This is a genomic window from Shewanella zhuhaiensis (genome assembly GCF_022484835.1).
In the GTDB taxonomy this organism is placed as follows: domain Bacteria; phylum Pseudomonadota; class Gammaproteobacteria; order Enterobacterales; family Shewanellaceae; genus Shewanella; species Shewanella khirikhana.
Genome location: NZ_JAKUDL010000007.1, coordinates 1 through 56630 on the forward strand (window position 1 = coordinate 1; position 56630 = coordinate 56630).

Annotated in this window: 56 protein-coding genes and 1 pseudogene (1 of these 57 running past the window's edge); 19 read left to right on the forward strand and 38 right to left on the reverse strand. The window is 55.0% G+C overall.

The features are described from left to right. Nucleotides 1–306, forward strand: a 306-nt coding sequence (locus MJ923_RS16740; RefSeq protein WP_240592065.1) for a hypothetical protein, incomplete at its 5' end; no start/stop codon positions are given. A 217-nt stretch (nt 307–523) separates the two neighbouring features. Then, nucleotides 524–982 carry an RNA recognition motif domain-containing protein gene (locus MJ923_RS16745; protein WP_126169067.1) on the forward strand — a complete coding sequence of 153 codons (459 nt, stop codon included), beginning with the start codon at nt 524–526 and terminating at the stop codon, nt 980–982. A gap of 40 nt (nt 983–1022) precedes the next feature. On the opposite strand, the gene murI is transcribed toward MJ923_RS16745, so the two are convergent. Then, nucleotides 1023–1811: a glutamate racemase gene (gene murI / locus MJ923_RS16750; RefSeq protein WP_240592066.1), complete on the reverse strand. Its 789-nt coding sequence runs from the start codon at nt 1809–1811 to the stop codon at nt 1023–1025. A gap of 133 nt (nt 1812–1944) precedes the next feature. On the opposite strand from murI, the gene trmA reads away from it, so the two are divergent. After that, nucleotides 1945–3048, forward strand: coding sequence for a tRNA (uridine(54)-C5)-methyltransferase TrmA (gene trmA, locus MJ923_RS16755; protein ID WP_240592067.1), 1104 nt, complete (start codon nt 1945–1947; stop codon nt 3046–3048). A 93-nt stretch (nt 3049–3141) separates the two neighbouring features. On the opposite strand, the gene fabR is transcribed toward trmA, so the two are convergent. Then, nucleotides 3142–3756, reverse strand: a complete 615-nt coding sequence (gene fabR / locus MJ923_RS16760) for an HTH-type transcriptional repressor FabR (protein ID WP_240592068.1) — start codon at nt 3754–3756, stop codon at nt 3142–3144. 142 nt (nt 3757–3898) lie between these two features. On the opposite strand from fabR, the gene MJ923_RS16765 reads away from it, so the two are divergent. The 3 genes from MJ923_RS16765 (at nt 3899) to mnmH (ending at nt 7256) form a co-directional block, all read left to right on the forward strand. Beyond that, nucleotides 3899–5005, forward strand: coding sequence for a fatty acid desaturase (locus MJ923_RS16765; RefSeq protein ID WP_240592069.1), 1107 nt, complete (start codon nt 3899–3901; stop codon nt 5003–5005). Nucleotides 5006–5103: 98 nt separating this feature from the next. After that, the gene (gene selD / locus MJ923_RS16770) at nt 5104–6162 is read left to right on the forward strand and encodes a selenide, water dikinase SelD (protein ID WP_240592070.1); all 1059 of its coding nucleotides are present in this window, start codon (nt 5104–5106) and stop codon (nt 6160–6162) included. Next, nucleotides 6159–7256 carry a tRNA 2-selenouridine(34) synthase MnmH gene (mnmH, locus tag MJ923_RS16775; RefSeq protein WP_240592071.1) on the forward strand — a complete coding sequence of 366 codons (1098 nt, stop codon included), beginning with the start codon at nt 6159–6161 and terminating at the stop codon, nt 7254–7256. The genes selD and mnmH overlap by 4 nt, the downstream gene beginning before the upstream one ends. Before the next feature lie 40 nt (nt 7257–7296). Here mnmH and MJ923_RS16780 read toward each other — a convergent pair whose 3' ends face one another. The 4 genes and pseudogenes from MJ923_RS16780 to MJ923_RS16795 form a co-directional block, all read right to left on the reverse strand. After that, nucleotides 7297–8619 (reverse strand): hypothetical protein, encoded by a 1323-nt coding sequence (locus MJ923_RS16780; RefSeq protein WP_240592072.1) that lies wholly within the window; start codon nt 8617–8619, stop codon nt 7297–7299. 202 nt (nt 8620–8821) lie between these two features. Then, entirely contained in the window at nt 8822–10135 is a 1314-nt protein-coding gene (locus tag MJ923_RS16785) for a hypothetical protein (RefSeq protein WP_240592073.1), read from the reverse strand. Between the two features lie 76 nt (nt 10136–10211). Then, nucleotides 10212–10469 (reverse strand): annotated as a pseudogene (locus MJ923_RS20900) (MFS transporter); the annotation flags it as partial. Nucleotides 10470–10520: 51 nt separating this feature from the next. Then, the gene (locus tag MJ923_RS16795) at nt 10521–11111 is read right to left on the reverse strand and encodes a TetR/AcrR family transcriptional regulator (RefSeq protein WP_240592075.1); all 591 of its coding nucleotides are present in this window, start codon (nt 11109–11111) and stop codon (nt 10521–10523) included. Nucleotides 11112–11197: 86 nt separating this feature from the next. Here MJ923_RS16795 and MJ923_RS16800 point away from each other — a divergent pair, with 86 nt between their 5' ends. Next, nucleotides 11198–11728, forward strand: coding sequence for an HPP family protein (locus tag MJ923_RS16800; RefSeq protein ID WP_240592076.1), 531 nt, complete (start codon nt 11198–11200; stop codon nt 11726–11728). 38 nt (nt 11729–11766) lie between these two features. Here MJ923_RS16800 and MJ923_RS16805 read toward each other — a convergent pair whose 3' ends face one another. From MJ923_RS16805 to nudE, 5 genes are all read right to left on the reverse strand, one after another. After that, on the reverse strand, nt 11767–13629 hold the full coding sequence (locus tag MJ923_RS16805; RefSeq protein ID WP_240592077.1) for an MFS transporter: 1863 nt from the start codon (nt 13627–13629) through the stop codon (nt 11767–11769). Beyond that, nucleotides 13626–14249: a TetR/AcrR family transcriptional regulator gene (locus tag MJ923_RS16810; protein WP_240592078.1), complete on the reverse strand. Its 624-nt coding sequence runs from the start codon at nt 14247–14249 to the stop codon at nt 13626–13628. The genes MJ923_RS16805 and MJ923_RS16810 overlap by 4 nt, the downstream gene beginning before the upstream one ends. Before the next feature lie 339 nt (nt 14250–14588). After that, nucleotides 14589–15029 carry a GNAT family N-acetyltransferase gene (locus MJ923_RS16815; RefSeq protein ID WP_240592079.1) on the reverse strand — a complete coding sequence of 147 codons (441 nt, stop codon included), beginning with the start codon at nt 15027–15029 and terminating at the stop codon, nt 14589–14591. After that, nucleotides 15022–15834 (reverse strand): 3'(2'),5'-bisphosphate nucleotidase CysQ, encoded by an 813-nt coding sequence (cysQ, locus tag MJ923_RS16820; RefSeq protein ID WP_126169055.1) that lies wholly within the window; start codon nt 15832–15834, stop codon nt 15022–15024. The genes MJ923_RS16815 and cysQ overlap by 8 nt, the downstream gene beginning before the upstream one ends. Before the next feature lie 45 nt (nt 15835–15879). Beyond that, nucleotides 15880–16431 (reverse strand): ADP compounds hydrolase NudE, encoded by a 552-nt coding sequence (gene nudE / locus MJ923_RS16825; protein WP_240592080.1) that lies wholly within the window; start codon nt 16429–16431, stop codon nt 15880–15882. An 85-nt stretch (nt 16432–16516) separates the two neighbouring features. Between nudE and yrfG the strand changes: the two genes are divergently transcribed. Beyond that, complete coding sequence (gene yrfG / locus MJ923_RS16830; RefSeq protein ID WP_240592081.1) at nt 16517–17185, forward strand: GMP/IMP nucleotidase; 669 nt, start codon at nt 16517–16519, stop codon at nt 17183–17185. 58 nt (nt 17186–17243) lie between these two features. Next, entirely contained in the window at nt 17244–18005 is a 762-nt protein-coding gene (locus MJ923_RS16835) for a hypothetical protein (RefSeq protein ID WP_240592082.1), read from the forward strand. A gap of 68 nt (nt 18006–18073) precedes the next feature. Here MJ923_RS16835 and MJ923_RS16840 read toward each other — a convergent pair whose 3' ends face one another. The 12 genes from MJ923_RS16840 to gspC form a co-directional block, all read right to left on the reverse strand. After that, a complete protein-coding gene (locus MJ923_RS16840) occupies nt 18074–18784 on the reverse strand; it encodes a type II secretion system protein N (protein WP_240592221.1) in 711 nt (236 codons plus the stop codon). 63 nt (nt 18785–18847) lie between these two features. Further along, a complete protein-coding gene (locus tag MJ923_RS16845; protein WP_240592083.1) occupies nt 18848–19324 on the reverse strand; it encodes a type II secretion system protein M in 477 nt (158 codons plus the stop codon). A gap of 1 nt (nt 19325) precedes the next feature. Beyond that, nucleotides 19326–20516, reverse strand: a complete 1191-nt coding sequence (gene gspL, locus MJ923_RS16850) for a type II secretion system protein GspL (RefSeq protein WP_240592222.1) — start codon at nt 20514–20516, stop codon at nt 19326–19328. Between the two features lie 44 nt (nt 20517–20560). Continuing rightward, the gene (gspK, locus tag MJ923_RS16855; protein WP_240592084.1) at nt 20561–21535 is read right to left on the reverse strand and encodes a type II secretion system minor pseudopilin GspK; all 975 of its coding nucleotides are present in this window, start codon (nt 21533–21535) and stop codon (nt 20561–20563) included. Beyond that, nucleotides 21535–22329: a type II secretion system minor pseudopilin GspJ gene (gene gspJ, locus MJ923_RS16860; protein WP_420854495.1), complete on the reverse strand. Its 795-nt coding sequence runs from the start codon at nt 22327–22329 to the stop codon at nt 21535–21537. The genes gspK and gspJ overlap by 1 nt, the downstream gene beginning before the upstream one ends. Before the next feature lie 7 nt (nt 22330–22336). Further along, the gene (gene gspI / locus MJ923_RS16865; RefSeq protein ID WP_126169047.1) at nt 22337–22732 is read right to left on the reverse strand and encodes a type II secretion system minor pseudopilin GspI; all 396 of its coding nucleotides are present in this window, start codon (nt 22730–22732) and stop codon (nt 22337–22339) included. Beyond that, the gene (gspH, locus tag MJ923_RS16870) at nt 22719–23288 is read right to left on the reverse strand and encodes a type II secretion system minor pseudopilin GspH (protein WP_240592086.1); all 570 of its coding nucleotides are present in this window, start codon (nt 23286–23288) and stop codon (nt 22719–22721) included. The genes gspI and gspH overlap by 14 nt, the downstream gene beginning before the upstream one ends. A 12-nt stretch (nt 23289–23300) precedes the next feature. Further along, nucleotides 23301–23735 carry a type II secretion system major pseudopilin GspG gene (gene gspG, locus MJ923_RS16875; protein WP_126169045.1) on the reverse strand — a complete coding sequence of 145 codons (435 nt, stop codon included), beginning with the start codon at nt 23733–23735 and terminating at the stop codon, nt 23301–23303. A gap of 34 nt (nt 23736–23769) precedes the next feature. Further along, nucleotides 23770–24993 carry a type II secretion system inner membrane protein GspF gene (gene gspF / locus MJ923_RS16880; protein ID WP_126169044.1) on the reverse strand — a complete coding sequence of 408 codons (1224 nt, stop codon included), beginning with the start codon at nt 24991–24993 and terminating at the stop codon, nt 23770–23772. Between the two features lie 3 nt (nt 24994–24996). Beyond that, nucleotides 24997–26559 carry a type II secretion system ATPase GspE gene (gene gspE, locus MJ923_RS16885; RefSeq protein WP_240592087.1) on the reverse strand — a complete coding sequence of 521 codons (1563 nt, stop codon included), beginning with the start codon at nt 26557–26559 and terminating at the stop codon, nt 24997–24999. A gap of 11 nt (nt 26560–26570) precedes the next feature. Further along, the gene (gene gspD, locus MJ923_RS16890) at nt 26571–28664 is read right to left on the reverse strand and encodes a type II secretion system secretin GspD (RefSeq protein ID WP_126169042.1); all 2094 of its coding nucleotides are present in this window, start codon (nt 28662–28664) and stop codon (nt 26571–26573) included. Between the two features lie 27 nt (nt 28665–28691). Beyond that, a complete protein-coding gene (gspC, locus tag MJ923_RS16895; protein WP_240592088.1) occupies nt 28692–29600 on the reverse strand; it encodes a type II secretion system protein GspC in 909 nt (302 codons plus the stop codon). Between the two features lie 266 nt (nt 29601–29866). Between gspC and hslR the strand changes: the two genes are divergently transcribed. The 5 genes from hslR to MJ923_RS16920 all read left to right on the forward strand — a co-directional run bounded on the left by hslR (nt 29867) and on the right by MJ923_RS16920 (nt 33873). Further along, nucleotides 29867–30271, forward strand: coding sequence for a ribosome-associated heat shock protein Hsp15 (gene hslR, locus MJ923_RS16900; protein WP_126169040.1), 405 nt, complete (start codon nt 29867–29869; stop codon nt 30269–30271). A 37-nt stretch (nt 30272–30308) separates the two neighbouring features. Then, entirely contained in the window at nt 30309–31178 is an 870-nt protein-coding gene (hslO, locus tag MJ923_RS16905; protein ID WP_240592089.1) for an Hsp33 family molecular chaperone HslO, read from the forward strand. Between the two features lie 199 nt (nt 31179–31377). Then, nucleotides 31378–32919 carry a phosphoenolpyruvate carboxykinase gene (locus MJ923_RS16910; RefSeq protein ID WP_240592090.1) on the forward strand — a complete coding sequence of 514 codons (1542 nt, stop codon included), beginning with the start codon at nt 31378–31380 and terminating at the stop codon, nt 32917–32919. A gap of 156 nt (nt 32920–33075) precedes the next feature. Beyond that, nucleotides 33076–33321, forward strand: a complete 246-nt coding sequence (locus tag MJ923_RS16915; protein ID WP_240592091.1) for a DUF7661 family protein — start codon at nt 33076–33078, stop codon at nt 33319–33321. A 147-nt stretch (nt 33322–33468) separates the two neighbouring features. Continuing rightward, the gene (locus MJ923_RS16920; protein ID WP_240592092.1) at nt 33469–33873 is read left to right on the forward strand and encodes an ExbD/TolR family protein; all 405 of its coding nucleotides are present in this window, start codon (nt 33469–33471) and stop codon (nt 33871–33873) included. Nucleotides 33874–33939: 66 nt separating this feature from the next. Here MJ923_RS16920 and MJ923_RS16925 read toward each other — a convergent pair whose 3' ends face one another. Both MJ923_RS16925 and MJ923_RS16930 read right to left on the reverse strand, forming a co-directional pair. Further along, nucleotides 33940–35106 (reverse strand): ABC transporter permease, encoded by a 1167-nt coding sequence (locus MJ923_RS16925; RefSeq protein WP_240592093.1) that lies wholly within the window; start codon nt 35104–35106, stop codon nt 33940–33942. Then, nucleotides 35103–36038: an ABC transporter ATP-binding protein gene (locus tag MJ923_RS16930; protein ID WP_240592094.1), complete on the reverse strand. Its 936-nt coding sequence runs from the start codon at nt 36036–36038 to the stop codon at nt 35103–35105. The genes MJ923_RS16925 and MJ923_RS16930 overlap by 4 nt, the downstream gene beginning before the upstream one ends. 306 nt (nt 36039–36344) lie before the next feature. On the opposite strand from MJ923_RS16930, the gene MJ923_RS16935 reads away from it, so the two are divergent. Next, the gene (locus tag MJ923_RS16935; protein WP_240592223.1) at nt 36345–38117 is read left to right on the forward strand and encodes a M14 family metallopeptidase; all 1773 of its coding nucleotides are present in this window, start codon (nt 36345–36347) and stop codon (nt 38115–38117) included. Nucleotides 38118–38189: 72 nt separating this feature from the next. Here MJ923_RS16935 and MJ923_RS16940 read toward each other — a convergent pair whose 3' ends face one another. The 6 genes from MJ923_RS16940 to MJ923_RS16965 form a co-directional block, all read right to left on the reverse strand. Beyond that, nucleotides 38190–38633 (reverse strand): hypothetical protein, encoded by a 444-nt coding sequence (locus tag MJ923_RS16940; RefSeq protein ID WP_240592095.1) that lies wholly within the window; start codon nt 38631–38633, stop codon nt 38190–38192. A gap of 11 nt (nt 38634–38644) precedes the next feature. Continuing rightward, on the reverse strand, nt 38645–40441 hold the full coding sequence (locus MJ923_RS16945) for a S8 family peptidase (protein WP_240592096.1): 1797 nt from the start codon (nt 40439–40441) through the stop codon (nt 38645–38647). A 611-nt stretch (nt 40442–41052) separates the two neighbouring features. Further along, a complete protein-coding gene (locus MJ923_RS16950) occupies nt 41053–42693 on the reverse strand; it encodes an FMN-binding glutamate synthase family protein (RefSeq protein WP_240592097.1) in 1641 nt (546 codons plus the stop codon). A gap of 138 nt (nt 42694–42831) precedes the next feature. Beyond that, nucleotides 42832–43383 carry a DUF2087 domain-containing protein gene (locus MJ923_RS16955; protein WP_240592098.1) on the reverse strand — a complete coding sequence of 184 codons (552 nt, stop codon included), beginning with the start codon at nt 43381–43383 and terminating at the stop codon, nt 42832–42834. Nucleotides 43384–43568: 185 nt separating this feature from the next. After that, nucleotides 43569–45398 (reverse strand): sensor domain-containing diguanylate cyclase, encoded by a 1830-nt coding sequence (locus MJ923_RS16960; protein WP_240592099.1) that lies wholly within the window; start codon nt 45396–45398, stop codon nt 43569–43571. Between the two features lie 176 nt (nt 45399–45574). Then, nucleotides 45575–46510 (reverse strand): LysR family transcriptional regulator, encoded by a 936-nt coding sequence (locus tag MJ923_RS16965; protein WP_240592100.1) that lies wholly within the window; start codon nt 46508–46510, stop codon nt 45575–45577. A 144-nt stretch (nt 46511–46654) separates the two neighbouring features. Here MJ923_RS16965 and MJ923_RS16970 point away from each other — a divergent pair, with 144 nt between their 5' ends. After that, nucleotides 46655–47593 (forward strand): MBL fold metallo-hydrolase, encoded by a 939-nt coding sequence (locus MJ923_RS16970; RefSeq protein WP_240592101.1) that lies wholly within the window; start codon nt 46655–46657, stop codon nt 47591–47593. Between the two features lie 40 nt (nt 47594–47633). On the opposite strand, the gene MJ923_RS16975 is transcribed toward MJ923_RS16970, so the two are convergent. Beyond that, entirely contained in the window at nt 47634–47978 is a 345-nt protein-coding gene (locus MJ923_RS16975; RefSeq protein ID WP_240592102.1) for a hypothetical protein, read from the reverse strand. 85 nt (nt 47979–48063) lie between these two features. Beyond that, nucleotides 48064–48288 (reverse strand): hypothetical protein, encoded by a 225-nt coding sequence (locus tag MJ923_RS16980; RefSeq protein ID WP_240592103.1) that lies wholly within the window; start codon nt 48286–48288, stop codon nt 48064–48066. Nucleotides 48289–48349: 61 nt separating this feature from the next. On the opposite strand from MJ923_RS16980, the gene MJ923_RS16985 reads away from it, so the two are divergent. Together MJ923_RS16985 and MJ923_RS16990 are read left to right on the forward strand one after the other, a co-directional pair. Then, entirely contained in the window at nt 48350–49357 is a 1008-nt protein-coding gene (locus MJ923_RS16985; protein WP_126169023.1) for a 2Fe-2S iron-sulfur cluster binding domain-containing protein, read from the forward strand. Nucleotides 49358–49583: 226 nt separating this feature from the next. Then, on the forward strand, nt 49584–49829 hold the full coding sequence (locus MJ923_RS16990; protein WP_240592104.1) for a hypothetical protein: 246 nt from the start codon (nt 49584–49586) through the stop codon (nt 49827–49829). 99 nt (nt 49830–49928) lie between these two features. Here MJ923_RS16990 and MJ923_RS16995 read toward each other — a convergent pair whose 3' ends face one another. The 3 genes from MJ923_RS16995 to MJ923_RS17005 form a co-directional block, all read right to left on the reverse strand. Continuing rightward, nucleotides 49929–50582: a cupin domain-containing protein gene (locus MJ923_RS16995; protein WP_240592105.1), complete on the reverse strand. Its 654-nt coding sequence runs from the start codon at nt 50580–50582 to the stop codon at nt 49929–49931. Between the two features lie 205 nt (nt 50583–50787). After that, a complete protein-coding gene (locus MJ923_RS17000) occupies nt 50788–51198 on the reverse strand; it encodes an OsmC family protein (protein WP_240592106.1) in 411 nt (136 codons plus the stop codon). Nucleotides 51199–51208: 10 nt separating this feature from the next. Then, nucleotides 51209–51973, reverse strand: a complete 765-nt coding sequence (locus tag MJ923_RS17005; RefSeq protein WP_240592107.1) for an SDR family NAD(P)-dependent oxidoreductase — start codon at nt 51971–51973, stop codon at nt 51209–51211. A gap of 154 nt (nt 51974–52127) precedes the next feature. Here MJ923_RS17005 and MJ923_RS17010 point away from each other — a divergent pair, with 154 nt between their 5' ends. Beyond that, nucleotides 52128–52661, forward strand: a complete 534-nt coding sequence (locus MJ923_RS17010) for a TetR/AcrR family transcriptional regulator (RefSeq protein WP_240592108.1) — start codon at nt 52128–52130, stop codon at nt 52659–52661. A gap of 61 nt (nt 52662–52722) precedes the next feature. On the opposite strand, the gene MJ923_RS17015 is transcribed toward MJ923_RS17010, so the two are convergent. Both MJ923_RS17015 and MJ923_RS17020 read right to left on the reverse strand, forming a co-directional pair. Continuing rightward, the gene (locus MJ923_RS17015; protein WP_240592109.1) at nt 52723–53313 is read right to left on the reverse strand and encodes a DUF998 domain-containing protein; all 591 of its coding nucleotides are present in this window, start codon (nt 53311–53313) and stop codon (nt 52723–52725) included. 60 nt (nt 53314–53373) lie between these two features. Continuing rightward, nucleotides 53374–56630: the 3' portion of an NPCBM/NEW2 domain-containing protein gene (locus MJ923_RS17020; RefSeq protein WP_240592110.1), read on the reverse strand. Its footprint extends 70 nt past the window's final position; the window shows 3257 of its 3327 coding nt (coding positions 71–3327); the start codon falls outside the window, past its right edge; the stop codon is at nt 53374–53376.

Here is a 56630-nt window from a genome sequence, read left to right on the forward strand (position 1 = left end):
CATGCTCTGCATGAAAACTCCTTCATTGATAAAATCGTTTTGTCGACTTCATCAACCTGCGAGTATCCACACAGATTGCTTGATAAATTTTTAAAGAACGTGACCGGCTTTCATCTGGTCAGGGCTGCGTATTCTACGCCATCCCGTTTTGACGTCAAGTGCTTTTTTAGCTCTTTCGGTCGACTGCCTAATTTTTGTTTAGGCCGTTGTTCGCACTGTTTGACTGTCGTCATCAGCAGCGAACGAGGCGGCATTATAGGGAGGCTGACGGCAAGCACAAGCTCTTTTACCGCACTTTTATTCTGACTGGCTTTAATTCAGACAAAAAGGGTGAATTACCGCCGCTATTTGACCTTTACTGTACAGATAGCACTCAAAGGCATATTTAGCTGATTTAGGAACCATTAAACCAACGTTCATTTTTTCGACAGCGATCTGGTTTAATTCCAAATAATTCATTACTATATACCTGCTGTTAACAGTTCTTTATCATTTCCTTATTTTCATCAGAGTGAATTTGCATATGCAGAAATCATTTCTTATTGCGCTGGTCGCTGCCGCCGTTGGCGCCTTGGTCATATTCCAGTTTCTGCCCACCTTGCCTGCCTATTTAGCTTTTATTCTGGGCGCGATTCTGGCTGTGGGTGTTATTGCCGTAGTTCCGGCTTCTGGTACTCCTTCAGGCACTACCGAAACCGAATATAAGGGTCCAACCATGACCCTGTATGTTGGCAATCTGCCTTATCGTGTACACGAAGGCGAAGTGAAGGCTTTATTTGCTGAGTATGGTCCGGTTAATTCGGTTCGATTGGTCAGGGACCGCAAGACGGGTCGTCGCAAAGGTTTCGGCTTTGTAGAAATGGCCGAATCAGGCGCGCAAAAGGCCATGACTAAATTAAATGACTACACCTTCCAGGAACGTACCCTGAAGGTAAGAGAAGCGAAAAATCAGGATAATGAATCGGAGAAATCCGACGATTGATTGAATTGCCTTGAGTCATCGGGGCAATTCTACGTTTTGATCAGCTTTTAAAACGGCGCACTTCGGTAAAGCCGTATGCATGTAAACTGGCGCTTAAGCCGCCGGATATCGAAGGCGTGGTATACCACGCCTTCATGCTATTTGGGCTTTGGCATTCATGCTCGCCCTGACCTTCCAGCAAATGCGCTACTCGGCTGGCGATGGCTTTGCCCGAATCGAGCAGCATGACTCCGTCACCCAGCACTTGGGCAAACTCAGCCGCAAGCAGCGGAAAGTGGGTACATCCCAGCACCAATACATCGACCTGTGCTTCACGCACCGGGGCCAATATCTGGCTAAGGTCGGTCATATTCACCGGCTGACCGGCCATTTTCGCTTCTGCCATGACCACCAGCTCTGAACTGCCAAACATATGTACCTGACAATGGCTGGCGAACTTTGCCACCAGATCGTGAGTGTAGCTTCGTCGAACCGTGCCCGGTGTGGCAATCAACCCAATGATCCCACTTTGACTGGACTGGGCGGCGGGCTTGATGGCTGGCACTACTCCCACAACCGGAATAGCAAGTGCCGCCCTTAATGCAGGCAACACCAGGGTACTGGCAGTATTGCAGGCAATGACCACCAGCGATGCCTTGATTTGCGAAGCCGCCTCCGCCACCAACGCCACACAACCGCTGATGAGTTCATCCTCTTTCAACTCGCCGTAGGGCAGGCGGGCGTTATCGAACAGGTAGCAATAGTCCCGCGCCGGCAACGTACGACGAATTTCGTTCAGCACCGATAAACCACCGATACCCGAATCAAAAACCAGAATTGGACCTTGCAACTGAGGCTCCGATAGAAGATGAATGCCCGCGAATTTTCCCACAGCCTAAAATAAAGGGCAAAGCCAGAAAACTGGACATCCCCTCTCGCTGGGGTAAAATTTGCGCCCTTTTTAACGCCGGACGAGAAAGCAGATGAACCCACAAGTCATGGATCCCCAAGCCTACGAGCAGCAGCTCGAACAAAAGAGCCATGCTCTGACCGAGGCGTTTGCCCACTATAATCCGCCGGCGTTGGAGGTGTTTGCCTCGACTCCTGCTAACTACCGCATGCGCAGCGAGTTCCGGGTCTGGCACGATGGTGATGACCTGTTTTACTGCATGTTCGACAATGTAGCCAAAGAAAAGGTTCGTACCGACCAGTTTTTACCGGCAAGTGAACTCATCAACCAGATGATGCTGGCACTGATGGAGGAACTGAGACCGAATCGGGCGCTGCGTCATAAGCTGTTCCAGGTCGACTTCCTGTCTACCTTAAGCGGCGAAATCCTTGTGAGCCTGCTTTACCATCGTCAGCTCGATGACCAGTGGCTTGCCGAAGCCCGCGAGTTGAAAGCCAGACTCTCAAACCGTTTCAAGGTCGATATCATCGGCCGTGCCCGCAAGCAGAAGTTTTGCCTCGACCGCGACTTTGTGGTGGAAACCCTCAATGTGAACGGCAAACCACTGCACTACAAGCAAGTTGAAAACAGCTTCACCCAGCCCAACGCCGGTGTAGCCGTGAAGATGCTTGAGTGGGCCATCGATGCTACCAAAGGCAGCGAAGGCGATTTGCTGGAGCTGTACTGTGGTAACGGCAACTTCTCCATTGCTCTGGCCGAGAACTTCGGCAAGGTGCTTGCCACCGAACTCGCCAAACCCTCGGTAGAAGCGGCTCAGTACAACATTCAAATCAATGGCGTGAAAAATCTCGACATTATCCGCATGTCGGCAGAGGACTTTACCGAGGCAATGAAAGGCGAAAAACGCTTTAACCGCCTGGGTGATATCGACCTCAACAGCTACCAGTGCAACACCATCTTTGTTGACCCACCGCGGGCAGGCCTGGATGAGGGCACGGTGAAGTTGGTGCAGGGCTATGAGAATATTCTCTATATCTCCTGTAACCCAGAGACCCTGAACGATAACCTCAAGGTACTCAGCGAAACCCACGACATAGTCCGTTTTGCGCTGTTCGATCAGTTCCCTTATACCCACCACACCGAAGCAGGTGTGATGCTGAAGCGCCGCCAGGCATAAGCAGGAACACCCAAGCTGCGGCCAAGGTCTGACGGCACTGCCGCGGAAAACAAAAACGGAGCCACTGGGCTCCGTTTTTCATTGCATCAAGGCTTATTTGTTTTCAGCCTTGTGCTGCAACACCTCGGCACCCTTGGCGACCATCCGCAGCTGCAACACCAGTTGGTCAGCCAGAACCTTACGCTCCGACTTCTTCATATCCAGCGCTGCAGCGCCGGCATTAAACACCAAAGTCACCATGGATTCAGCCTGAGCACGGGCAAGCTCGGGTCTGCGTCCGGCCTTTTCTTCTGTGTAATGGGCAAGTTCAGAGGTGAAATGCTCGATCTCCCGGGCAACGGCGGCACGAAACGGCGCCGAGGTACCTGAGCGTTCATGCAACAGAATGCGAAATACGTTGGGGTTGGAGTCCAGCACTTCCATAAAGGTATCAACCGAAATACGGATCACACTGCCACCCGCTTCGGCGCGCTGACGACCTTTACGCATCATCTGACGCAGGGTTAAACCACCTTCGTCTACCATGGTCAGGCCAAGCTCGTTCATGTCTTTGAAATGACGATAAAAAGAAGTTGGAGCTATATTGGCTTCACGGGCCACTTCCCTGAGGCTCAAACTGGAAAAACTGCGCTCGGCACTGAGCTGATTGAAGGCCGCATCTACCAAGGCGCGACGGGTCTTCTCTTTCTGCTGTGCTCTGATCCCCATGGCTTAATCCGTTCATCTTACTGATTCACCGGATAATAACGCTTTTGCCCTGAAAACACAGCCCCGCCTTTCTTGACCTTGTGAAGCCCCTCGACTAAATTAGCTTACAGATGTACGCTAAAAGCGATTTTTGGACACTATAATGAATAAACCTCCCATCATCTGGCTCAACCTCTCTCTGTTTGTTTTAACCTTTGGCACAGCAATAACACTTGTTCCCTGGCGGGGGATCACCCACGGCTTTGACGGCGCCGAATGGACAGCCTTTGTGGTACTGGCCTTTTACAGCGGTTTGTCGATCACCGCGGGCTACCACAGGCTTTGGTCCCACAAGACCTACAAGGCAAACGCCGTAGTACGTTTCTTTTATGCCCTTGGCGGCGCACTGGCGTTGCAAAACAGTGCCCTGCACTGGTCTTCCGACCATCGGGTGCATCACAAGCATGTGGACAACAACGATAAAGACCCCTATTCAGCGAACATGGGTTTCTGGTACAGCCATATCGGATGGATGCTGCGTGAGTATCAGGCCCACAGATACCACGATTACAACAACGTGCGGGATCTGCAGAACGACCCCATTGTGATGTGGCAACACAAGCATTATCTGGCACTCACCATACTGATGAATATCGGTCTGCCAGCACTGCTTGGCTGGCTCAATGGCGATGTGTGGTCAATGCTGCTGCTCGCAGGTCTTGCCCGCCTGGTGGTTGTGCACCACTGCACCTTCTTTATCAACTCGCTGGCCCACATTTGGGGCTCGCAGCCTTACACCGATAAAAATACCGCCCGCGACAATCCGGTGCTGGCGTTTCTGACCTACGGTGAGGGTTACCACAACTTCCACCATATCTTTGAAAACGACTATCGCAACGGTATCCACTGGTGGGACTACGACCCAACCAAGTGGCTTATCAAAGGTCTCTCCTGGTGCGGCTTGGCCACCGACCTGCGTAAGGTGTCGGAAGAGCGTATTGAAAGTGCCAAACTGCAAATGCAGCTCAAGCGCAGCCAAAACCGCATCGCCGGTCGCAAGGACGCCGAAGAGCTGCTGGAAACCCTGCAACAGGAATATGAGCGCCTCAAACAGCAACTGCTGGCGTACTACCAGGCCAAAAAGGAGCTGTTGGATGCCCGTCGCTCACACCTGTGTGTGAAAGACATGCTGCCCAAAGTAGCCGAGCTTAAGTCGCGGCTTAAGTTGCAGCAGCAAAGCTGGAACAGCCTGACCGCCACCTGCCGCTAATCCTGCCTGCGCAGCGCAAAGAAAACATACGGCCTCCTTGCATGGAGGCCGTATCCGTTTATCATGTTTGCCATCCTTTTCAGGCAGGCAATCGAAGTATGTCATCTCGCGATACTCATCCCATCAAACTGACCGAATACAGCCACGGCGCCGGTTGCGGCTGTAAAATTTCCCCCAAGGTGCTGGGCACCATTCTGGAGTCGCAGCTGCCAAGCTTTGTCGACCCCAATCTGCTGGTTGGCAACGCCAGCCGGGATGACGCCGCCGTTTATAAACTGAATGACACCACCGGCATTATCAGCACCACCGACTTTTTTATGCCGATCGTGGATGACCCTTTCACCTTTGGCCGCATCGCCGCCACCAACGCCATCAGCGATATCTACGCCATGGGCGGCACCCCGATTATGGCCATTGCCATTCTGGGCTGGCCGGTAAACACCCTGCCCGCCGAAGTGGCTCAGCAGGTTGTAGACGGCGGCCGTCAGGCCTGTATGGATGCTGGCATTATGCTGGCCGGTGGTCACAGTATCGACGCTCCCGAGCCTATTTTTGGCCTGGCCGTAACCGGTCAGTTGCCGCTGGAGCGCCTGAAACAAAACAACACCGCCAAGGCCGGCGACAAGCTGTACCTCACCAAGCCCATAGGTATTGGAATTCTTACCACGGCGCAGAAGCAGAAAAAGCTGGCAGAGGCCGATGCTCACATAGCCCCCGAAGCCATGTGTACCCTCAATAAAATCGGTGCCAACATCGCCATGCTGCCCGGCGTGAGTGCCATGACAGACGTAACCGGTTTCGGCCTGGCCGGACATCTACTGGAGATGTGTCAGGGTGCCGGTGTGGATGCTGAGCTTAACCTCGATGCAGTCCCACTGCTCGAGCGCGCCGAACATTACCTGAACCTGGGCTGCATCCCCGGCGGCACCCACAGAAACTTCGACAGCTATGGCGAGCACCTGCCAATGGTCAGCGAGCGCGAAAAGGCGCTGCTGTGCGACCCTCAAACCAGTGGTGGTCTGCTGGTAGCCGTGAGCAAGGACGCCGAAGCTGCCCTGTGCGAACTACTCAGCAGCCAAGGCATAGCACCTGTGTGCATAGGCGAACTGAAGGCAGGCCCAGGCAAGCTGCTGCTTAAATCCGGCGGTTTGGCATGAGCGCAAATATCATCCCCGCCAGCCACTACCGGGACATCTTTTTGAGCGGGCATCCCATCATGGATGTGCGCGCGCCAATTGAGTTTAACAAGGGTACCTTTCCCAACGCGGTGAACCTGCCGCTGATGACCGACAGTGAGCGGCAAAAAGTAGGCACTTGCTACAAGGAGCGTGGTCAGGACGCAGCAATCGAGCTTGGCCACCAGCTGGTTTGTGGCAAGGTAAAAGCCAGCCGCGTTGAGGCTTGGAAAGCTTTTTTTGAGGCGCACCCGCAGGGGTATCTGTATTGCTTCCGCGGCGGCTTACGGTCGCGTATTACCCAAAGCTGGCTCAAAGAAGCCGGGCTCGATATTCCCTTTATCGAAGGCGGCTACAAGGCCATGCGCCAATTCCTGATTGATGAAGTAGAAGCTGCACCGGGTAAGCGCGAGATGCTGATCCTGAGCGGCATCACCGGCAGCGGTAAGACCGACTTTGTCCGCCTGCGCAGCGAATCGGTGGACCTAGAAGGTATTGCCAATCACAGAGGCTCAAGCTTTGGCCGTCAGCACGAAGGCCAGCCAAGCCAGATTGACTTCGAAAACCGCCTTGCTATCGAACTGATGCGCCATCAGGAACGTGAACAATCCAGGCTGCTGCTGGAGGATGAAAGCTTCCTCATCGGCCGCAATGCCATTCCCAACGTATTCTTCGAGCAAATGCAGCAGGCGCCGGTACTGGTGCTGACCGCCACCCTCGAAGAGCGCCTGCCACGCCTGCTGGATGACTATGTGCACAAGATGCACAGCGGCTATGTTGAACGTCTGGGAGAAGAAGCTGGATTCGCGGCCTTTACCGAGTTCCTGCTTGGCAGCCTTAAGGGCATTTACAAGCGCCTCGGCGGCAAGCAGCACAGCGAAGTGACCGAGCTGATGCAGCAGGCTTTGGCTACCCAGCAAAGCCGCAATGACACCAGCGGCCACCTCGCCTGGATTTCACTGCTGCTGGAAAGCTACTACGACCCTATGTACCACTATCAGCTTGGCAAGAAAGCCGCCCGGGTGCGTTTCACCGGCACCCATGCCGAAATGCACGACTACCTCAGCAGCCTCTAAACCCAAATATAAAGCCCTCAGATGAGGGCTTTATTGAGTTTTACTTTATTGAGACATCAATTATTTCAGAGGTATAGTTATCAAAAAAGGTTGGCCTGATTGAGGTTCCGCTTCGACTTTCCAAGGCCCACTGTCTGCGAAGCTCATCCACTCCGCCCGACTGACCGTAACCAAAACTTTCAAACAATACCCCATAGGGCTCACTGGCCTCGATTTTAGCCAAAATCTCATCTGGCAAGGTTAAATCCGGAAAAGTGCCTGTTACGGGAGCATTGATAGTCCAGGACATGTTATGCCCTGAAAAATAAACCACGAAGGCGGAACGGGAATTACCTATGTTGCTTAGATCGTAATTAACGGCCGACTCACTTTCAAACCCCTGCAAGAAGGATTGAATTACAGCCAGCAATTGCTGGGAATTATCTTCGAGTGCCAATATCTGTGGCTGACTCGCATCTGCCACTCTTAAACGATTTGCACTATAATATACAACGTCTGCCTCGGCACTACGTTCTAAAAATTCTAAGTGGCTGCCCTGAACAAAGTTATGGGTAAGAACGCCGGGAAATAAATACAAAGCACCGGGGGTAGACATATTGTGGCGGCGCCCGCCCCCAGTCATCCCATAGACCTTCGCCCCATCAAAGTGGCCGGTAGATGCGGTCAGATTAACTTCTACCCCTAACTTCTCATCTCCCGAGACTAACTCTTCGGTTAAATCCAACACGTCGTCTAGCAGGTTAACATCTAATAAGGTGCCGTAGGCCGTATCATTCGCTACAGTCGGATGAACCCATAAATCTACGCTGGGGTATTGCGCATCCGGTGCTTTACAGAAGCTGTAAACACTCTCTTCAGTAAGGGGGGTATTATCCAGATAGTGTTTTGAGTCAAAGAATATCTGATGTGCTGGAAACGCGTCGGCAAGCTGAGTTGGATTAACCCTGACAGATTTGCACTCACAGCTATCATCCAAGGCATCATCGTAACTCACGTTAATACCCAGATCCCCACCTTTGTATTCCAGGCTGGTTTCAATATTCAGGCTAGAATCAAAAAATGTCTTAATTAAGCTGACATGGGCCGCATCAGCCGGTAAGGAGATATCTATATGACCTTGTGCGTCTGGCTGATAAACGGCTAATACAGAACCATCTATTTTATGCAACACCACCTTCGCAGAGGTATCCGGGGACCTCACATCACACTTTGTACTTTGTCTGACAAAATCCCCTGAAAGCCTTGGTGCCGGAGGGGTTACCCCTGAATTACCACCTGAACTTCCTTGTGACTCACCGTCTCCCCCACCACCGCAAGCGGCCAGTGCCAACATCAGAAGACTTAACGTTAATTCCTTTTTCATAGCGCACTCCTGTTTTATTTTTTCGCGCCAGCAGAGCAGTTATATAAATGCTTCAACTACCGTTGCTCGACAGTGTTGATTGCGAAATACCTCAATTCAGACCAGCAATCCAATCAACAAGGAGCTTTCCGACTTTGCAGGTCCACGAGCCTAACCGGACCAACCGAAAGCCCTCTGCCAAGGGCTTTCAAGTTGCCGTGGATTATTTGGCTCTTATAGTGATGGTTTCGTAGATGTAATCATCTAGATTGACAGGGAAGGTTTGCGCTTTTTGTAGCTCCACGATTGCCTTGGTGTAGTCCGCATAAGTCCAATCGGGCTCATAACCAGAGAGCCTGAAAAACAGGTCTGCTTTATCCAGCGAATCCAGCTTGGCTTGAAAAGCGTCAGGGATTTTAAAATCAGGCAGAGTTCCAGATAAAGGTCCGGTCACATTCCAACTAACCACCAGAAATTCGACGAGTGATATATTCATCGCCTGCTTGCCTTCACTGAAAGAAGAGAAGTCATAGTTTACCGATGTCGCGTTGTTCATCCCTTCCAGCATCCGATAAAACTCACTGAGCACCAGTTGCTGATTGTGAGGGACATTCACATCCAGAGATGAAGTAAAGTCTGATACGGCTATTCTGCGGCCCTTACCATAATACAAACTCGCTTCTGCGGTTTCTTCCAGCAGCTCGCTCTCAGATACAGTCAACTGTTGCCGGTCAAACAATGCTGGAAAAAAATGCGCGTCAGGTGCAGCCCAGTAACCCTGTCCACGCAGAGTGCCATCGACCAAGGCACTGCCATAGTGTCTTGGAGTGGTCAGATTGCTGGTCACTGTAACCAGCTCTGACTGATTATCGGCACTGCTGAAACTACTTGCTTCCAGTATTATGTACTGCTCATCAGTCAGCTCACTGAATGCTTTTTTAAGAGCAAACGCCGGGTTACCCGCTATCTGGGGAGCAAGAGTCACCCGAAGCGTTTGACGTCCACCCTCACACAGCTGCTCATTCCAGACATTACTGGTTGAGCGAACCCGGAAGCCATTGACGTAAATATCATACGCGGGATAAGACTGTTGTATTCCAGCATAGTCCAGGTAGACCGTCTTACAGTTACACTGGTCATCCATATAGCTTTCATAAAACCAATACTTACCCGCATCCCCAGCCGGCAGATTCATATCGGTGTACAAAGTCATTTCGTCAGAGTAATCGGAGATATCACCAACAGTGAGATGTTTGGCCTCTGTTGGCCATTCAATCTCGACCAATCCGCTGGCATCAGATGTTGTTTGCGAAAGAATAGTGCCATCATTACGATGGGCGATTACGGTTACGCCGGCACGCGCTTCTTCCAGTCCGCATTGCTGTGCGGCGGTAATTGTGCTGAGCTTGAGTTTTGGTGTACTGGGCACAGACGGGGAGCCATTAGAATTGCCTCCGCTATCAGTTCCACCATCACTCCCACCACCACAGGCGACCAGTGCCAACATTAAAATACTTAACGTTAATTCCTTTTTCATAGCACACTCCAGTCTTATTATTTTACCGCGCTATTAGAGCATTTGTTTAAGTTTCCAACAACTTTTGTTAAGGATGTTAAAAAAGCAATTCAGTCACCTTGGCCTGCAGTGCAAGACCGTCGGTTGCTGCGCCATCAACAGCAGGGGCAGTTTTAATCTCAACCTCGGGTCTGAATTCACCGAGATTGCCGTCAGGCGACAACCTGCCCTCCGGGAAAATACACGCCAGCTCGCAATCCATCAGCGCCTCATCGATGCGCTCAAAGGCGGCGTTATAGGTCGTTTCGCACTGTTTGGGGGAGCAAATAGGGATGACGCCAACATGGCGGAATAGTTACTGCACAGCAGTATCTCCGGGTAACGCGATCAGGCCGGGGTAACGCCATCAGGCTTGGAGTAAGAGATGCGCCGCACGGCGATAGACTTCTCTATCGCTAAACTCACCAAATTCCATTCTGACAATCATGCCCTCTATCAGGGTCATCAGGCTCTCAACCCGAAACTCTTGATCCTGCGCAGCAGAACTCAGCGCCTCCTTCAGTAGAGTTCTCAGCCAGGCTTTGTGATGTATCGCCTTGGCCGATATCGCCTCATCTACCTTTTTAAACTCCGCCAGCGCGTGCATAAACATACAGCCTTTGAAGTCGGGTTGCTTAAACCAGTCAAAATGCCAATCGAGTATCGCATCCAGCCTGGATGACTCTGGCTGTCCTGTGCTGCCAGCCACCTCCAGAGCGGCATTTAACGATGCCTCCCAGCGTTGGTGGCGACGCTCCAACACGGCCTCAATCAATTGATTTTTTGAGCCAAAATGTCGGTACATTGAGGTTTTTGACACCTGCGCCGTGTCACGAATAAGGTCAACCCCCACGGCGGTATAACCAAACTCATTAAACAACCGCTCGGCTACATCCAGGATCTGCTTTCTTTTACTCATCGGCCTGACGATTCCGCCATCGAAAATTTTCCGTTGCACCAAGTGTACAGATCTGTATTATTTTTGAAAGTACAGATCTGTACACACCAGCTTCACGCTGAATCTTCTTGCACAAGGACAACGCGATGAAACAACTTAGGGGCGGCGGCCCACTCCCCGCCAAAGCAACAACAAAGCAATTGATTAAAGGCCTGGCCGGCGGATTTTTTGGCATCTTGCTATTGGGGGTTATTGGCCACACCACCAGCGCACCTTGGCTGATGGCACCCTTTGGTGCCACCTGCGTGCTTCTGTTTGCGGCCTCAGGCTCACCACTCGCTCAACCACGGAATGTGATTGGTGGTCACTTGCTCGCCGCCAGCATAGGGCTGGCAGCGCTTTATATTTTGGGCGACTCAGTGCCTGTCATGGCACTGGCGGTGGGGCTCTCCATCATGATGATGCAGCTGTTTCGCGTTGTGCACCCACCAGCAGGAGCAAATCCGCTGGTGATAATCCTCGCAGGTAAAGCGGTGGTCGGCTGGGATTTTCTCGTCACTCCTGTGCTGCTGGGCAGTGTTGCTCTGGTCGCGACAGCTGCTGTCATCAATAACATTGCCGAAGAAGCAAACTGGCCCAGCTATTGGCATGGCATTGGCCGCAGCAAACAGGAATAACCCTTCACTGTGAGGCTTAGCCTAAGGCGCACTGCCGGTCATTCCGGCTTATCAAGCAATTCGGCCACCTTGGCCTGCAGTGCATGACGGTCGGTTGTGGCGCCATCAACAGCAGGGGCGATTTTAATCTCGACCCTGGACCAGAAACGCTTGGGGCGGGTGGTGAGCGCATGGCCATCCTTGTGACTGAAGAATGAGCCCCACAAACCTTTCAGCGCCATGGGCACCACGGGCACGGGACGTCGGGCGAGGATTTTCTCAACCCCGGGTCTGAATTCACCGAGATTGCCATCGGGTGACAGTCTGCCCTCTGGGAAAATGCACACCAGCTCCCCATCCATCAGCGCCTCGTCAATACGTTCAAAAGCAGCGTTGTAGGTCGCTTCGCACTGCTTGGGCGAACAGATGGGGATAACTCCGGCGTGGCGGAACAGATATTTGAGCAGCGGCATTTCGCTGATGCTCTTGTCCATCACAAAGCGCACCGGACGGGTGGAGGCTCCGAGCAGCAACAGCGCATCGACATAGCTCACATGGTTGGACACCAGCAGCGCCGCGCCTTCTTTGGGAATAAACTCCCGCCCCTTGATACTCACCCGGTACAACAAATGGCTCAGCAGATAACTGGCAAACCGCTGGGCAAACTCCGGCACCTGGCGGTATACATACCAGGCCACCACGGCATTCATCAGCGCCAACAGCAGGAAGAGTTCAGGGATCCCCATTCCCACCACCCCAAGCAGCAACATCGATAGCAGTGCCGATACCACCATAAAGAGTGAATTGACTATGTTGTTGGCAGCGATGGCACGGGCACACTCACCCTTGGCGGCCCGGGTTTGAATAAAGGCGTACAGGGGAACAATGAAAAGCCCGCCGCTGATGCCCACCATAAAGAGGTCGAACATCAAGCGCCAGTGTTGGTTCAGCTGCACAAATTCCGCCGCGCCGTACAGAGAGGCTGGCGCCGCAATACCCGGCAGGGCAAACAGCATGTCCACCCCAAACAGAGTAAGGCCGGCAACGCCGAAGGGCAGCACACCCAACTCAACCCGGCCAAAAGACAGGCGCTCACACAGGAATGAGCCCGCCGCAATGCCCACAGAAAACAGTGCCAGCAGCACAGACACCACAGTGGCATCACCATGAAGATGCTCGCGGGCAAAGTTGGGAAACTGGGTCAGATAAGTGGCCCCGAGGAACCAGAACCAACTGATGGCCAGAATTGCCATCCAGATGGAAGGAGTGCGCCTTACCCGGCGAATGCTGCGCCAAGTACCCGACAAAGGTGCAAACGGCACCTTGTGCACCTTACCCTGAGGCGGCAAGGCCGGGATCGCACGGCTACTCAGGTACCCTGCCAGCGCCAGCACGGCAACCGTAATGGCAGCAAACCAGGTGGCACCATCATTGGCCACCAGCAACCCGGCGCTCAGGGTGCCCACCAGAATCGATAAGAAAGTACCCATTTCGACCCAGGCGTTTCCGCTGACCAACTCGTCTTCTTTCAGCGCCTGCGGCAACAACGAATATTTTACCGGGCCAAAGTAGGCCGACTGACTGCCGGTTAAAAACAGCAGTAACAGCATCGCAAGGTAGTGTTCGCTCACCAGGGCCACCGCCGCACAGGACATAATCACCAGCTCAAGCAGCTTCAAACGGCGGATAAGTTTTGCCTTGTCCATGTTGTCGGCAACTCCGCCCGCATGGGCCGAAAACAGGAAAAACGGCAAAATAAATACCCCGGCGGCCAGGTTCACAAACAGATTGGGATCCATGGGAAGCCTGTCGACCTGGCTGTAAGCCACCAGAAGCAGCAGCACATTTTTGTAAATGTTGTCGTTGAGGGCCCCCAGACACTGAGTCAAAAAGTAGGGCAAAAAGCGGCGGCTCAGGATCATGGGTTCACCTCCCTGTGGTGATTGGTTAATGCCTCAATGGCATTGATTTGATTCTCAAGCTGAACAATTAGCAATTTTGAAAGAGATTGATTAGCAAGAAATAACTTATCCTGCAGCGATAATATGACTAAGCCATGTATTGCCGCCCACAGCAGCCGGGTTTGGCTGCGTGCAAGCTCTGCTGATAACGACGGAAACAACGCCGACACGCAGGCCTCGGGGTGGGACAGTACACGCTCAATCAGTGCCGAGTGCGCCTCGGGCAAGGGTGCCTCATCGGGCATCCGCAGCTCAAAGATAAGCGAAAACAGGCTTTGACTGGCCGCAGCAAGCTCGCCGTAGGCGTTCACCATGGCGTTAAGCGCTTCAGCTGGCGCAAGTGTCTTTGTGGCAGTCGCAAAACTCGCCTCCAGCAGCGCCAGCTGCCTCGCCGCCACGGCAAGCAGCAAGTAATGAAAATTGCCGAATACTTTGATAAGGGTGCTGGGAGCATAGCCTATGGATGCCGCCACCCGCCGCAGGCTGAGCGCCGATAGAGGCTGTTGCTGTAACAGCGCTTCTACGGCTTCGATGGCCATAAGGCGGATTTCATCGTGACTGTGGTCTTGTCTTCGTGCCATTGCCGCTCCGGGCCACTGCTTAAATTAGCTCCAAGCTAACAGGGCATAAAATAAAAAACAATGTTCACAATAATTAAAAACACCGTTCGTTAAGCAAGCATTCAGAAAAGACAGAAGGAAGGGTTAAGGTTGCGGGCCTATAGTTCCCTGTGCACGAGTTTACTCAGGTATCAGGAACGCCAAGTGTGAGCGACCTGAGTGTGAGAGGTCTGAGTGACCTGAATATGAGTTACCTGAGTATGAGTGAACTGAGTGTGGCTCACCTGAGCATCGCTGACCCGGCGCCTTGCTGGTATGAAACCACACTCGCTCGTCACTGTACCGTTTCGAGTTGCCTAGTCAGGCACCATGCCAGCACATCAGCAACCTGTGCTCGCCCGGGCCGAAATAGTCCTGCTCGAGGGCTGTCTCGCTAAACCCCAGTTTTTGATACAGACCAAGCGCCGGGTTATCCGGTGCAACAGTCAGCTTTAACTGGCGGTAACCTTGCTGAAGACAATGCTGCATCAAGGCCTTACCGGCGCCAACGCCTCGCTGGCTGGCGAGCACGGCTACAGAAAGGATCCAGCCGGTGTCACGCTCTTGCTCTGGGGTACAAAGCACATAACCAATCAGCTCATCATCGACGAAGGCGCCCACCAAACCGGTTGGCCAGGCATCGATGGCTTGGCGGAAAAAGAAATCAGGGTAGCAATGGTCGCCAAAACAGGCCTGCTCAACGCCATGGGCAAGCCGCCAGTTGCTGGCATCAAGGGGTTTGATTTGCAAAATGTTATTCACCGATAAGGATCTTGTCCCATTCGAGATTGGGCGAGCCAACCACGATGAAGTTGGGATTTTCGAAAGTATCGCGCTCGTTGTAGCTCAGGGGTTGCAGCTCGATATCCATCAGCTGGCCACCGGCTTCTTCGATAATGATCTGCGCCGCGCCGGTATCCCACTCGCCGGTGGGACCAACCCGCACATAGCAATCCGCCCTGCCCTCGGCCACCAGACAACTCTTGAGCGCAGCGCCGCCCATCACCACCAGTTCACAGTGGCGTGGTTGATGAAAGAGTTTCAGTACCGATTGGGGATCCTGACGACGGCTCACAGCCAGCCTGAGTGATGGCTCAGACGCGCCATCGATTTGCCGACTGGTAATGCGCACTTCCATGCCGCCGCTGCGCTTGTAGGCGCCAAGCCCCGCCACCGCGTAATAGCAAACGCCGGTCATGGGTACGTAGACCACGCCCATCACAGGACGGTTGTGTTCCACCAGAGCAATAATCACCGAGAAATCGCCGCTGCCGGCAATAAACTCGCCGGTGCCATCAAGCGGGTCAACCAGCCAATAACAGGGCCAGTCGGCGCGTTCAGACAAGGGAATATCGGCCGCTTCTTCAGACAGAATGGGGATATGGGGAGTAAGTGCCTTAAGGCCGTCGAGGATAATCTGGTTGGCGGCCAAATCCGCCGAGGTAACCGGGGTATTGTCAGATTTCACCACCCGCTCAAAATCCCCGGCCAGATAGATCTCGCGGATCCGGTTTCCGGCACGGGTCGCAATGGCAATTGCCTCATCGACAAGCTGCTCTGGCTTCATAACCACTCCAGATTGGGGCTCAGCCTGTACTGGCCCGGGACACGTCTATTTAAGGTTTAGATGCTTCTGCGTCAAAAACAAAGCACTGACGCTACGGGATTCAGAGAAATCACTCAATTCGAGCAGCGCCTGCCACTTTTCCAGCGGCCAGGGCACAACTTCAATGGGCTCGGGTTCATCGCCTTCAAGACGGCTCTCATACAGGTCTTCGGCGAGAAAAATCTGCATCTTACTGGAGAAATAACCGGGCGCCAGGCTGAGTTCTTTCAGCAAAGTCAGCTGATGGGCCCCGAAACCGATTTCTTCCTGCAATTCTCGATTGGCAGCATCGATGGGGGCTTCGCCGGGGTCAACCAGACCTTTTGGAAAGCCCAGCTCGTAGTTGTCGGTGCCGGCGGCATATTCCCGCGCCAATAACAGCTTGTCGCCCAGCACGGGCACAACCATTACAGCGCCGCGATTCGAGCCCTTCATGCGCTCGTAAAATCGCTCAACCTGATTGGAAAAACGCAGATGTACCTGCTCAATCTGAAACAGTCGGCTCTTGGCAACAGTCTCGGTATGCAGAATCTCCGGCTTTTGGCGCCGCTCAGCCATGCTCGCCCCTGATAGTTGAAATCCCTGAATCTTCTTGAGATACAATCTTACTATCCCGCATTTATTCTACCAATGGAATTTTCGTATGTTTCCCTGGGACGCAATAGACACCGTCTTGCTGGACATGGACGGCACCCTGCTTGACCTGCATTTCGACAACCACTTCTGGCTGTCGCTGGTGCCCGGCACCTTAAGCCGCACCCGTGGCATCAGTAACGAAGCAGCAAAAGAACTGGTACGAGAGGCCTACGACAGTGTTGCCGGAACCCTCGAGTGGTATTGCCTCGATTACTGGGAGTCACGCCTCGGGCTGGATATTATGGCGCTGCACCGCACCCTGGTAGACAGAATCAAACTAAGACAAGACAGCATGCCCTTCCTGCAGGCCCTGGCCGATGCTGGCAAGCGCCGCATTCTGCTGACCAACGCGCACCCAAACAGCCTGGCGCTGAAACTCGAACACACCGAGCTTGCCGCTGGCCTCGACGATATTCTCTCAAGCCATCAGACCGGCTATCCCAAGGAGTCGCCACTGTTCTGGCAAGCCGTGTTCGCCCACTTCGAGCTTGACCCCAAACGCTGCCTATTTATCGACGACAGTGAAGCCATTTTAAATGCAGCCAAAACAGCGGGCGTGAAATACCAGCTTGGGATCAGCAATCCCGACAGCCAGCAGCCCAATAAAGTCTTCCACGACTTTCCGGCCATCCACGACTATCGCCTGCTGCTGAATGATTTGGCCCGCGCCGATTGAACCTTGCCACAATACAATCCGGAAGTTAGTTTAAGATTCTCACAGATAAGGAAATCATATGAAAAACCTAATAGGGATGATCATCGCGTTGGCTGTGGGTTTGAGCATTGGCGCATTTTTGTTTTCCAGCGAAAGCGCTTATCCGCCTGAGGAAACAGAAATAGCACCCAAGACTCTAGTTTCTCAGCCAGATACAGGCGCGCAAACTCAACAGAATGTCGATTACCCACCTTTTGAGGCAGACACTTCACAACAAAAATACACTGACGAACTGGAAACCTCACCAATCGACAGTGTTGCCAAGACCCCTAACGAACTAAGAGCCGAATTAGTTGAGCAGTATCGGACAGCCACCAGAGCTGAGATTTGCCAGGCGGCCGTTACTGAAGACTACTGCGAGCTCAGCAGCGCCACCGATTTTCAGACGCTGCTGTTGGCTGCTGGAGGCTCGGTAAAATCTGAAGCTGTAGCAATACTGCTCAGTGCCGATAATTATGAGATTTTTACCGATTGGATCTCTTCTGCAGAGCGTGGTGAACAGGCCCTGGCTAATGAAGACCTGATAAACACCAATCTCAGCGGGATGATAGGCAATGACATGCCGAACATCAGCATGGATAACCCTATGTGCTCCAACACTATCTGCTCGGTGGATGTGCACTTTCAATCAGAGGAAGAGTGGAAGTCTTTGAAGAATGACTTATTTAGGGGGTCAAATCTAAACGCAATATTTGTATCTACCAGCACTCCCGGTCGATACCGTTATTTGGCTTTTAAAGCGGACAACGGTATAACGACCTTGGCAGGAATGAGTCGTTAGCTTGAGAAGCTATGCTATCCCTAATTACAAATAAAAAAGGCGCCTTAGGCGCCTTTTTTATTGTTTGCTCAGAGCCCTGGGACCCGCCCCTGCCAGACGATGGGGTAGTAACCTTCGGCATCTTTACGGCCAAGGAACGCCAGTGCCTTTTTCATATCGGCGGTCTGGAACTCGGTTTCGCGGATTTTGGCCTGTACCACCAGTTTGCCTTCATCGGCCAGCACCACGGTGCCAGCAAGCCCCAACTGGTTTTTATCTTCCATGGCTACTAGCTGCACCTGACCTGCATCGCAACTCAGGTTCAGTTCAATATTGCCAAGGGGATACTCACCGAATTGGTTTTTAAGATTGGCGTATTGGAGAAACAGCTTGCCGCTTAAGGCATCGCACCAGGGCTTACCCTGCTGGAACTCCGCCAGCATCAGGCTGACATCCCCTTCTACCTTGGCACCAAAGGGCAGCTTGGTGTTACCCAGCAAAAAGCCGTGGCCGGTATCGAGCTTCAGATTGGCAACCCTGGCACCTGAGAGAGACCAGCCCAGTTCGCCTTTCATTTGCAGCGCCGAGCTGCGACCGCCTACCTGCACATCGGCCACCACAGCGCCGGTCAGCAACTTGAGCGCCTGTATATCCCAACGCACCTGCTCGAGTTGACGCTCATTAATCTGTACCGTTTGCGCCTGCCCCTGCCACAGGGTGCCGCTGACGCCACCCACATTCACGCCTTTTGGCATGGGAGCGAGCGCCACCACCACAGAGGCGGGCAGCAAGGCTATCATGAACACCAGATACAGCAGAATGCCAATTAAAATCTTCTTCAACACGCGGTTAACCCTTTGCCCTTATTGGGCCAATTGAATACGACGAACCTTTACCATGCCGGGCGTATCGGTTTCGCCCACATCCAGCAGCTCAAGCGACAGGCCTTTTTGCTGTACCAGATCGCCAAGGTAACCCAGCAATGCATCGAAGGGTACATCGTCCATCCACAGCTGGATTTTATTGCCCTGTGGCTGCATCCGGGTGATGGTGAGACCATAACGACCGGCGGTCTGGTTAACCACATTGGTGATACTGCCCTGCATGGTCGGACGGCTGCCGCTTTGGCGCAGGCCGGCAAGCTTGTTGGCGGTCTCTTTGACATAGGCCAGCGTCTGCTGCTGCGCCTTGAGGCGATTAACAGCGTCGGCTTCGGCATTGGCGATGGGGGTCCAAATGCCCCAATAGAACACGGCAATCAGCAAGATCACGCCGCCAACGGCCACAATTTGCTGTTCACGGGTGGCCAGACTTTCCCACCAGGCTTTCAGCTTTTCCATGTTAGCGGCTCCTCAGGGTCAGGGTACTGGTCACGGCTTCATCGCTCGAGTTCATGGCGCCGGCATCCAGCTCAAAATCCTTGGCCACCAGTTCTTTGAACTTCTCGATTTGGGCGTAGTTAGTCGCACTGACCTGCATACGGATTTCATTGCGGGCGCTGTCGAATCTCAGGCTGTTGGGCTTAAGTTCAGGCACCGCCGCGAAAGAGGTTTTCAGGCTTTGCAGCATGGCAAAGAATTCCGTGCCGCTGCCACTGCCGGAGAGCTTCTTAAGCTCGCTGTCGAGCTGTGATCGCAGGTTCACAATGCGGTTGGAGCCCGGCATCACCTGACGATAAATGGCTTCACTTTCGGCCTTGAGGCTATCGGCCTGCTGGCCTACCTGATAGATGGTCAAGCCCTTGTCGACCAGCGCCAGCAGCAGTGCCACGGCCACCACAATGGCGGCACTTTTCCACTGCAGCAAATGCTTACTGAGTTCACGCTTGGGTTTGTAAACACCTGTCAGCAGGTTCATCGGCGCATGCAGGATGCCACGGGCCAACACCAGCATAGGCAGATCCAGCGTTTGCAGCTTTACTTCGGCGCCGGGCAGATTGATGTCGTTGTAAGTGGCCACGGTCGGCGCTATGTCCTGCTTATCCAGCAGCATAGGCAAGGCCACTGGCAGCCAGTCCTGAGGCAGGTTGTGACCCGTACCTTTACCGGTGCGTACCAATAGCTCCTGCCCCATCAGCATGGCGGCCCATTCACAGCTATCCAACGGCAACGCCAGGCAATCAGGAACCAGTTTGCGGGCCTTGAGTCCAGCTTCCTGCAGCCAGCCAAGCCAGGTTTGCATCTGCTCGTGGGCCACTGCGGCCACCGCCAAACGCTCACCTTCACGGCCGCCCACCACAAAGTGCATATCATCTACATCGTCGGCGAGGTTCTCTTCCAGCATAAACGGCAAGGCCTTGAGCGCCTGCCGCTGACCTTTTTCGGGCAGGTGAATTTCGGTCAGGGTCATGCTGCTGGCGGGCACCAGAATATCCACGGGCCTGTTGCCCGCTCGCTCGGTCAGGGTGGCGAGGGAATCTGCCCCGGGCAGTTCTCCCGAGGCAATGATCTCCTGCTCCTGCTCTGACCAAATCAGCCAGGCACAGCTGTCCTGAGCCTTGGCGCCCAGTCGGATAAATAGCCTTTCACTCACTGTCATTCTCCGGCCTCCACAGGGAGGCTGTATTGTTATTCTTTTTACTGCTGACCGCCGTACTGGCGGGTCAGGGTGTCCATCTGGTTGCCACCGGTGCGGGCCAGCACGCTGTCGAGCCGGAACACCCTGTCATCCAGTTTGGACGCTGCTTCCAACAGGAAGAACTTACTGTCCAGCACTATGCTGGATTTAATCTTGTCGTCGGCTTTGGCACTGGTCAGCTGCCAAAAATCGTCAATGTTATCGAAGCCGTCGGATGGCCGCTGGTTGATAAGACTCTCGGCCTCACCCACGCTGATTTGCCCATCCAGCATTCCCACCAAAATAGCCGCCTGTTCCACCTTGAGGGTGTTGATGTTCAGCAGCTGGCGGTCGTTCCCGGGAATGGCACACACATAGGGCGACAGCTTGCGATACACATCTTCGGTAAAACCAATCACCGCCCTGAGCTCACTCTTGTGATTCATCAGGGTGTTGGCCGCCCGGTAAGGCACGGGGCGGGACTCATATTCGGCATCCTCGGCACCAAAGGGGCTGGTGATGGTATCTTCATCCAGATAATCCTTCAGGGTATGGGTCAGACGCTCGGCGCCAAAATCATCCATCCCCAGCGCCACCAGCAGCGCCTTGAATTGTTTGGCCGCCAGAGGCAGCTGCGGCTGCCCGTTTTCAACATCCTTTGAGGCCACCGACAGCGCATTAATATTGAAGCAGGCACGCATATCGCTGATTTTACCTGCTATTTCACCGCCTTCGACCGGAAACACCACATTTGCCAGTGCCCAGTATTGTTGCAGGTGTACCTTGCCTTCACTGTCGTCCAGATCCTGTTTCAAGACCTTACGTGCCAGTTCCTCCGCCGACAGAGCATACCAATAACCCTGATCGTACTGCGCAAGATTGAGCGTACGGCGCATACTGATCTGGTTGCGGGCAGCCACGTTGCTGGCAATCACGGTAACTATGACAACGATAAGCAGCACCACGATAAGGGCAACACCGCGCTGTTTACGCATCAGTATTCCCTCCCGTTATTGCGGCCGTTCTCATCTTCTTTTTCGTCGCCGTTGCCGGAGCCGTCTCCTGAGCCATTACCCGAACCATTGCCCGAGCCGTTTCCGGTTCCAGTTCCGTTACCGTTGTCATTGCCGTTGCCGGAGTCATCATCTTTCCCGGACTCATCATCAGACTTGGCGGCAGCACCCTTGGACAACAGGAACTTGCGCTGAATTTTGCCAAAGCCTTCCAGCTCGATTTCCATGGCGATAGCAGCGGGCAAAGCAGTGGCGTCTATCTTGCGCTCCCACTTGTCGCCAACGAAGAAGGCATATTCGACCCCAAGTACCTTATCAAACAGCACATCCTTCACCGGCTCGGCGCCGAACTCGGGCTCCGGATAAGGGTAATACCAGCGCTCCAGCTTACCCTCTATGACCACATAGGCCACCGACTGCACACTGCCTCGGGGCAATTTGCCATCGGGGTTGAGCCAGCCAATGCGAAAGAACACCAGGGCTTCACTTTCACTGTCCAGCATATCGGTACCGGTTTGCAGCACTGTGCTGCCGCGGCCACCTTCCAGCAGACGTGGCGTTCGCGCCACCATCTGGCCAAGGTCGCGCTCTATGGCACCGAAGCCCTGCTGCAGATACCGCAGCCGGGCACTGAAATCCTGAGTCACTTCATCGTTTTTCAGCACTGTGCCGAGCACGGCGTTGGCCGCCAAGCCCAGCAGGGCAAAAATGGCTATCGCCAGCAGCATCTCAATCAGGGTGAAACCCCGAGTGCACGCCGTTTTGCTCCCCGGCATGCCAGCCTTATTCTTTATCGAAGACATAGCTGTTTATCTCGGCCAGGGTGCGGCTGTATCTGTCATCGTCGCTGACCTTAATGCGGATCAGCCGAAACTTGTCATCGGTGGTTTTAATCACCTCTTTGCGCCAGTACCAGGTACGGCCGGCGAGTTCAACCTCGCCGTCTTTCTTGCCTATGGCCGGAAACCCCGGCTCCAGGCGGGCATCCACCATCTGATTGTCGGCCACCCACTGTGCCAGGGTGCGCTCTTCCAGAATGGGCAGATTACCAATCATTTCGCTCATGCTTTTGGTGAGTGACAAAGCGGCAATGGCGAAAATCACCAGCGCCATCATCACTTCCAGCAACGTCATGGCCCGCTGACGCAAAAGGCGTTGCGGATGCTTAGAAGGCCTCATCGTCCGGCCTCCCCACCCTTACCCGGCCAAGGGCGTCGCCGGTGACCAACACAGCCACTTCGTCACCCAGCTGCTCGCGGCCGAGGAAATTTAGCTCGAAGGCCGTCATCTCACCGCTGGGGAACACCAGAATTTGTGGCTCGGGATTCTTGGCTTTCTCTTCGGCACTCGGCTCGTCGATAAAAGGCTCATCGAACCAGGATTCCTGCTCTTCTTCCTGATCCAGCGGCAACCCTTCGACAATCAGGTTCAAACTGATGCCGGGCTGCATTTCACGCAGCGCCAGCAGGCGATCGTTTTCCAGTTTGTTCCATTTACCTTCTTTGAAAATCACATACTGATACTGGTTGTCATCCACCACCACACCCAAAAACTGACCGCTGAGCACGGCCTCGTCACGGATAAGGTCGGTGGCAGCCACAAACTGAGTGGCGGCCTTATCCAGCTCTGGTTTTATCCCCGACGAAGGCAAACTCAGGGTGACCGCAGCCGCAGCGATGCCCATTAAGAGCACCACCAGCAAGACTTCAATCAGGGTAAAACCACGGGCTTTCACTGGATGTCCGTATTACTGGAAGTTTTGCAGGTTCCAGTTACCGATATCGTCTTCGGTACCTGCTTGCATGTCCGGACCTGCGCTGAAGATATCGATTTTGCCGTTCTCACCAGGGCTTAACAGCATGTAGTCGTTGCGCCATGGATCCTGTGGCAGACGCTTCACATAACCGCCATCACGGTAGTTGCGTGGCTCGGGGGAAATAGTCGGCTTTTGCACCAGGGCTTCCAGGCCCTGCTCTGTGGTGGGGTACACGCTGTTATCCAGCTTGTACATATCCAGTGCGTTTTCCAGCGCCACTATGTCGGCAACCGCCTTCTTGATATCGGCCGATTCCTTGTTACCCAGAACGTTTGGCAGCACCATGGCGGCCAACAGACCCAGAATAACGATCACGACCATGATTTCCAGCAGGGTAAAACCGCGTTGTTGATTGCGCTTTTGCATCAAGCTTTCTCCTTGTAAAAATCGGTTTGGCAACTTAACTGCCAATCAAATTGTTCATTTCCAGAATAGGTTGCAGGATGGCGAGTACGATAAAAAGCACCACCCCTGCCATGCTGATCACCAGCGCGGGTTGAAACACCCCCAACGCCAGATTCACATTGGCCTCGAATTCCCTGTCCTGGTTGTCTGCGGCCCGCTCCAGCATATCTTCGAGCTGACCACTCTTCTCGCCCGAGGCTATCATATACAGCATCATTGGCGGGAACAGCTTGGTGTTGGTGAGCGCCGTGCCAAGGCTGGTCCCCTCACGTACCCGCGCTGTCGCTTCTTCGACCGCTTCGCGCACCCGTAAGTTCTGCATCACATCGCCGGCGATACGCATACCATCGAGCAGCGGCACCGAGCTTGCACTCAAAATACTTAAGGTTCGGGCGAAACGGGCGGTGTTGATACTGCGGCTCACCCGGCCGACCACCGGCAGACGCAGCAAAAACACATGGTATTTCATCTTGAACGCATCATTGCTGAGCATTCGCTGGAACACTACCACGGCCAAAATCAGCAGCCCGAGGATCAGCAAGCCATAATCCTGCACGAAGGCGGAGGAAGCCATCAAAATCTGGGTAGTAGCCGGAAGCTCCTGGCCCAAATGCTCAAACTGCGATACCACCTTGGGTACCACGGCTGCCAGCAACACAGCCACCACGCCGATGGCCACCAGAGTCAGCATCACAGGGTAAATCATCGCCTGGGTCAGCTTGGATTTAAGCTGCTGGCGCCGCTCGGTGTAATCGGCGAGGCGATTGAGCACCACCTCCAAATGGCCGGACTTTTCACCCGAGGCCACCATGGCGCGGTAGAGATCGTCAAAGATATGGGGGAATTCGGCCATGGAGTCGGCCAGCGAGTAGCCTTCCACCACCCGCGAGCGTACTGCCATGATCATGGATGCCAGCCGGTCTTTTTCACACTGCTGGCCCACGGCCTTCAGCGCTTCCTCCACCGGCAGACCAGACGCCACCAGGGTCGCTATCTGGCGGGTGATAAGCGCAAGTTCGGCCACAGAAATGCCACGGCGAAACAGGTTAAACCCTGCGCCCTTGGCCTTGGTTTCCTTTTCCACCACTGGCTCGATTTCCAGTGGCATCAAACGCATGTCTCTTAACTGGCTGCGAGCGTGGCGGGCGCTGTCGGCTTCGACCACGCCTTTTTGCTGCTTGCCCTTGCCGTCGAGCGCCTTGTATTCAAAAGCCGGCATGCATTACTCCTCGCGGGTGACCCGCAGTACTTCTTCGAGGGTGGTAATGCCCGCGAGTACCTTCTGCATGCCGTCGTGACGAATGCTGGGCACCGACTGGCGAATGTGCTTTTCAATGGCCAGCTCACCACGACCGCCATGGATAAGCTCGCGCACAGTGTCATCCACCAGCAGCAGCTCGTGGATACCGGTACGGCCGCGATAACCGTTGTGGCCACAGTGCTTACAACCGGTGGCGCGGTAAATCACCGCCTCTTCGCCGCCAATGCCAAGCAGCTCACGCTCACGTTCGTCGGGTACGTGGGGCTCTTTACAGTTGGAGCACAGGGTACGCACCAGGCGCTGGGCCAGTACGCCAAGCAAACTTGATGACACCAGGAAGGGTTCTACCCCCATGTCCTGCAAGCGGGTAATGGCGCCGGAAGCTGTGTTGGTGTGCAAGGTGGAAATTACCAGGTGACCGGTGAGCGAGGCCTGCACCGCGATCTGTGCGGTCTCAAGGTCACGGATTTCACCTATCATCACCACGTCGGGGTCCTGACGCAAAATCGCACGCAGGCCGCGGGCGAAGGTCATGTCCACCTTGGTGTTCACCTGGGTTTGACCTATGCCTTCCAGCTCATATTCGATGGGGTCTTCCACCGTGAGGATATTGGTGTCGCGGGAGTTAATCTCGGTCAGACCGGCATAGAGGGTAGTACTCTTACCCGAACCCGTGGGGCCGGTGACCAGCAGAATGCCGTGGGGCTTACGGATAAGCTCATCGAAGCGGTAACGAATCGATTCTGTCATCCCCAGCTGGGCCAGATTGAGGTTACCGGCGTTTTTATCGAGCAGACGCAGTACCACCCGCTCACCGTGGCTGGACGGCATGGTCGATACCCGCACATCCACGGCACGGCCGCCGATACGCAGCGAAATACGGCCGTCCTGCGGCACCCGCTTCTCGGCGATGTCCAGACGGGCCATCACCTTGATACGGCTTACCAGCAGTGACGACAGCTTACGGTTGGGCTTGAGCACTTCCTTGAGTACCCCGTCCACCCGGAAACGCACCACCAGCTGCTTTTCATAGGTTTCGATATGGATATCCGAGGCCTCTTCTTTGATGGCTTCGGACAGGAGCGCGTTGATAAGCCTGATGATGGGAGCGTCGTCGTCGCCCTCCAGCAGATCTTCGGTCTGGGGCAGCTCTTCGGCGAGGGTGAACAGGTCCATCTCGTTGCCGATGTCTTCCATCAGCTGCTGCGCTTCAGAAGAGTTGGCCTGATAGGCCTGGGTCAGCTTAGCCTCGAAGGCCGCTTGCTCCAGCCGCTGCAAAGGCACGGCCTCACCGGCGTAACGGCGCACTTCAAGCAAAGCCGCCAGCGGCGTTTTCTCGGTGTAATACAGCCCCAGTTCGCCGGACTCGTCCTTCGCCAGCACCAGGCCAAAGCGATGGGCAAAAGCAAAGGGCAAGCGCTCACGGCTATTGGAGTGATAAGCCTCGTCCGCCTGGGACTCAGCACTGACACCCAGCTCGCCCGACAAAAGCTCGAGGCTTTCGCCCTGATTGATGTCACTCATAGGCTCGCCCATTACTTGTTCTCATTGATGTAATTCAGGGCGGCGTCCTTTTCACGCATGTCGGTGTCCAGACCCTTGCCTTCCTTGTAGCGATCGAGAATATCGTTCACTTCAGGCGGCAGATAATCTGACTGATTCCACTCTTCCAGAATCGGCACATCGGTATTGGGCATCAGGTTCACGCCACGGTCCTGCTGTTGCAGCTGCAGGGCGCGGAAGTAGTTGTACTTGCGACCGGCAATGCCTTCCATGGTGATACCGTCACGGATGATGGTGGGCTTGATAAACACCATCAGATTTTTCTTTTTCTTGCCGCTGGAAGAGGACTTGAACAAGTGGCCCAGCAGCGGAATGTCGCCGAGGATTGGCACCTTCTGCACGCTTTCCTGCACTTCTTCGTTGATAAGACCACCCAGCACTACAATCTGGCCTGAATCGGCCATCACAGTGGTGGTCAAACGGCGGGTAGCAAAGGTCACGTCAACACCGGTTTTACCATTGATACCAGATACTTCCTGCTCAATGGCCAGCTTAACTGCGTTACCTTCGTTGATCTGCGGCGTGACTTTAAGCTTCACGCCCACTTCCTTACGCTCTACGGTCTGGAACGGGTTGGAGTTACCGTTGCTGGAGTTCTGAGAGCCGGTGAGGATAGGCACTTCGTCACCCACGATAAACGCAGCTTCCTGGTTATCCAGAGTGGTGATGGACGGCGTAGCCAGCACGTTGGAGTTGGTGTCAGAGGACACGGCCTGAATAAGGGCACCAAAGTCGCCCATGGCCACGCCCCATGCCATACCGTTCACCTTGCCCAGCGCCTGAGCCAGCAGGGTGATATCGCCTTGTTTCTCAGGGTTTTCTGTACAGGTGCCGTTTTCAGAACACACCTTGGTTCCTTCTACCGGACGGGCCTGCCAGATACCGGCGCCAATCTCACCTATGGTGGGACCAAGGTTGTTGAACTGGGTGCCACCACCGGATTCGGTCGCCCACTGCACGCCAAAGCCCACGTCATCGCCTTCGGCTACTTCCACGATAATGGCTTCTACCAGTACCTGGGCACGGCGGATATCGAGCTGATTGATGACGCTCTCGAGGGTGCGCATCTGATCCGGCTCGGCACTTATTACCAAGGCATTGGTATCGGTGTGAGCCATGATGTTGATTTGGTTGCGACGCTTGCCGGGTGCCTGCTGGGCGCCGTCTTTGTCGGCTTCCAGCTTCTGGGCAAAGCCGGTGAGCACTTCCACCAGATCTTCGGCCTTGGCATAACGCAGGTAACGTACCTTGGTGTTGCCGGTGCTGGCCTGCTCAGCGTCGAGACGTTTCACCAGCTCCACTACCCGCTGGCGGCTCTTCTCATCGCCGCTGATCACCACGGCGTTGATGCGCTCATCCGCCACGACTTTCGGGGCCTGTCCGGGCAGTTGAGCCTGGTTGGCAGAAGCACGGTAAAGGGTATCGATAATCCGCACCATTTCAGAGGCAGAAGCGTGCTGCAGCGGCACCACAAGCACTTCGGTGTCGCCCTGCTTATCGACGCGCTTGACGATTTCCACCAGCTTGTTGACCACGGCGGCGCGGCCGGTGAGCATCAACACGTTGGACGGATCGTAGTTAACCACGTTGCCGCCACCGGCGTTATCGTTCAGCTGACGCAGCAGCGGTGCCAGTTGCTTGGCCTCTGAGTTGTACAGCGGCACTATGCGGGTCACCAGCTCGTCACCCAGGCCTGGAGCTGAGTCGTCGGCTACACGGATGTTGGAGGTTTTGGCATCCTTGTCCTTGATGACCTTGAGCACGCCATTTTCCATTTCCACCACGGCGTAACCATACACCTGCAGCACGTTCAGGAAGAACTGGAAGTATTGGTCTTCGGTGAGGTTATCGTAGCTTCTGACGTTAATCTTGCCGCGAATGGTGGGGTCGACAATGATAGTCTTGTTCAAACGCTTACCAACTGTGTTGATAAACTCCTGAATTTCGGCGTTTTTGAAACTTGGCGCCAGCTGTTCGTCGGCCGCGGATACCATCACAGGCGAAAGCAATACTGTACCGGCCATCAGGCTGGCAATCAGTTTGCGTCGGAATCCTTTGTTGTTCATCTAATTCTTATCCCCTAAATCTTGTGCTTATTGCGGCAAACTGAACATGATTTCAACCAGCTGACCTTCGCGCTCTACCATCACTGAAATTTCAGTGAGTTCGGACAGCTGCCCCATCAGCTCCAACGCCTGGGTGCTGACGGTCAAATCGTAACCGTTGATGGATTTGGCCAGATCGCCGGGCTTGAGGCCTGCCTGTTTGAACAGCCCGGGATCTTTGCCCGGTTGCAGACGATAGCCCGCCAGCTCTTCGCCACGGGTTACCGGAGAAATGGAAATGTAATCGGTGATCTTACTGGGGTCGGCCAGCAATTCATCACGGGAAGAAGACAATTCGGCGCCCACCTCGTCGCCACGCATATCGATACGGCGCACGTCCTCGTCGCGTTCGCGGCGGCTGTTACTGGCGGGAACAGAAGGAGAGTTGGTGTAAGGCACGCCATCGAGCATCAGGGTCTCGTAGCGGCCGGCGTTGGTGATGATCACCCGGTCGGCGTACACCTCTTTCAAAGACGCCGAGGTGCCTTTGATTTTTTCACCCAACTCGTAGGTTTCCTGGTTGCCACCGGATTCGATGATAGCCAGACCTTTCTGCTCGGCGGTGGAGGCCACAATGCCGGTCAGTACGATGGAAAGCGAAGTTTTAGGCGCGTCGGTAATGACTTCCTGAACCGGCTGTTCCTTGGGTTTGCTGTCGGCTTTGCCAAACAGCGACAGAGACTTGAGTCCGTCCAAATCCACGCTGCCACTGCCGCCTCCGGTGTTTACCGGGCTTGGGCGCCAGGCAACAGCCTCAGACTGCACAGGTACCAATCGCCAGCTGATCTCGGCCGCCAAATAACAGCAAACCGCGAACCCCAACCAAAAGGTAAGCCTACTCAGTGGTTTATGCGGTATGCTTCCTGCCCGTGCAATCACTTTATCCAATAAATCCATAATTTACGGACCCTCTTAACAGGTCTCTGTTCTGATTAGAATATTTTAGAAAAACCTGCATCATGCTAACCCAGCCATAACACGGCAACAACCCCATAACAGCGGTGCCTGTGGCGATTTTTAGCCATTTATGCTAACTTTGCGCGCCCGAAAAGGGTGTGAGGCAAGCCGCTAAATCGGTTTTTATGCGGCTGGATCAAGGCTGTGGCTTTCCAAGCTGTGATCCCATCCCTAATGTTGCAAAAATTTGCATAGGTGGAGCACGCGTGGATCAGAAGCACCAACCCCCACAATCCGTTCGTTTGGACAAATGGCTTTGGGCCGCCCGTTTTTACAAGACTCGGGCACTGGCCAAAGAGATGATTAACGGCGGTAAAGTACATTACAACGGGGCCCGCACCAAATCCAGCAAGAATGCGGAAGTGGGCGCCGTTCTTAAGATACGTCAGGGATATGACGAAAAAGAGGTGGTGATAGTGAAATTGTCGGAACAACGACAAAATGCCAGCATCGCCCAAACTTTGTATCAGGAAACGCCCGAGAGTGAGCGCAAGCGCGCCGACAACGCCGAGGCCAGACGCCTGAACATACTGAACAATCCGTCACCGGATACCAAGCCCGACAAGAAGCAGCGACGCGAACTCTTAAAGGCCAAATCCGGCGACTATTAATTTGGCCTGACGCCGATACCGAATAGAAGACAGCAAGATGAACAAAGACACTTTATACAGATACCTGTTTGAAAACGCCGATGTACGCGGTGAGCTGGTACAGCTGGCCGACGCCTATCAGTCAGTGGTCAATGCCCACGAATACCCACAGGTACTGCGCCGTTTCCTCGGCGAGCTGATGGCTGCCACCTCGCTGCTGACCGCCACCCTCAAATTCAGCGGTGATATCGCAGTGCAGGTTCAGGGCAACGGCCCTGTGTCACTGGCGGTAATCAACGGCAACAACCACCAGCAACTGCGCGGTGTGGCGCGCTGGGATGGCGAACTGGCTGACGATGCGAGCCTTGGCGACCTGTTTGGTCAGGGTTATATCGTTATCACCCTGACGCCGGACGAAGGCGAGCGTTATCAGGGCGTAGTGGCACTGGATAAGCCAACGCTGGCCGAGTGTATTCAGGACTACTTCCAGCAGTCTGAACAGCTGCCCACGGGTATTTGGCTGTTTGCCGATGGCGAACGTGCCGCCGGTATCTTCCTGCAGGTACTGCCAAGCGAAGAAGACCACAACGCCGAGTACGAGCACCTGACTACCCTCACCGCCACCATCAAGCAGGAAGAACTGCTGCAGCTGCCGGCCGAGGAAGTGCTGCACCGCCTCTACCACGAGGAAGAAGTGCGCCTGTTCGACCCTGTGGAAGTCAGCTTTAAATGCACTTGCTCCCGCGAGCGCAGCGCCGCCGCCATTCGCAGCATCGAGAAAGCCGAAATCCTCGAAATCATGGCCGAACAGGGCCAAATCGAGATGGGCTGCGAATACTGCAACAGCCAATACCGTTTCGATTCCATCGACATCGAAGCCCTGTACGCCAATGGCTCCCTGACAGACTCAGGCACCGCAAAACAGTGACCGCGATCACAGCCATAAAACGGACGCCAGGGTGCGTCCGTTTTTTTTGACGAATTTTCAGATCCGGCTCACACATTGCAATCCGCTTAAGTTACAATCAGCGCGGGCGCCAGACCCGATAAATCAAGGCGCACCACAAACCGGCAACACAGATCGGTACCATAAATAGAAAACCTCTTAGAATTTGGAGACCTTACCTATGGCGGATGGAATCAACCGCGTACACCGTAATCCCTCAACTGCCGAGCTGGTAGAACTGGCACTCGCCAGAGGTGAAGGAGAGCTGACCGCCAATGGCGCCCTGGTTGCCAAGACCGGAGCCCGCACTGGCCGTTCTCCCAACGACCGCTTCATCGTCAAAGAGGCCGGTTCAGAAGCTGATATCGAATGGGGTGCAGTTAACAAGCCCTTCGCAGCCGACGCCTTCAACGCCCTGTGGGATCGCGTTGAAACTTATCTGGCCGACAAAGAAGTGTTCGTATCCGATCTGGAAGTGGGCGCCGACCCTGAGCACTACCTGCCTGTTACCGTAACCACCGAATATGCCTGGCATCAGCTGTTTGCCCGTAACCTGTTCATCATTCCCGAAACCTTCAACAAGGCCGGTAAAGATGTGTGGCAAATCATGAACGCCCCGGGCTTCGTGTGTGAACCAGAGCGTGACGGCACTGCCTCTGAGGCTACTGTTATCATCAACTTCGCTGAGCGCAAGGTACTGCTTGCCGGTCTGAAATATGCCGGTGAGATGAAGAAGTCCATGTTCTCGGTACAGAACTTCCTGCTGCCTGCCAAGGGCGTGCTGCCAATGCACTGCTCTGCCAACGTGGGCAAAGAGGGTGACACCACCCTGTTCTTCGGCCTGTCCGGCACCGGCAAGACTACCCTGTCAGCCGATCCCAAGCGCTTCCTCATCGGTGACGATGAGCACGGCTGGGCCCCGGGCAGCGTATTCAACATCGAAGGCGGCTGCTACGCCAAGTGTATCGACCTGAGCCAGAAGAACGAGCCGGTGATTTGGGATGCCATCCGCTTCGGCACCGTGCTGGAAAACGTAGTACTGGACGCCAATCGCGTACCTGACTACAAAGATTCCAGCCTGACCGAAAACACCCGCGCGGCCTACCCGCTGGAGCACATCGCCCAGCGCCAGGAAGCCAACCGTGGCGGCGAGCCGCGCGCTGTGGTGTTCCTGACCTGTGACGTATCCGGCGTACTGCCTCCTGTGTCCAAGCTGACCAAGGAACAGGCCGCTTACCACTTCCTGTCTGGCTACACCGCCAAAGTAGGTTCGACTGAAATGGGCTCAACATCTGCCATCCAGTCCACCTTCTCTACCTGTTTCGGCGCGCCTTTCTTCCCACGTCCTGCTGGCGTATACGCCGAGCTGCTGATGAAGCGCATCGAAGCCTTCAACAGCAAGGTCTATCTGGTTAACACCGGCTGGACCGGCGGTCCTTACGGTGTGGGCAAGCGTTTCGACATCCCGACCACTCGCGCTATTGTTGATGCTATCGTCAGCGGCGAGCTGGCCGACGTGGAAACCGTACACCTGGACAAGCTGAACCTGGACGTGCCTGTGGCCGTACCCGGCGTAGACTCTGCCCTGCTGAACCCGGTAAACACCTGGGGCGACAAGGCCAAGTACGACGAATACGCCCAGAAGCTGGCCGAAGAATTCCAGGCTAACTTCGCCAAGTATCAGGTACCTGATTCCATCAAGAACGCCGGCCCAAAAGCCTAAGCAATTCCTGATGTAAAAAACGGCTCCTTCGGGGGCCGTTTTTGTTGGCTGCGATTCACTGAAACCCGTGGCAAGCAGCGGTTGTCCGTGCTTATCCAATGTTATTGATAGCTTTCAATAAACGAGATTGGCTCACCGGCCAGGAAGTAACAACCGATGCAAACTACCTCAGAAAACCACCGTTTCGATGTGTTTGGCCAAACCATGTCGGTCAGCCGGGTGGCGGGGCAATGGCAGCTGTTTTTTGAGTCCAGCACCGGCATGAAACGCCGGGTATTCGATGTGGCGATCCCTCCCGAACTCACGGCCGCAGAACTGGCAGTCTATCTCGATGATATCTTCCACGAGCGCGCCAGCGCCAAGTCCCCCCGGGTGGTCCCATCGGCTGACTCCAAATTGTGAGCCAGATCAACGAAATATCCCTGTAGCAACAATGTCATGGTAAAAGGCTGGACAAGTGGGCGCTATGGTGCAAAAAATGGTCAATATAAGCCTTAAGCAGTAGAAGGATAATAACAAGTTTCAGCCAAGTAGCCGGGGGGTATCAAGATGGCATTTAAACGCTATGCATCCGAACATGAAGAAGCCAAGGTCGATATGACCCCAATGCTCGACATCATATTTATCATGTTGATTTTCTTCATTGTTACCACATCCTTTGTGAAACCCATGGGTATTGATTACAACAAGCCAGAGAATGCCCAAAAGTCCAAAAACAAGGGCGACAATATTCTTATCACAGTCAATAAATCCGGGGTGGTGACAATGGAGGGCCGCTTGGTCGACATGGAAAGGATTACCGCCAATGTTGAGCGCAAACTCGCTGAAACCCCAGGGGCGGCAGTGCTGATTCAGGCCGAGGGCGAGACTCTTCACGGCACTGTGGTGGGGGTAATGGACAGGGTGAAAACCGCCGGCGTTGCCAAAATCTCGGTGACCCAATCGGACGAATAGATCCGAACTGGCCTGCGGTTTTCACAGCGCAATAAAAATGGCTCCCGAAGGAGCCATTTTTTGTAGCTATCTGCGGCGGTTGAACACGGCGGCGACAATATCTCCCCAGCGCGGTTCCTTGCCGTACATGCGAATGCCAAGCTCGAACACCCGCGCCGAGGCCCTGGACATCCACACTACGAACGCCGTAAGCAGCACCAGCGAGCCCAGCCACTCCCACCAGGGCACGTCCGAGCTCATCACCCGCAGCGGCATGGCGCCAAAGGAAGTCAGCGGCAGCCAGCTCAGGATCTGCATCGCCTGACCCTCGGCGTTATCCATCACCACAAACACAGAGCCTATTAACAAACTCGGCAACAACATCACCACGGTGCGTCCGGAATGGTTGGGGTCGTCAATGGTGGCGGTAAAGCCTGCGAGGAAGGTGTTGAGCAGGAGCACCCCCATAATGAGAAACCCGAGCATGCACAGGATATCGCCGATGCCCAGCGGAATACTGAGCGATGCCTTACCGGCGATGATGCTTACGCCCTGGATCACCAGAAAGGCTATCACCCCGTAAGTCACAATGGTTTTCAGCGAGAACAGCGACACGCCGATGATTTTGCCATCGATCCACTCCCGCGGGGACACCAGCGTCAGCAGCTGCTCGGTTACCCTCTGCTGTTTTTCGCCGGTAATGGCGGTGAACATCAGTCCGAAACTGGCAAAGAAGCCGGTCATCAAAACCCCCAGAAACACCATGCCAACGATGCGTTTGAGTTTGCGCGCCTGCTCTTCTTCTGCACTCTCGCGGGTAAAGCTGATGGCAACCTCAGGCAAGGTATCGATAATCTGTTGCTGCTCGGCCGATAAAGGCAAGGCGGCAATCAATTGTTGCTGATGCCAGCGCTGCAGCTGCGGCGTCAGCTTTTCAAGCCAACTGGTGGACTTCTCCCCCACCAGCTCAAGCTTGCCTTCGTGGGTCATCAGCAGCAGATCCCAGTCTTTGCCAAGCGCCTGTGTTACCTGCTGCGCCGTATCGGCTGGAACCCGGGTAAACTGATATCCGGCAATGCTCGGCAGCGCCTCACCCACCACGGCAACCCGATAGTCCTTGTCTATCCAGCCTTTAATTTGTGGCCAGGCCGACATGCCCATAAAGATCACCAACATCACAGCTATGCTGGCAAGTTCCTGTTTCCATTTGAGGAAACGTTTGAATTCAAATACAGCAATCTTCCAGCGGATCATACGGCTTCCTCCACTTCCCTGTTATTGCCGCCCACAGCCCTGAGATACAACTCATGCAGATTCGGTTGCACCGGCGCGAAGCTCACCAACTCGCCAAGGGCAGCCAGATCATTCAAAAATTGCTGCAAGCTGGCATCCCTGGTCTTGGTCAGCGACCAGTGTCCCTCGGCCGCAATTGCGGTATCTACCGTCGACAGCGCCTGCAAATCCGCGAGCTCAGGCACTGGGTTCAGGGCGACCTGATAACCATCTCCCGGCGACAACTGCGCCATCACTTCTGCCAGGCTGCCGCTTGCCACTGGCTTGCCATGGTTAATCAGCAGCATACGGTCGGCGAGACGCTCCACCAGCGCCATCTGATGGGCGCTGAGCACTATGCTCTTGCCCGCCGCTCTAAGCTCAGCCAGCACAGATACCACCAGTTCCTGATTCACAGGATCCAGCCCGGAGAAAGGTTCATCGAGGATCAGCAGTTCGGGTTCGTGTAACAGGCAAGCAATCAGCTGCACCTTTTGCTGATTGCCCTTGGAGAGTTGGCTGAGTTTGTCGCCACGCTTTTCGGCCAGCCCAAAGCGCTCGGTCCACAGCGCAATCTGACTGTCGATGCGCGCCTTGGGCAGACCACGCAGCTCGCCGATGTAATTCAGGTTTTGGGTAACAGTACGGTCCTGATACAGGCCGCGGTCTTCCGGCAGATAGCCGTAATCTTCTCTGGGCAAGCGCGACAGGGGCTTGCCGCCCTGGCTTATCACCAGCTCACCATTGTCAGGACGGGTCAGCCCCACCAACATACGGATCAGCGACGACTTACCCGCACCATTTGGCCCAAGCAGCGCCAATATCTGGCCGCCTTCCACCTGCAGGCTCACGCCATCCACCGCCTTGACCGTGCTGTAACTCTTTTCAAGCCGGTTTGCCCGAATATGAATCATACCACCTCCCTATGTCGCTCCAGCGCAACCTTATGCCCGGAGTCATGTCATAATATGTCATCAATCCCGGTAAAATAAACACATCAATTACAATTGATTACACTTAATACTCTATTAAGAAATATCGCCTTTGGCGGTGTTGTTGCCGTCAGCCAAACCCCTGGCGTGGCCGGTTTCCCCCTTGCGCACCGGCGGTAATTGCGAAAAGATAGGCCTTTGATTTTCAACGCCGCAAAAGGCCCCAGCATGCAGCTTTCCCTCACAAAATCCCGCCTTGCCCTGCTTGGCATCGCTCTCACCGCCGCTATGCCAGCCCTCGGCGGCGCCGTGAAAAACGTCACCTTCGTCAACGACCCGATTCTGCCCCCGATTCAGCCATGGCAGGGTGCCAGTGAGTCGCTGCTGCAAGACCCAAAGCAAAGCTGGGCAACCCCGTTTGAGCAAAGTGGCGGCATCGAAAGCCCTGACTACCAAACCACCATGGCCTGGCTCGACAAGCTGGTGAGCCACAGCAAATATCTGTCCAAGGTGAGCCTGGGCAAGAGTCCACAGGGGCGGGATATCTGGATGATTGTTGCCAGCAAAGAAGGCCTGGCGACGCCGGATGCACTGGCGGGTACCGGTAAACCCAGCGTGCTGGTGCAGGCCGGGATCCACTCAGGTGAAATCGATGGCAAAGATGCCGGCATGATGCTGCTGCGCGATATAGAACATGGCGGCAAGAGCGAACTGCTGGAGTCGGCCAACCTGTTGTTTGTGCCTATTTTCAGCGTGGATGCCCATGAAAGGGCCAGCAAGTACAACCGGGTGAACCAACGCGGACCTGTGACCATGGGTTGGCGTACCAACGCCCGTAACCTGAACCTGAACCGCGACTACGCCAAGGCCGACACCAAAGAAATGCAACTCATGCTGGCGGCCATCAACAGCTGGAACCCCAGCCTCTATATCGATGTGCATGTGACCGACGGCATCGACTATCAATACGATGTGACCTTTGGTTATAACCTCAAGCAAGGCCTGAGTCCCGCCAGTTTTGCCTGGCTCGATGGCAGCTACCGTCCCGCCATTGAAGCGGCGCTGAGCGCTGCCGGTCATGTGCCCGGCCCACTGGTATTTGCGCTGGACAATGCTGACATCCGTAAAGGCATGTCGCTGTGGAACGCCTCGCCACGCTTCTCCAACGGCTACGGCGATGCCCGCCACCTGCCCACCATCTTGATAGAAAACCACAGTCTCAAGCCCTACAAGCAGCGGGTGCTGGGCACCTATGTAATGCTGGAGCAAACCCTGAAAACCGTTGGCGAACAGGCCACTGCCCTGAAAACCGCCATCATGGAAGACAGCTTTCGTTACCCAGCACAGGTTACCCTCACCTGGAAGGAAGAAACCCAGGCCAGCGGCTGGGCCTTCAAGGGCATCGGCTACAGCGTAGAAAAGAGCCCCATTTCCGGTGCCGATGTGGTGCGCTGGAATGGCGAGCCTGTCACCTACGAGCAGCTGCCGGTAATAGGCAACACTGCGGCGGACATCAGTGTCAGCCGCCCCGAGGCCTATTACATTCTGCCCCAGTGGCAGGAAGCCATCGACAAGCTGGCGCTGCATGGTATTCGCTTCGAGCGCCTGCAAAAAGCCACCAAACTCAAGCTTGGCCGTTACAGCTTCAGCAATCCCGAATTTGGCGCCAAAGACTACGAAGGTCGTCAACGGGTGAAAGCAGACACAGTGCTAACTACCGTGGAAACCATGCTGCCGGTTGGCACGGTAAAGGTCAGCACTGAACAGGCGCTTGGGGATCTGGCCATTTTGCTGCTGGAGCCTCAGTCACCGGACTCCCTGCTGCAATGGGGCTTGTTCAACCCCATCTTTACCCGCACCGAGTATATGGAGCAGTACGCAGTAGAACCCATGGCCGCCGGGATGCTGGCTAAAGATCCGGCGCTGAAAAAGGCCTTTAACGAGGCGTTAAAGGATGAAGCCTTTGCCGCCGATCCGGCAGCACGTTTGCGCTGGTTCTACGAGCGCAGCCCCTACTACGACGCCGAATACCTCAAGTACCCCGTGTATCGCAGCAACTGAGCCGCGTGAATCCATGAATGAAAAAGCCGGGCACATGCCCGGCTTTGTTATTCCTGAATGGTTTGTAACGGCTTACTGGCCTTTGGTGGTCAGGTCAACCAGATGTACGCTCACTGACGCCACGCCAGCATCGGCGTCAATGGCCGCAGCCAAAGCCAGCAGTTCAGCGCTGGCCGGAGCTTTGACCACAGCAAACTTGCCGTAGGTGTTCAGCACGGACACACCAAAGTTGGCCGCCAGGCCCTCGGCCGAGGCACCTTCAAGACGCACCACCAGTTCACCGCTGGCCTGGAACGACTTAAAACCGGTTTCATCCAGCAGCTGCTCGCCACTGAACAGCACTCCGGCGTTACCCACCTTCAAAAAGCGCTCGCCATTGACGCTGATGCCAAAAGCGGCTTCAGCTGGCACCGCAGCCAGTTCGGCATGGGCCAGCTCGGACACCGTTGGCAGATCGTCCGCCGCCATCAAACTACCGGCAAACAAACCGGCGCACAGGATCATCATGTGTTTCATAGGCTCTCTCCTCAGTGGCCGAAAATACGCAGTGACCAGTCACGCACCACGCCTGGCTCGGCGTTGTTGACTGTATTCAGCTTCAGCAGCTGACGGGTTTGGGTGTTGAAGGCCACAGTTTCACTGGTGCCCGCATCTGTATCCCTCACCCGCAGAGTCCAGACCCCGGCGGCCTGTTCGCCATAGAAGTGGTTGCTGAGCAGCACACCCTCTTCAATATTTTCACCAATAAAGCCCACGCGCGGATTCATCAGTACGCTGCGGGTGCCGGAAGGTGACACCAGCTCAATCGCCAGATCGCGCAGACGGCTGTGGTCGATATTGAGTTTCACCTGCACAGCTTCCACTGTTAGGTTTTGCTCGATATTCAGCTCGCTGGTTACGCCCTCAAGGGTCGCATCGGGGATCTGAACATTGGCAGCCACAAGGCTCCATGGGGTAACAACTTGTTCAGGCAGGTTTTGCACCCCGCCAAACAGCACCTTCCACACGGCAGCATCCACATCCACCGAACCGAAGCCATAGAAGTTATGGAACGAATAACCAGCGGCATTGCGTTGCCAGCCAGGCAGGGCATCGTAGCTTGCTACAGTGCCATCGGCCTGGGTGAAGCTCAGCATGATGGGCTCAATATCGGCATCGTTTTGACGGGCCGTTTGTGCGAGAACATGACGCACGGTGCGTGCATCCAGGGCGTGGTTGGCTGACATCACCACAGCGGCAGCGCCTGAGGCATTTGGCGCCGCAGAGGAAGTGCCGTTCATGGTGGCGGTGTAGTTACACACAGGGTCAAGCTCGCTGCCACCGTTGAGGCGGTTGCTCGACGTGCCAGCGCGGTTCATGCCCTTGTCGCAGCCCTGAATGTCAGTGGTGACTATGGCCGGCGCATCTGTGCCATATTCACCGCCCGGCGCAGCGACCCACACGTTGGAACCCACAGACGAGTAAGACGAGCGCTTACCTTCGGCGTTGGTGGCCGACACCACCATGTTCCAGTAGTTGATGTTCTCGTGGGACAGGTTGGCGCTGTGGAACGGTAACCCATGGTTGTTGTAATACAGGCCGTCTTCACGTGGCAGGATAAGCCAGGCACCCACGCGGTAGGTGCCGTAGCTGTTACCGGCTGATTTCACGAACAAAGAGCCCTGACCACGCTGACTGTCGTTGGTTACGTCGGCCATGGCGCTGTCTTTGGCCAGCAGCGAAGGATTGGCCTCGTAGTCATAGGGGAATGGCTTAAGCAGGGTTGAGCCGTAACTCTGGTTATAGATGCGGGCGTCGGTAAAGCGGTTCAGCTCACGCTTGCCGTTTTCGGCAGTGCGGCCGTGGGATAAAAACCAGCTCTGCTCGCTCTGGGCATCCAGATAGTTAAAGCCAATCAGGTTAGCAAGGGGGGCCACGCCGCGGCCACCCAGGCCATTGGCTTCCACCGCCGCAATAATGCCAGCCACGGCAGTACCGTGCCCATGGCCGTCGGTAGGGTAACCAGAGCCATCCAACAGGTTGATTGAGCCAGGCACCACATTGGCGCGCAGGTCCTCATGGTCAATCTCAACCCCTGAGTCGATTACCGCCACGGTAATGCCACGGCCCTTGATCCCCATGGCATGGGCAAAGTCCACATCCAAATCTTCACCGGCAACACCGGTCAGCGGCGAATAGCCATCCTGCCCGGTATTCTTCAGGTGCCACTGCTGTGGGGTAAAGGGGTCGCCGCCAAACAGCGGGTATTGCCACTGATCCGGGTTGGCCTGGGCAGTCCCTGCCATGGCCAACGAGATGCTGATGATGAGTCGATTTAACTTCATCGTGATTCCTTCTGTTGTCATTATTTTTGTGTTGCAAATGTTGTATTTGCAGCTCAAATGTACGGTTTTGTTATTTCCCATCCATACGTTAATCGCCTCGATTATTTCTTTTGGCTATAACAAGTCAAATAAGCACCCGAACGGCCCTGCAGCGCGCCTGCGAGCGATAAAAAAACACACTGGGAATACACAGGGAAAACAGCACAAATCACTGATAAGTAATTTCGAGAGCAGGCTATCGAACCAGGCAAAATGACAGCGGTGTCATTTAATTGCTTTACAGCACAACCACTCGTAACAAGGCGGTACGCCGTACTGGTAGGATGAGCTAGCGAGGAATTGGTAAGGCTCAGAAATCACAGAAAAATCAGCAAGCCGAAACCGGCTGCAACTTTTGATTGAATCAGCCTTACCACTATGCAAGCAACCGGGCTAACGGTCGCCATATAAGAAACCAGGCTCATAGGAGCCATGTAAGAAAGCAGGGCGCGGATATCCGGGCACAGCTGCCGCTGATGGCTTTTGTTGTATGACCTCGTCGGGATCACAGCGCTGGCCATGAAAAAGCCGCCCACTGGCGGCTTTGTAAAGACACTGAACAGCAGGAAATATCAGTGGGCAGAGCTCAGCTCCGCCGGTGTCAGCATCAGATCGTCATACACGAAAAAGCCTTCGCTGCTCGCCGACTGCCACCAATGTTGCCACACGCCGGAGGCCCGCTCTTCCACCAGCTCGGCATGGGATAAGGGCTTCACCATGCTGCCAGCCGACATCAGCAAACCATAGGGAGTACGCCTTTTTATCATCTGTGGCACCAGCTTGTTGGGACTATCAAGCCCCATTCCACCGAGTAGTTCATAGAAAGCATGCAAGGTATTGTGGTGAAAATTCTTCACCCGTTCGCTCTTCACTTCCACGTCCACGGCTTTCCCCCGCACCGGATCCTGGGTGGCAATGCCCGTGGGGCACATATTGGTGTTACAGTGGCGCGACTGAATGCAGCCCAGCGCCAGCATCATGGTACGGGCGGCGTTGACAGTATCGGCACCCAGTGCCAACTTGGACAGCAGATCGAATGCCGAGGCGGTTTTACCCGAGGCTATAACGCGGATTTTGTCTCTGAGCCCCAAACCTATCAGGGCGTTATTGACGAAATACACCCCTTCGAGGCACGCCATACCCATGCGGTTGGTGAACTCCACCGGTGCAGCCCCCGTGCCGCCTTCGGCGCCATCAACTGTAATAAAGTCAGGCAAGATGCCGGTTTCCAGCATGGCTTTGCCGATTGCCAGAAACTCCGCCGGATTACCGATACACAGCTTAAAGCCAACCGGTTTGCCGCCGGACAATTGCCGCAGCTCTTTCACAAACCCAAGCAGCGCTTTGGGCGTTGCGCATTTTGGGTGCACAGCAGGTGAAACACAGTCTCTGTCCTGGGGAATAAGCCGGATGCGGGCGATTTCATCGGTTATTTTGGCCTTGGGCAGCACGCCGCCATGGCCGGGCTTGGCCCCCTGAGACAGCTTGATTTCAATCATTCTGACCTGGGGCAGCTTTGCCTGTCTGGCAAAGGCCTCGGCATCAAACTCCCCTTCGTGGGTGCGACAACCAAACAGGCCCGAGCCTATCTGCCACACCAGATCGCCACCGTGTTCAAGGTGATGATCGCTCACCCCGCCTTCGCCGGTGTTATGCCAAAAGCCGCCTTTTTTGGCACCCAAATTGAGCGCCTGAATGGCATTGGACGACAGCGAACCAAAGCTCATGGCGGAGATATTCAGCCGCGAAGCGCTATAGGGCTGGGTGCAATCATCGCCGCCAAAGCTGACCCGCTTGCTGTCTTCTTTTACTTCACAGGGGCTGAGCGAGTGCCACAGACTCAGGTAGTTTTCCGACAGCAGATCCCGCTGGGTGCCGAAGGCGATGGTGTCGCGCACGCCCTTGGAGCGCTGATAAACCAGTGAACGCTCCTCACGATTAAAAGGCTTTTCTTCGGTATCGCTGGCAATAAAGTACTGCTGGATCTCCACTCGAAACGACTCCAGCCCATAGCGGATATAGGCCACCACGGGATAAAGGCGGTTAAGACTGTGGCGGGAGAAAAACAGGTCGTAAAAACCTATCAGGGTGTAAGTCGCCGTTAAGGCAAGAAAAATCCAGGCAATAACACCCGGGTGCTGGCTTACAAGCCAAATGGCCAGTGCGTTCCCCACTACCGCCACCAAGTAGTACACCTTCTGCATAATCGTCATCGAGCAATTCCTTGAGCGTGCCGACACAGAGTCGGAACATCCTGTTAAATCCCAAAGGTATTATTGGGTTAAAAATCATGCTACTTGCATCTGGCGCAACAGAAAAGCCCCGAAATCACCCCGGGGCCAGGCATTTTGTCACCATACGTCGGCAAGCGCTTCAAACCCCTCGGGTGGAATCGCGCTTTGCCGCCAATAGCGACCACCGTCCATGGTGCGGCCCAGCAGCGATTTATTCACCAGTTCCCGGCGGATTAGAGGGTGATCCCCGAAGCCGATGAAAGGTTTGAGCAAGGCGTTTACTTCGGCCTCTGTGTATTCAACCCCATAGCGGAAACGACACCAGAAAAACCACAGGCTTTGTTGTTGCAGCGCAAACCGCGTCGGCCATTGGCGCAGCACAAAGGCTTCATCCATAAAGGGCCTGAGTTTGGCAGGAATGGCGACATCCAACCGGCTTGGGGTTGGTGGCGCCGCTGCTACCGCAAAGGAATCGGGCTCAGCAACTGGTAATGTTGAATTGTCCTGCTCGGCTTTAAACTGCTGAAAATTTTGATAACCATTGGCGCGGGCAAGCAGGTTTAACATTTCCACATGGGTTGGGAACTGCTCACAGGCCATCAGTTGCTTACGAAGGGATTTGGCCAAAGCCGAGATATCGGCGGCCAGAAAAGGCATTGGGTGTTTCATGACTGTACCTCGCACAGGCGCGCCCGCCTTGGGGTGTCAGTGATCGCCGGCTTCCAACGGGGCACGCGAATGTGTCGGTACCAATATGATGAGAGGGCAGGTTTAGCTCAGCTTGCGCTGCGGCGATGCCTGGGTGAACTGCAGACCCTGACAGCATCATACCCCGGCAGGCACAGATGACAACCTCAGCTTTGCCATTTTGTCAAAAAGCACCTCAAGCCTTCGGCGCGCGTCTGCATCGACTGCGAAGCGGCGGGCGTTGGCGCTTGCCTGAGCAGGGCTTCAATGTGACGCCCTTCCAGCGCCTTGGCAAAATACCAACCCTGGATCAGATAGATACCCGAAGACAGTAACCAATCGAGATCATCCTGACTCTCCACCCCTTCCACCAGCAGCGCCACTCCCATGGAATCGGCGGTGCCCTTAATCAGCCTCAGCAGCGCGGCAATGTGCGGATTACCGGCCACCCCATGCACAAATTGACGATCCACCTTCAACAGGTTGCAGGCAATGGTTTTGAGGGTGCCGATATTGGACATGCCGGTACCAAAATCATCCACCGCGATATGAAAACCAATCTCCTGCAATCGCTCAATACGCTGACTGAGCACGCTGTCATCCAGGGGCACGCCGCTTTCGGTGATCTCCAGGGTGAAGTCGGCGGTTTTCAGGCCGTACCTTGTTGCCAGCTCGAACAATTTCACGTCCAGCAACTCGGTCTGCAAGGTGGTGCGGGAGATATTGACCGACATCTTCGGCAATGCCATCCCCTGACGTTGCCAGTGGCTGAGGTCACGACACACCTTCTCAAACATCAGCAAATCCAGCGCCGGAGTTTTGCCCATGGCTTCAATCTGGGTCAGCACCTGCCACACCGGGGTATCACTGTGCTCCGGGTTATGCCAGCGCAGCAGTGCCTCAAAGCCAAAAATGCCACCCGTGGCCATATCCACCTGCGGCTGATAATAGGGAGCAAAATGATTTTCGGCGCTGTCGGCATGCAGGCAGGCCTGCAGATCTTTCGACAACCTGTGGTTGGCCACGCCATCCTGATAGTGAATGTTTGACAGCCCCAGACGCTGCTTTTCCGAGGCCGCCAACTCAGCCAGCTCGGTCAGGGCGGCGGCGCAGGCAAAATCAGGTTCGGCGCTGGCAATACCCACGCTCACATTGACCGAAATCGTCACCCCGCTCTCGGTCACCGGCGCCTCAATGGCGTGCAATATCTGGCGCAGATCGGCCTTTTGGTAACTGCCGGCCCAGGCATAGGCAAAGTTACCGGCACCAAAATGCGCCAGCACACCGCCCTTGCACCATTGGCTGAGCCTTGAAGAGATGTGCCGGATAACGGCACCACGAAAATCCAGGCCGTAGGCGCTGGCAAGATGCCGCATCCGATGCACATGGATAAAGGCGGTACTGACTTTTTGCTGCGACTCATTCAGCAGCGCCTGGGTGCGGCGCAGGAAGCTTTTGCGGTTCGGCAACCCGGTCACCGGGCAGCGGTACATGTTCTGAATGGACTGATCCAGGTAGGCACCAAGGCACTTGAGAATGGCCTGCTTTTCTTCGTCCATTCGGTGCGGCTGGGTATCCATCATCCACAGGGTTCCGACCGGAAAGCCACGCCCGCCCTGAAAGGCGTAGGCGGCATAGAAGCGAATCGAGGGCGCCTGACTCACCAGCGGATTGTGACAAAACCGCGGATCTTCACTGGCATTTTCCACCACAAACAGGTCATCGTGGGCATCGATGGCCGCACCGCAAAATGCCCCCTGCCGTGGCAGACTTTCCGCCTCAATGCCGTGGTGTGCCTTGATCCACACGGTATTGGAGTCGACCAGACTCACACCGCTGATGGGCATACCACACAGCTTGGCCAACAGCTCAGACATGGACTGCAGCGGGGTTTCGTTGTCTTCAATGACGGTTTGCAGCAGTTCAAGATCCTTCACCCGCATGGACTCGGCAAGGGTGGAGCCAACATCCATTACATTCAGCTCGGTTTTGTTCATGGCGACGCGACCTTGAAACAGGGACGTCTGAAAAGTGTAGTTCAAAAGCATGAGTAGCAGCCTGCCGGGCGCTAAGGCATGGCTTACCAGACTTCAGCGGCGCGGGAGTCACAGGCCGCTGCTTGCGGCTAACTCACTGATAAATCGCCGGGCTTGGTCAAAGACACTGGGCTTGGTCAAAGACGCTGGGCTTGGTCAGTTGCCAGCAATTCATCTGCGCCCTGGTATTCGCCAATACTTCGACCAAAGTCATCCAATGCTGCCAGCACTGCCATAATCCTTGGCAATCCATACAGGCGGCGATGCACCTGAATAAACACCTCGCCCAGGTATTCCCTGTCCAGCGGCACCGGCAACAACACCAGAGACTTGAGCATCGGATGGCCCAAAATGCCGTCGAACAGCACCATGGCACCAAGGCCCTGCACACAGGCCGCCAGCTGCACGTTGAAATCATCGCTGCTGAACACTGGCTTGAAGCCAGGCACCATGCGATTGAGCTCGCGGTTAACCTGAAAATGGCCTTGATCGTCACTCCAGCAAATCAAATCCAGATCGTTAATTGTCGCCCCCACAGACAGCGAGGCGGCATAGCCGGCGCTGGCATAAAGCCCTGGCTTGCTGCGAAGCTTGCCCAGAGTCATTAGCCCCGGCTCAATCACCTGATGGGTGCGCAGGGCAATATCTGCCTCCCCGCGGGACAAATCCAGGGTCGCTGTGGTAGACAGCACTTCCAGCGTCAGCGCCGGGAAGCGCGCCTTTAACTGGCTGGCGAACTGGGTCAGCAGGGTCAGCGCAATACCGGGTGGCGCAGTCACCCGCACCTTGCCTGCTACCCGCTCCGCGGGACGGGCCAGACTGACCTCCGCATCCCGCGCCCACTGAGCCATTTGCGCCGCAGCCGGTAACAGACGCTCTCCTGCGGGTGCCAATTCACAGCCCTGTGGCTTACGCACAAACAGTGGCTCTCCCAACTGTCCTTCAAGCTCGGCAATGCGGCGGCTCAGGGTGGGCTGGCCCAGCCCCAAATGGCGCGCTGCCGCGCTGAAACTACCAAGTTCCGCCACCGCCACAAACAGACGAATATCTTCCCAGTTGAGTTTGCTGTTCATTGCATCTCTTACTCAGACAACTGTTATTCAAAAATGAATACACATATAGAAAATTAGCCAATTGTGGCTCACATCCATTCATGAAAGCATACCTAAAAGCTCACCAAGCCCTCAACTGAAGCGACAAATGATGAAGGAAACAAGATGAACAAACTCAGCCTGCCACGCCTGTTACTGCTCGCCGGCACATTGCTGGCGGTTATTCTGCTGGCGATGAACTGGGACACCCGCCAAACGGGCCACCCCAGCCAGCCGGCCAGTCTGGGTAAGCCCGTGTCGATGGCCGCCATGGAAGCCAGCCTCGCATCGCCCGGCAATATCGCCTTCACAATGCAGGTGAGCGCCGACTGGCAGGTGCCACTCAGCGGCCTGCTGAACTTAAATAGCGATGAGGCCAAAGCAGCAGGTCTGGTCGACAAGGACGAGCCTATCGAGGTGTATCTGTATGAATTTACCCATCCAACCCATGGCCGCTTTTTTATCGATACCGGCGTGGCAAAGGCGTTGCTGGACAATCCAGCCGACTATGGCGTGGGCTCGCTGCTGCACAGCGCCTTTGGCTTCGAAAACCTCAAGCTGCGTCGCAGCAGCGGTGAGCTGGCCGCAGGTGCGCCCCTTGCAGGAATTTTGCTGACCCACCTGCATCTGGACCATATCAGTGGCCTGCCGGAACTCGCCAAAGATATTCCCATCTATACCGGCACGCAGGAAGCCCACAGTCATGGGGTACTCAACCTCTTTACCCGCAATGCCGCCGATACTTTGCTGGCCGGCAGACCCGCGCTGAATGAATGGCGCTTCGATGAGCGAGGGGTAATAGACATATTTGGCGATGCCAGCGTATTTGCCCTCAAGGTACCCGGCCACACCGAAGGCAGCAGCGCCTATGTGCTCAATACCCGGAATGGCCCGGTATTGATTGTGGGCGACACCTGCCATACCGCCTGGGGTTGGCAGCATGGGGTAGAGCCGGGTGATTTCACCCAAAACCAGCCGCTGAACCGCCAAAGCCTGCTGGCGCTGAAGGCTCTCAGTGAGCGCCAACCGCAGATGCAGGTGTACCTTGGGCATCAGCGGTTGTGATAGTCACAAAAAAGCCCCTTGCGGGGCTGGATTGAGGGTTTCAGGGCGTTTCTCGCCCCGGGCCCAGCAAGGGGCAGGAGAAATAGGTATCCATGTCGTCCATCACGCCATCGCCGTTGGTATCTATCCACCAGCGGCCGCCCACATAGCCGTTGTCACCCGGGCCATATGCTGTGGTAGGGCCCATAGGGGCAGCCGGATCCAGCTGTTGATATCGGGCGTTGGGCCTAAATGGCAGTGGCGTGGTGGCAAAGGTATCGTAGTAAAGCCCTTGTCCTGACACATAAATGGTGCCCAGAGGTTTGCCGTTTCCACGGCCTTCGGCGAAGGCGCTTCCGGCAGCAGTACACAGCAGCAGGCCGGCGACAATCAGTTTGCTATTCATAAGATGTTCTCCCAGGTTGGTCAGAAAGGGCGACGACCTAAACACCCTGCATTTGGAAGATTGCGCTTAAAAGATCACTGAAGGGTCACGCACAGGTCACAGCGGCTTCACGGTGTGCCCAGGTATCTCGCCTGAAGGCAATTTGTAAGCCCAAACCCATGTCGATAGCGGCGATACCACTGATAAGACCACACACAGCATCCAACAAACTTTTGCCTGGAAGCGCAGTTAACGCGATGAAATAAATGAAAAATGAATTTGCATAGTACATGAAGCCATAAAAATCAATAAAACCAACATAAAGTTTCATTTGATTTCACTGAGAAAAAAATACAACGTAGGGCGTACGGCAATCTCTGAAGCAAGGCATCATGACTCAAACTCTGACCCTGTTTTATCTCGACGAGCAGCCCGTTTATGCCCTCCCCGGCGAAACGGTACTGGATGCGCTGATACGTCACGGCCATGAGATGGGCCATTCATGCACCCCGGGCAACTGCCAGGCATGCTTACTCAAACATCTGGATGGTCCGCTGCCTCCAGCAGGGCAAATTGGCCTGCCACCCACCCTGAAACAACAGGGCATGGTGCTGGCCTGTAATTGTCCGGCGCGGGCCAATATGCATCTGGTCAGCAATATCGAACAGCAGCTGTACCGGGCCAGGCTGGTGCGGCGTCACTCGCTGAACGATGACGTCAGCCGCTTTGTGTTTGCCGCGCCGCCGGGCTATGCCTTTCAGCCGGGCCAGTGCGTGTCGATTCGCAACCCAGCCGGGGTGAGCCGCAGCTATGCCATTGCCTCGGGCGACGATGCCAATTCGTTTTCGCTGCACATTCGCCGTAAACCCAATGGCCTGTTCAGCAGCTGGCTACATGAAATCCTCAGCCCCGGCGATGAGATCCAGCTGACCGAACCCTGGGGACGCTGCCGTTATCGCAGTGCCTATGGCCAGGATGAACTGCTGATTTTCGCCTTCGATACCGGCATTGGTGCGGCCGTGGCCATGGTGGAAGAGGCTCTGGCCCGTGGCCACGAAGCGGATATTTATTTGTACCACTGGGGCCGCAGCCGCGAGGATTTATACCTGCACAAGCCGCTGCTGGAACTGATGCTGCGGGAGCGGCGCTTTTATTATCAGGGGCTGATTTCCAATCAGGGCGATTGTGACCGTATCGACCATAAGCGGATCCAATTGCGGGAAGCCACCGAGGTTCTGGCGCAGAAAATCCGTGTCAGTCGCTGGCAACGGCTGTTCCTGTTTGGCGACCCGGGCATGGTGGCCAAAATGGCCATTACCCCAAGGCTCAGACTGCTGGGGATGGACCGGGTGCACAGGGTGTCCTTTGATTATCGGGACTTACGCCGACTACCCCGTTGATGGCCAGCGGCATCCGGCGCTGAGGATACAAACACCCTGGCCAACCTGACTGCCGCACCGGGTCAGACAAAGGTGCCTTTCTGCCCGGGCAGGCTCGATGGCTGCCCGGTTACTGCTATGCTTGGCGAAGCCGCTGGCACCCCTTTTTGTTGCGACATCGAACAGAAAGGCTGCCGGAAGCCGAGTACAAACCACTCCCAATGAACGGAATCATAAGGAGCCACCCGTGAATCACATCCATGAGTCCAACGTGCTCGATGCCCTGCATCAGGGCCGAAAAATCGACGCCATCAAGATGCTTCGCGCCAGTCGCGGCATTGGCCTGAAAGAAGCCGATGATTTAATACAGAATTATCTGGTTGAGCATCCCCATCTGAGCGCGCAGATGCAAAGCCCCTACAATACCCTGATTGCGATGGCAGTCCTGTTGGCCATGGTGTTGGGTGTCTGGTACTTCGGCTACGTGTTCTGATGCTTTTGGCCGCCTTGCTAAACAATAAGCCAATTTTAAAGCTATTTGGTTAGCAGGTTATCCAGATAAGTGCAGTCCATGGTGCCAAGGACGAGTCTGCTATACCAAAGGTAAATGTCCCGTCTTTACCAGGATAAGGGTTTCCTCATCCACGAAGGGATGATGCAGGCTCATATGGGGGCTGCGGATCCAACTCAAGGCAGGGTAACTGCCGTATTCATCCTTGAAGGTACCCCTGAGCACCAGAATCTCTTCCCCGCCGAAGTGACGATGGGGGATAAACACTTCACCCGCAGGCCAGAGCACCAGCGCGGTATGCTCGACATCGAAACTGTGCAGCGGCATCACTTTAAGACCGCCGTGACCAGCCAGCCACTCAGCCTTGCTGGTATCCATTCTCACGCTTACATCATCACCTTGGGCAAACTGGGCCAATTTCACAAACAGGGTACAGCCTTGCTCGCTGAAAGGCGCATGACTGCTGCCCAGCGGATTGCGGATATAAGTGCCCGGACCATAGTCACCGGTTTCATCGCTGAAGACCCCTTCAAGCACCAGAATTTCTTCGCCCTTTGGATGGCTGTGACGAGCAAAACGAGCCCCCGGCGCGTAACGCACCAAACTGGTTGCATGGCCGGACTCTGAGCCCTCTCTGGCAAGGGGCTTGCGCTCAACACCCGCCAATGGGCTTGGCTGCCAGGGTTGCTGGGCAGTGTCTATCACGACCCGCTTGGCGAAATCCATATTTAACATGCTAATCACCTCTCGGTGTTGGCAGTTGGCGGGCGGTAATCCCCCGCCAAACTGCAAATCAAGGTCGTGTTACAGGGATACTGCCGTCACCTTTACCGCATCCGCAATGGTGCGATAGTTCGGCGAGTACTGCTGTACAGAGGCCACAATCTCATCGTACTGTGCCTGAGTGCCTCTGCCCTTAACCTGAAAGTTAAACTTGAGTTCAGCAAATCCTATCTGCGCCTGCGGGTCTACGCCGAGGAAGCCACGCAAATCCAGATCCCCCCGTGATGGTCAGCTTCACCTCATCGAGTCGGATGCCATTGCTGGTCGCACCGGCAACAAAACCCACCATCATGCAGCCCGCCATGCCTCCCAGTAGATATTCCTGGGGAGTGGGATAACGGTTGTCACCCAGGAGTTGCTCCGGCTCACCCACATCGAAACGAAAATCCTTTTCGATGAGAGTATCACCCAGGCTTTGGTTAAGGGTGCGAATTTCACTGTGCACCCCTCCACGCCAGTGGGCCTCGATGCCGTAACTTGAGATGGCGTCAGCCGGTACCGCGGCGACCTGTTCCGTGTAGGCGGTCAGCGCCTCCAAATCTATGCCGTTCAATAGAGGTCTGCTCATCGCCCGCTCCTTAGTTTCTGCCAGCCATAACGCCACCGTCCACATCTAGGATGGTGCCGGTGATCCAGTCGGCCTTATCAGACAAGAGGAACTCGATGGAGTCGGCGATATCTTCCGGATTACCGATGCGGCCAATTGGGTGGAAGTCGTTGAAGCCGGCCAGGGTATCCTTAATCTGATCTTCGGCGATGAAGGACTTGTAAATGGTAGACATTACCACCGCAGGGGCCACGGCGTTTACACGAATACCGTATTCGGCCAATTCCATCGCCAGGTTTTTGGTCAGGGCATGCAAGCCAGCCTTTTGCATCGAGTAAGCCGAAGAAGGTGTCGCCTTAACCGCCTGATGGGCCCACATGGAACCTATGTTCACTATGGCGCCACCACCGTGCTGCTGCATGTTCTTGGCTACAGCCTGGGTGATAAAGAAGAACGACTTGTTGATGTCGAGCTGCAAGTCGTAATCTCGCTGGCTGTGCTCAAGGAAAGTCACTGGCTTAAAGAAGCCGGCCGCATTTACCAGATACTTGATATGACGCTTTTCTTCACCGAGCTGTGTAATGAAATTGGCAACGGCCTGCTGGTTGTACAGATCGACCTGTGCAGTCTCTACTTCACCGCCTGTCTGCTGCTGTAGATCGGCTTTGGCTTCGGCCAGGGTCTTGGGATCGTGGGACAGGATGAGCGCTGTGTTACCCGCAAGCAGCATACGCTTGGCTGTTTCTTTACCCATACCGCTTGAGCCGCCAACAATCAGTGCAATTGATTTAGTCATGATTCGTTCCTTTTGTTAATCCATCTACCTACCGATAGGTAGGTTTCGAATGGAACTCTAGAGATCCAAATCAGGGCTGTCAACACCTATCTTCCGGTAGGTAGAAAGAAATGTTATTCTGCCTGGCAATCGAGAGCACAGAAAGAGCACCTATATGACGGCTTCTACCGTAGACAAGATCATGGATACCGCCGAATCCCAGGTACGGGCCGGTGGTTATAATTCATTTAGTTTCAGGGAAATATCTAAAGAAATAGGGATTAAGAGCGCCAGCATCCATTACCATTTCCCCACCAAGACCGACTTGGGGGTGGCTGTGGCCAGCCGCTACACCGACAGGTTTATGCAGCAGCTAACTGCCTTGAGCGACACCCAGCCAGAGCCCCGGGCGAGACTGAAAGGCTATATAGACTTGTTTCGCCAAGCCCTGATCACCGACAGAAAGATGTGCCTCTGCGGCCAGCTCGCCAGCGAATCCGATGTGCTGCCGGAAGCCATTCAGCAGGAGACCCGGCGCTTTTTCGAGCTTAACCAGAGATGGCTGGAACAACATTTGTTTGCAGGTAACCCCGATGCGGTGGCCCGTAGCGCCAGCCTGGTGGCTACGCTGGAAGGGACATTGATGATGAGTAAGCTCATGGCCAACGAGCAGTTGTTTGAAGATATAGTGGCCAGCATCGCGCTTTAAAATTTTAAAAAAATAACCAATTAACTTATTTTAAGGCTAATTGGTTATTTTAATTTCACAATTACTGGATTTCGAAGGGCAAATACGCCAGCCACACTAGTTGGCAGCCATAGCTGAGCCGCTGGTAAAGTCCCGGTATGGTTTGTTGCCTGAAGGCCTTTGCCATAGCCAGCATAAACACCACGGTAAGCAGCAGTAACAGCAAAGAAATGAGCCTGAACTGGGGGCTGAAGCTGTCGCTGACAACCGAGATAAGCTGAGCGAGCAGTAAGGAAAGTATCATCAGCAAACCGGCCCAGGAATGGATTTTACAGGCGCGGCTGGGGGTAAGGGTTAGCGGGTCGGCGTCCATGGGAAAATAGCCTGCAACCCAGGTGCCTAAGCCATGGACTATCACCAAAGCGCCTAACACGGCGCCGACCACACCGACTGGCAGCAAATAGGCTCCGAGAGCTATAAACATCAGCCCAAGAGGGTAATTGTTGATCCGCGGTGAAAAGCGCTCGGTGGGCGCGCCGCTGGCTCCCAATTCGCTGCAAAACTGCCTGCGGTGGCTATAACCCGGATAACGAAACCCGGCAAACATTACCCCTAAGCTTATCCAAACGAGTATCACCAGCCCCAGCCAGGGGGCAAACATCTCAAGGCTCATTAACAGATCTCTGTGTAAAAAAGCGCCCCTAATACGGGGCGCTTGATTCGATTTGAGTTTTTAACCCTTGGGCCAGCCAATGAGTGAGGCATTGGCCCAGTTGCCACAGACACCCTTGGCCGTACCTTCAGTTTGCAGGCTCAGGGTTTCAACACCGCGGATGTCCAATTCTGGCTTAACCACCGCAGGCGCGGCAATCAGGCCCGAGTCGTACATTAGCTTGCCATCACCGAATATCTTAAAGTGCATGCCACCCTTGGCCCTGCAGCTATCGTCGATACCAAGGTCAGCCCGCAGCAGCTGCCAGTTGCCTTCGAGACGATAATCGACCCGACTGTTTGCAGCCGTTCCCAGCCCCTTGCTGAACTTAAGGCCGTTCATGCTCATGGGTTTGCCACCGATAGCAGTGTTTAACGCCACACGGCTGCCAGCGGATTTATCCAGCTTCTGCGGCGTGAGTTCGGCAAGGAACTGCTGGGTTTTGGGAGCTTTAGGCTCGGGCGCTGTCAGCACCTTGAACTCGCTGATGGTGATTGGAGTAACGCTCTTTGGCAGCAGCGCATTGAAGGCGCCGCCCTGACTCTTGGCGGCCGTCACCATGGGGTCATTGCCAAGCTCATTCTGGGTGCTCAGTACCCTGAAGCGCAGCAGGCTGCCGGGCTTGGGCGCAAACTCCACCTTCTGCATGGTTTGGGATTTATCCAATCGGCCCTTAGCCACCGGCTCACCCCACTCGCCATTGTTTTCACCGAGGTAGACCTCATAGTCGGCGACCTGACCGTACTCCCAGTGCTTGTCGTTACGGGGCGCGATTTCAAACCCGGCAATTAAGCGGCGCTCGCCCAATGCCAGGGTAAACTCGTGGGCACCTGTCTTTTGCGCCTGATCCCGCTTGGTTCTGAACCAGGTATCCGGATTGCCATCGAAGGCATTTTCCAGTGGATGCCCTGCTTCTTCGGCGGGACGGGCAAGCACCAGCAGGCTGTCTGCCGGGATTTCATTACCAAGCTCGGGCGCCTGTGCGTAACCTGCGGTGGCGGCAAGCTGCTGTGATGCATCAATTTCCAGCTTGATTGTCAGCGCCTTACGTACCGAGACTTTCTCGGTTTTCACCAGCACAGTGCCGTACTTGGTAGCCGAATAAGTCCAGCCGCTCTTTGCCTTGGCGAGGGCTGCTTCATCCTTGAGGGCTTTAAGTTTTTTACCATCAAGCAGTACAGCTTCTGGTTTTACACGGGTATGCAGCCACAGCTCATAGACTCGCGCTTCATCCTGACCATCGAACTTGCCCTCTGCCGCACCAATGCTGACTTCAATGTCACCAGCCGTGCCTTCGGGCGCCTTCACCGCAAAGCGCTGGCGGGCAAACTCGCCCTGCTGATAACGGCGGGTGTTGCCATCGTCCTCATACATCAGGTATTCAGACTCGCCATAGGGATAAATATCGAGTGTCAGCACATCCTTGGGCTTGTGACCGTCGTACAGCGCCTCTGGGTACATGGGGATGATGGCACCTGCACGGACAAACACCGGGATGGTGTTCAGGTCCACCTGATAATCGATGCTGGCGCCGCCGTCAGGGGCATCCACCACCCGGCCGTCCCAGTAATCAATCCACTGGCCTTTGGGCAGGTACACGTCTTCGCGCCAGCCTTTGCTGGCAGTCTGGGAGCGATACACGGGCGCCACCAGCATGTCTTTACCCAGCAAAAACTGATACTTATGCGCTTCTGTATTGGCAGTGGGATCGTCGCTGTAGTCCCACATCAGGCCGCGGACGATAGGCGCGCCAGTTTGCTCGGTCTCAAATGCCGTGGTGTACATATAGGGGGTGAGGCGCATTTTCAGCTTCAGATAGTCGCGGTTGATGCTGCGATAAGGCTCATCGAACCACCAGGGGTGCTTGCGGGCCGCTTTCGACCAACCGGACATACCCATCAGCACCGGGGTAAACGCCTTCCACTGCAAGTCACGGGTAAAGGTCTCCGGGCTGCCGCCAAAAATCGCGTCCACATCGCCGGTGGCGTAAGCCTGGCCGGACAGACCCGAGCCAATCAGGGTGGGAATATGCCAGCGGATATAGTCCCAGCTGCCGGACTGATCGCCGGTCCAGGTTACGGCGTAGCGCTGCATGCCGGCCCAGCCCATCACGGTCCACAAAAACGGCCGCGAATCCGAGTTATCCAAAATGCCATCGGCGGCGGCCTTGTTGGCATCGAGCGCATGCTGATAGCCTTCGCCGGTCCAGGCCACATCGAGTTTCTGAGCGCGGGTGCCGGCTTTGCCCACTTCCCAGGCGATTTTATCTACCCCATCTTCGGTCCAAAGGCCGGTTCTGAAGCCATATTTGGCAAGCCCTTCAACCACCTTGGGCAGGTCGGTATAGCCACAGCCATAACCGTCGTTTGGTAAAATCCAGCCGCCGGGCATATCGTGTTCACGGTACTTTTTAGCTACTGAATCAATCACATCCGGCGTGGTGCCCGTTGGGCCATCGCTCCAGCCATCGGGTACTGTGCCGGGCTTTTTGACGTTGTCGCCGTCGTTGTAGCAATCGGCATCGCCATATTCAAAGGCCCAGCGAGGAATGAGTCTGGCTCGGCCGGTCAGCTCTGTGTAGTCGGCCAGCACCTGCTGAATGCTGCCGGGGGCAAAGAAGAAGGCATCGAAGCGGGTTTCATCGTGGCCAAGGCGCAGGGCGTCGCTGCTTCTGAAGTCATAGCTGCCATTGGTCCAGGTGTTACGCAGCACGCCATAGCCCTTACTCGACAGATAAAAAGGCGCCGGACTAGGTCTGTCGCCTTCTTCCCAGCCGCCGGAGTAAGAGATTTCCAGGCTCTTGCCCTTAAACTCAAAGGCGCCATTTTGCTGGCCACCACCGAAAAAACGCTCGTCGGCATCTGTGCTGAGGGTCTGTACAGTGCTGGTCTCCCCAAGCTCCAGGCTTTGCAGCTCCTCGGTGATAAGCGTTTGATTATCAGGCTGATACAGAGCAAAACGCAGCGGCGCTTCATAAATTCGCAGTGCCAGCGCGCCTGTATTCAGCAGCCGATAGTCGCCTTCATCACTTAAGGTAAAGGCCACCGTAGGGTAATCGTTTTTAATTACTATGGATGCGGCCTTGCTGCCTTCGCCAATAAGCTTGCCATTGGCGCCCGCCTGAATGCGAATAAGCGTGGGCTTGAGCACATCAAGCTGCACCAGGGCGCCGCTGTCGGTATTGATGCTGACACTGCTGCCTTCGGTATTCAGGTTAACCAGCTTGCCCACGGGGGCGGCAATGGCGGTAGTGCCTATGGGTGCCAGTACCAAAGCCA

What these genes read in the sequence shown, in the direction of transcription:
- MJ923_RS16800 (WP_240592076.1), top strand. Translation starts at nt 11,198, where the DNA reads ATGAAACAACTTAGGGGCGGCGGCCCACTCCCCGCCAAAGCAACAACA.
- MJ923_RS16940 (WP_240592095.1), bottom strand. Translation starts at nt 38,633, where the DNA reads ATGAAACACATGATGATCCTGTGCGCCGGTTTGTTTGCCGGTAGTTTG.
- MJ923_RS16935 (WP_240592223.1), top strand. Translation starts at nt 36,345, where the DNA reads ATGCCAGCCCTCGGCGGCGCCGTGAAAAACGTCACCTTCGTCAACGAC.
- gspF (WP_126169044.1), bottom strand. Translation starts at nt 24,993, where the DNA reads ATGCCGGCTTTTGAATACAAGGCGCTCGACGGCAAGGGCAAGCAGCAA.
- MJ923_RS16950 (WP_240592097.1), bottom strand. Translation starts at nt 42,693, where the DNA reads ATGACGATTATGCAGAAGGTGTACTACTTGGTGGCGGTAGTGGGGAAC.
- MJ923_RS16995 (WP_240592105.1), bottom strand. Translation starts at nt 50,582, where the DNA reads ATGTTAAATATGGATTTCGCCAAGCGGGTCGTGATAGACACTGCCCAG.
- MJ923_RS16930 (WP_240592094.1), bottom strand. Translation starts at nt 36,038, where the DNA reads ATGATTCATATTCGGGCAAACCGGCTTGAAAAGAGTTACAGCACGGTC.
- nudE (WP_240592080.1), bottom strand. Translation starts at nt 16,431, where the DNA reads ATGGCTGAGCGGCGCCAAAAGCCGGAGATTCTGCATACCGAGACTGTT.
- MJ923_RS16765 (WP_240592069.1), top strand. Translation starts at nt 3,899, where the DNA reads ATGAATAAACCTCCCATCATCTGGCTCAACCTCTCTCTGTTTGTTTTA.
- yrfG (WP_240592081.1), top strand. Translation starts at nt 16,517, where the DNA reads ATGTTTCCCTGGGACGCAATAGACACCGTCTTGCTGGACATGGACGGC.
- MJ923_RS16745 (WP_126169067.1), top strand. Translation starts at nt 524, where the DNA reads ATGCAGAAATCATTTCTTATTGCGCTGGTCGCTGCCGCCGTTGGCGCC.
- MJ923_RS16910 (WP_240592090.1), top strand. Translation starts at nt 31,378, where the DNA reads ATGGCGGATGGAATCAACCGCGTACACCGTAATCCCTCAACTGCCGAG.
- hslO (WP_240592089.1), top strand. Translation starts at nt 30,309, where the DNA reads ATGAACAAAGACACTTTATACAGATACCTGTTTGAAAACGCCGATGTA.
- MJ923_RS16955 (WP_240592098.1), bottom strand. Translation starts at nt 43,383, where the DNA reads ATGAAACACCCAATGCCTTTTCTGGCCGCCGATATCTCGGCTTTGGCC.
- MJ923_RS16970 (WP_240592101.1), top strand. Translation starts at nt 46,655, where the DNA reads ATGAACAAACTCAGCCTGCCACGCCTGTTACTGCTCGCCGGCACATTG.
- MJ923_RS16845 (WP_240592083.1), bottom strand. Translation starts at nt 19,324, where the DNA reads ATGGAAAAGCTGAAAGCCTGGTGGGAAAGTCTGGCCACCCGTGAACAG.
- gspJ (WP_420854495.1), bottom strand. Translation starts at nt 22,329, where the DNA reads ATGCCGGGGAGCAAAACGGCGTGCACTCGGGGTTTCACCCTGATTGAG.
- selD (WP_240592070.1), top strand. Translation starts at nt 5,104, where the DNA reads ATGTCATCTCGCGATACTCATCCCATCAAACTGACCGAATACAGCCAC.
- MJ923_RS16835 (WP_240592082.1), top strand. Translation starts at nt 17,244, where the DNA reads ATGAAAAACCTAATAGGGATGATCATCGCGTTGGCTGTGGGTTTGAGC.
- gspG (WP_126169045.1), bottom strand. Translation starts at nt 23,735, where the DNA reads ATGCAAAAGCGCAATCAACAACGCGGTTTTACCCTGCTGGAAATCATG.
- fabR (WP_240592068.1), bottom strand. Translation starts at nt 3,756, where the DNA reads ATGGGGATCAGAGCACAGCAGAAAGAGAAGACCCGTCGCGCCTTGGTA.
- trmA (WP_240592067.1), top strand. Translation starts at nt 1,945, where the DNA reads ATGAACCCACAAGTCATGGATCCCCAAGCCTACGAGCAGCAGCTCGAA.
- MJ923_RS16980 (WP_240592103.1), bottom strand. Translation starts at nt 48,288, where the DNA reads ATGAAACTTTATGTTGGTTTTATTGATTTTTATGGCTTCATGTACTAT.
- gspI (WP_126169047.1), bottom strand. Translation starts at nt 22,732, where the DNA reads ATGAGGCCTTCTAAGCATCCGCAACGCCTTTTGCGTCAGCGGGCCATG.
- MJ923_RS17010 (WP_240592108.1), top strand. Translation starts at nt 52,128, where the DNA reads ATGACGGCTTCTACCGTAGACAAGATCATGGATACCGCCGAATCCCAG.
- MJ923_RS16960 (WP_240592099.1), bottom strand. Translation starts at nt 45,398, where the DNA reads ATGAACAAAACCGAGCTGAATGTAATGGATGTTGGCTCCACCCTTGCC.
- MJ923_RS17000 (WP_240592106.1), bottom strand. Translation starts at nt 51,198, where the DNA reads ATGAGCAGACCTCTATTGAACGGCATAGATTTGGAGGCGCTGACCGCC.
- cysQ (WP_126169055.1), bottom strand. Translation starts at nt 15,834, where the DNA reads ATGAAGCCAGAGCAGCTTGTCGATGAGGCAATTGCCATTGCGACCCGT.
- gspD (WP_126169042.1), bottom strand. Translation starts at nt 28,664, where the DNA reads ATGAACAACAAAGGATTCCGACGCAAACTGATTGCCAGCCTGATGGCC.
- MJ923_RS16985 (WP_126169023.1), top strand. Translation starts at nt 48,350, where the DNA reads ATGACTCAAACTCTGACCCTGTTTTATCTCGACGAGCAGCCCGTTTAT.
- MJ923_RS16925 (WP_240592093.1), bottom strand. Translation starts at nt 35,106, where the DNA reads ATGATCCGCTGGAAGATTGCTGTATTTGAATTCAAACGTTTCCTCAAA.
- MJ923_RS16810 (WP_240592078.1), bottom strand. Translation starts at nt 14,249, where the DNA reads ATGGCACGAAGACAAGACCACAGTCACGATGAAATCCGCCTTATGGCC.
- MJ923_RS16780 (WP_240592072.1), bottom strand. Translation starts at nt 8,619, where the DNA reads ATGAAAAAGGAATTAACGTTAAGTCTTCTGATGTTGGCACTGGCCGCT.
- MJ923_RS16915 (WP_240592091.1), top strand. Translation starts at nt 33,076, where the DNA reads ATGCAAACTACCTCAGAAAACCACCGTTTCGATGTGTTTGGCCAAACC.
- MJ923_RS16965 (WP_240592100.1), bottom strand. Translation starts at nt 46,510, where the DNA reads ATGAACAGCAAACTCAACTGGGAAGATATTCGTCTGTTTGTGGCGGTG.
- mnmH (WP_240592071.1), top strand. Translation starts at nt 6,159, where the DNA reads ATGAGCGCAAATATCATCCCCGCCAGCCACTACCGGGACATCTTTTTG.
- MJ923_RS16945 (WP_240592096.1), bottom strand. Translation starts at nt 40,441, where the DNA reads ATGAAGTTAAATCGACTCATCATCAGCATCTCGTTGGCCATGGCAGGG.
- MJ923_RS16840 (WP_240592221.1), bottom strand. Translation starts at nt 18,784, where the DNA reads ATGATAGCCTTGCTGCCCGCCTCTGTGGTGGTGGCGCTCGCTCCCATG.
- MJ923_RS16785 (WP_240592073.1), bottom strand. Translation starts at nt 10,135, where the DNA reads ATGAAAAAGGAATTAACGTTAAGTATTTTAATGTTGGCACTGGTCGCC.
- MJ923_RS17005 (WP_240592107.1), bottom strand. Translation starts at nt 51,973, where the DNA reads ATGACTAAATCAATTGCACTGATTGTTGGCGGCTCAAGCGGTATGGGT.
- MJ923_RS17015 (WP_240592109.1), bottom strand. Translation starts at nt 53,313, where the DNA reads ATGAGCCTTGAGATGTTTGCCCCCTGGCTGGGGCTGGTGATACTCGTT.
- gspC (WP_240592088.1), bottom strand. Translation starts at nt 29,600, where the DNA reads ATGGATTTATTGGATAAAGTGATTGCACGGGCAGGAAGCATACCGCAT.
- gspE (WP_240592087.1), bottom strand. Translation starts at nt 26,559, where the DNA reads ATGAGTGACATCAATCAGGGCGAAAGCCTCGAGCTTTTGTCGGGCGAG.
- MJ923_RS16805 (WP_240592077.1), bottom strand. Translation starts at nt 13,629, where the DNA reads ATGATCCTGAGCCGCCGCTTTTTGCCCTACTTTTTGACTCAGTGTCTG.
- MJ923_RS16920 (WP_240592092.1), top strand. Translation starts at nt 33,469, where the DNA reads ATGGCATTTAAACGCTATGCATCCGAACATGAAGAAGCCAAGGTCGAT.
- MJ923_RS16975 (WP_240592102.1), bottom strand. Translation starts at nt 47,978, where the DNA reads ATGAATAGCAAACTGATTGTCGCCGGCCTGCTGCTGTGTACTGCTGCC.
- gspK (WP_240592084.1), bottom strand. Translation starts at nt 21,535, where the DNA reads ATGCGTAAACAGCGCGGTGTTGCCCTTATCGTGGTGCTGCTTATCGTT.